The sequence below is a fragment of the Pedobacter steynii genome (genome assembly GCF_900103665.1).
In the GTDB taxonomy this organism is placed as follows: Bacteria; Bacteroidota; Bacteroidia; order Sphingobacteriales; family Sphingobacteriaceae; genus Pedobacter; species Pedobacter steynii.
The window spans coordinates 57,672-115,342 of sequence record NZ_FNGY01000007.1; the positions used below are offsets into that span (position 1 = coordinate 57,672).

Consider the following 57,671-nt stretch of genomic DNA (forward strand, 5'->3'; position numbering starts at 1 on the left):
TTATCTTGATGTTCAGACCAAACAACGTGGTTATAAATTTGCCATCGTTGGAAATACTTTTGTTTATCCGCTTGCAGGATATTCTAAAAAGATCAAATCACTGACAGAACTTAAAGACGAAAGCACGATCATCATTCCTAATGATGCCACCAATGGTGGAAGATCATTGCTACTATTGCAGAAATTCGGACTTTTAAAACTTAAAGACGGTGTTGGCCTCTTGCCTACTGTTGCCGACATTACCGATAACCCTAAAAAGCTTAAAATACTGGAATTGGAAGCGCCACAATTGCCAAGAGCATTGGATGATCAGAATGTGACCATCGCTGTGATCAACAACACCTTTGCGGCTCCAGTCGGACTAAGTCCGGAGAAAGACGGCTTGTTCGTAGAAGACAAAGACTCTCCATATGTAAATTCAATTGTTTCAAGAGAAGACAACAAGACCGCAGAAAAAGTATTGAAATTTGTGAAAGCTTATCAATCGGCAGAAGTGGAAGCTGCAGCATTGAAAGCCTTTAAAGGCGGCGCAATCAAAGGCTGGTAGCCTTCACTGAGACGCCAATTCTGCGCTCATTTTCCTTTATTTTGTACCGTAAAGGACGGTCTGACAAATCGTCCTTTACGGTACTCCATAAAAAATTGAAAAAAAACTAATCGCTATATAAAGCTTTTTGAAGGCAGTTCATTGTTATTGCGCTGCCGTAGTTACCTCCATTACATTGGTATAATTAAATAAATTGCCATCATTAATTGTACGTGAGACAGCCCTTACATAATACAACGTATTCGGTTTTAATTTCTCAATGATGAACTCATAGCTTTTTGCTTCAATTGCCGCATCACCATCTGTTTCGGTATTGATTAATACACGACCATTATTCGAAGCATCCAGGTTGTAATAATTATTAACATCCACCGATGTGGTAAGGCCGGCAACGGCACCAACTCTTGCGATTTTTTGAACATTACCTGTACTCCGCTTTGCATTTACCCTAATTGTAATGGATGTAGCTGTTTTAGAAATTACCTCACAGCTGAGGGTAAGATAGGGCTGCACTTTTAAATCCTGTTTCGTATTGCCGTTAATATTTAAATCAAAAATTGTATCCTTTACAAAGAAAGGCCCTTCTGCAAATAACTTGTACTTGCCATTAAATATAAAACTATTGGCATAGCTTCCATCAGCATTAACAGAGGAGCTGATGGGTTGCGGAATAAGCCCAGTGTATCCTAGCTGATAAAGTCTGATTTTAGCTCCATTTAAGGTTTGCTGAGGTACATTTTTGCCCGTAGCTGCATCTACAATATTTCCGGATACACTGGCATTGGGTGCTTCATAATTATCTTTTTTGCATCCAGACCATATGGTGGCTACAAATAAGAACATTATATATATGATTTGCTTTTTCATCTTCTAATAAAAATTTAATTAATATAACGGGTTTTGGATATAAGTTGGATTTCCCTGTGGGACAGGCTCATAATACAACTTCTCCGGGAAGGTTCTCGTGTTTTTAGGAGCAGCAGCTATTTCAAATGTGTATTTCAAATCATTGGTATTTGCAGCTGTTCCCCACATGGCCCAGGGATATAAAGCATGAAATTGTGTGTTGTTTAGAACCATAGCTGCGATTCGCCATCTGCGAAGGTCCCATATTCTATGGTTTTCGAAAGCCAGTTCTACCTTTCTTTCATGTCTTATTTTATCTAAACTAATGACGTCCACCTGTGCGATACCAGCTCTGTCTCTGATTAAGTTAATGGCAGCTTTTGCTTCATTTTGGAGATTCAATTCAAAAGCTGATTCTGCATAATTCAACAATACTTCAGCATACCTGAAAACCATCCATGGCGTTGTGGAAAGCCCATAATCGACCCGGTTAGCCGGATTCATAAATTTTTTAATGTAAAAACCTGTTTTTGTCGGATCGCTGGTGGTCAGCGGCCCGTCTTTACCCACCTTTTTAAAGCTAGCCTCCTTAGTTGGGTAGCCCTCCGTTAATTGCTCAGAAGTATATTTCACACCTCCATCAATCACCCCCCGTCTGATTTCCACGATACCACCTTGCCAGGCGTCGAATGGTGTAATTATAGTTGCAAACATCCTTGGATCCTTATTTTTAAATAAATCACCAGGTCTATTGTAAACAATCGCATTGCCTGAAGCATCTTTTATTTTTAATGTGCCCGGGCTGCCATCAATATATTCAAACTCCTCTATCATCTCCAGAGTTGGGTTGGTTACACAACCATAATCAACTTTAAAGCTTTGCGGCGCATTGTAAAAATCGAAACTATGCCCCTTATCAGGTGCAAGGTATGTTTTTGTAAAAATGGCTTCCGAATTCCCCGCCGTTAAAAACATCTTTTGAAAATTTGCAGCTTTATCGGAGTCCGCATTATACAAAGAAAATTCATGTGAATCTATGATGCTCTTTGCCGCGCTCATTGCTTTCTGCCAATAACTATTCGCCAAATTTGCAGGAATACCGACTAAGCCGTTAATTTGCAGCGTAGCATATTTAGCACTCGAAGCCGCATAAAGCATTGCCCTGCATTTTAAGGCCAGTGCTGCATATTTGGTAATGCGATAGGCATTTGCAGCACTATTCTTTTCAGGAAGATCCGTGATGGCTTCGTCCAGTTCCCTGGCAATAAAATCATAAATTTCTTGTTCTTTTGCCCGCGCCAGACCCAATTTTGTAGCATCATCGCCAGGTGTAAATTGTTGTACCTTTGTTACCAATGGTACGCCACCATATCTCTTCACTAAACTGAAATAGTCAAAGGCACGAATAAATCTACCCTCAGCGATAAGACGTTTCCTTACCCCATCCGACAATGCTGCCGGTGCTGTTGGAACTTTTTCAATAAAATCATTTACACGTCTGATTTTCACATAAGCTCCGGTGTTCGGATCAGTCCAGTTAAGACCATACCAATTTCCGATAACCAAATCATTTTGTGCACCCCAGGAATATGACCGCACCGCTTCATCGGTCGTTGTAGAAGTAAATCCGGCTTCTGAATCTACAATATAGTCCAGATCTTCTACCTGCATATCGTTATACAAAGTAGCGGTTAAAGCCTCTATTCCGGTTAAAGATCCATAGGCAACATTTTCAGAAACAAGGTTTCGGGGTTCCCTGTTCAAATCCTTTTTACAAGATGGGATGCCTGTTAACAATGCAAAAAACAGGCTATATAATAATACTTTTTTCATTTTGTCTTGTTTAATAAATTACAACCCAATATTAATACCCATTGTCCATACCTTCTGTTGTGGGTAATACTTTCCAGCTCCCCCACCGGCAATTTCAGGATCCAGGTACTTTACCTTACTGATGGTGAGGGTATTTTGCCCGGCTATAAATACTCTTGTGTTTTTTATCCCGATCTTATGTGTCAGGGTTTTACTTAAAGTATAGCCAACTTCAAAATTCTTAAGCCTGACATAAGTTGCGTCTCTAAGCCAAAATGTCGAATTAAGTTTATTGTTAGCAGTTCCGTCCACAATCGTAGATGGGAATTCACCTGGAATCCATTTGCTGTTAGGATCATAGATATCTTCTCTGTGCCAGCGGTTTGTCAAAAATGAAAACGCACTGGCATTATTAGAAAAAGGATAAGTTAAATCACCAACTATATTAAAATTAAAGTTAGTAGCACCCTGAAACAATAATGATAAATCAAAACCTTTATAGCTCAATCCTAAATTCAGACCGTAAAAGATTTCAGGGACACTTCCACGTCCGATAATGGTTTGGTCTTCTCCGTCAATAATACCATCACCATTGATATCCTGATAACGAATATCACCTGGCAAAAGGGTTTTGTTACCACTGCCATCTTGTTGCGGAGCCTTATTAATTTCTTCCTGTGATTGGAATTGCCCCGTTGCCACATAACCTCTATATAAATTATTCCATCGGTTGCTATTGTTATTAAGCCAATTTGCCAATGCACTGGTATTGGGTGCTCTTTCTAAATAACCGTTTTTTGTGCGCGTAAAGGAGAAATTAGGCGAAATGGTATAGCTCCAGTCGCCAACCTTGTTTTTGTGGGTTAATACAAGCTCAAATCCCCTTGTATTATCAGAATTCAGATTTTCTTGTGGTAAGCTCGCACCAAAAGTATTTGGAAGACTTAGCATCCGTGTAGCCAATAAACCCGTTCTTTTGCGATAAAACACGTCAATTTCGGCACTTAAAAGCCCCTTCCATAAGGATAAATCAAAGCCAATATTGGTCGTTGTAGATTTAAACCAGGTAAGTAAAGGATTTGTCAGCCCATTACTGCTTAAACCTAAAATCGGATCAGTACCAAAGATATAAGTTCCATCAGGGTTAGGGTATCTGTAGCCATTTAAATACTGAAAAGGTTTAATGTAATTAGCAGCCCCCGAATCATTACCTCCGTCATCGCCCACTTTACCCCAGGATACACGTAACTTTAAGTTATCAATAGCGGATATACTTTTCATAAAACCTTCTTCACTAATGCGCCATCCGGCAGATAGATTAGGAAAAAAACCAAAGCGTTTATCGGGTTGAAACTTATAGGTACCGTCGTATCTAAAACCAAATTCGAACAGATATTTCCCTGAATAATTGTAGTTTAACTTTCCAACGTACCCTAATCTGGCTATTTCTGCTGAAGAACCATCACTTTTTTGATTTTTCCCTGTGCCGGCAAATAACTCATCAATACCATCTATCAGAAATTCCCGGTAGGCGTTAAAATTAGATGAATTGTTTTGCTGGCTTTCGAATAAGCCCAGAGCGGTAATGGCATGTTTTCCAAATTTTTTATCGTAGTTTAAAGAAACCTGAAAAAGCGGGGCATTAATTTCCAATGTAGACTGTGTTAATCTGCTTGGATCATTCCCGGTATAGTCTGCATTATACATCTGATTTTCAGCATCATAAGAATAGAGGAAGTATTTTTTCAAATAGTTTTTATTATTTTCATTTGTATTTTGGTACGAGAATAATGCTTTAGCCTTTAAACCGTCGACATTAGGTATTTCATAGGTTAAATTAGCGATGGCCGAAAAGTACTTTTTCCTATAGGTATCATAACCAGAAAAATCTTTATTCATCAGCAATATCGTCTGCCCGGTTTCGTAGTTTGACTTAGAAAAATAGTCAGGATTATTATTGGCATAGATCGCATTTGTAGGAAACTGTTTTGAAATTCCGCTCATCAAAATGGCGGCAGATACCCCCGGGTAATCACGATCTTCTAAAAAGCCGCTAAGGTTTAAGCCGGCAGTTAAGCCTTTTCCAATTTTCGCCTCTACATTACTTCTAAAGTTATATCGCTTTACTTTGGTGTCATCACTTTTCCACATCCCACTCTGGTTTAAATAACCCAGGCTAAAGAAATACTTAACATCCTCATTTCCGCCATCTATATTCAGATTATGCTGCAATTGCGGTGTATTGCGTCGAATAGCGGCATCAAACCAATCAGTACCCGGTAACGTTCCGTTTTTATACTGCGCTACCTGCTCTTTTGTAAATGGTAATGATAAGGTTGTGGAAGGGTTATTCTTTTTAATCCAGGCATTTACGGCAGCTTCGTTTCGTAATTCTGCAAATTCTGCTGCATTAACAAATTTCGGATACCTGGTATTAGATTGAATGCCATAGTAAGTACTGTAATTGATTCGGGTTTTACCAATTGCACCTTTTTTGGTGGTGATTAATACGACACCATTGGCTGCACGAACACCATAAACTGCTGCCGATGCATCTTTTAAAATCGTAAAGCTTTCAATTTCGTTCGCATCGATTTTAGAGAAATTGTCTGAAGGAACTCCGTCTACAATAATCAGGGCATTACCAAACCCCCGAATATCTATACCACTGCCATCGTATCCTGGTTCGCCGGTACGTTGAGTTGCCCTAAGTCCGGCTAAACGGCCAACCAGCGCGTTGCTCAAATTAGCCACCGGAGATTTCACCAAATCCTTACCTTCCACAGTCGATACAGAACCGGTTACAGAAACTTTCTTTTGCACTCCATAGCCCACAACAACCATTTGTTCTAAAGTGGAGATCGCTTCATTCATGACTACGGTCATAAACCTTCCATCTGCTTTTCTCTCCTGATTGGAAAAACCTACAATTGAAAAGAGCAATATGGAAGAATTGTCTCTCACTTCAATAGTAAACTCCCCCATATTATTTGTGGATGTCCCCTTCGCAGTACCCTTTTCTTTTATTGAAACATTGGGAATTGGCTCACCTTTTCCATCTTTTACGACACCCTTTATGGTGATATCCTGATGATGATTTACCTCCTCCGGAACCTCCTTCCGATGATGCCTATCAATTTGGTTAATGACAATCGTATGGTCTTCTATGGTATAAGAACCATGCTCAGTTCGAAGGATGGCTTGCATGACCTCGTCCAAAGTTGCGTTCTTAAATGCAACATCGATCCTTTTTTCATCGTTAATTTTACGATCCGCATAGAAGACATTATATCCTGTCTGGCGGGTAACTTCTTCAAAGACCTGTTCGACTCTGACATTTTTCATTACAAAATTCACCTTTTGGGCCAGACTTGAGCCACTGACCTGCATCAGGGTGAGTATAAGTATTAGTGTTGTTAACTTCATCACTAATAGGATTTTTCGCAGCCGCATTCGTAAGCCAGCTACGTTGTTTAAAACATATAAATTCATAGATTTGCATGGTTTGGGTTATACAAGGAATTGTCACAGATTTTTACGCCGATCTTAAGTCGGCGAGGGTAGCTCAAACTATGGGCATGGAAGTGTCAGAAGCTTTCATGCCTTTTTATTTGGCCCCTTTTACGTTCAGATCAACATCATAGTTTTTTTTTCATGTTTCTAAGGTTTGGTTAATATTAAATTTTTAAGGTTTAGTTTATATTCAGGATTATTTAGTCAAATAATTAAGTTTACCTGGTCACGATCACGCTTCTTCCTTCCACTTTAAAGTTTGCTTCGCCCGTTAGTGCGATACGCTTTAACACTTTTTCAAAGTTGTCAGCTTTGCTCAGCGTACCACTGAACGTTTGCTGTTTTGCCGCTTCATTCTCGTACACGATATCGACGTCATACCATCTGCCTACTTTTCGTAACAGACTTTCCAGCTTCTCCCTTCTGCATCTAAATTTACCGTCCTTCCAGGCGACGGCCAGGGAAGGGTCAACCTCCTTAACCTCCAATCGGTTGGTATGGCCGGTCATTACAGATTGCTGGCTGGGCTTTAAGAATACGCCGTTCACTTTGATACTTCCTTCGACCAATGTAGTTTTAGTATCCTGCTCGTCCTGATAAGAATTGATGTTAAAGTGTGTCCCTAAAACAGTGACCTGCTGGCCCGCGCTCTCTACCACAAAGGGGTGCGCTTTATCTTTTGTAACCTCAAAATAAGCTTCGCCCAGCAGCTTAACCCTCCGCTCTCCATTTACCATAAGCGCAGGAAGATAGGTTAAACTTGAAGCGGCATTGAGCCAAACACGTGTTCCATCAGATAAACGAACCTGATATGTTCCGCCACGTGGCGTGGTAATGGTTAGTAATTTTGTACCATTAAGTGCGCTGACCGGACTACCATCATTATATTTAACCTGAGAAGCGTCCATTACAAGCCCGCTTTGTACGTCACTAAGCCTTATTTTTTTACCATCGGCAAAGCTGAGTATAGCCACATTTTTACCGGGTTTAATTTCCCTCGCTGATAAAGTGGTAATAACCTGGTCTTTTTTAAGATTAGCCGGTGTTTTAAAGAAATAAACAGCAAAGCCAATTAATGCAATTATCGCTGCTACTCCGGCTACCCATTTTTGCAGCTTTCTTACCGGAGATATTGTGTTAGTCCTTCTGAGCTCATTTTTCACCTTCTGTAATGCCAAATCTGAATTATAGACTTTAAATGAAAGATTTGCCGCATTTAAGTTCTTCTCGTCGCATATTCTTTCGAAAACATTCCGGTTTTCCTGGTCTTCTTCAATCCAGGCCAAAAGTAACTGAAGTCTCTGCTCCGTCAGCTGCGCCACGAGGTAGTCTGAAATCAGATCTGATACTTGTAATGAATTATTAATTTCTTCCTTCCTCATCTGTTGCATCAACTGGTTTTAGGGCTGATTAAACCATAACAGGAAGGTTTCGATTTTATCTAAAAGAATTAAAAATATTTTTTCAGAACTGAGCTAAGGTAAGACCAAGACACAATATCGCTATATTCAGGTCTTCATTGGAGAGTTGTCTGCGCAGAAGGAGGAGTCCTCTCATTTTTTGATTATTAACAGTGCTGATACTGACGTTTAATTTTTCTGCGATTTCCTTTGGCGTTTTGTTCTCACGAAAGGTCATTGAAATCACTTTCCTGCACTGCTCCGGCAAGGCATCCACCGCAAAAAACAACTTCCTGACTACTTCGGCCTGAATTATTGATTCTAGTACGGTAGCGTCCGATTGCACTCCCCCATGAATTAAAGAATCCTGATATTTAGTACGCACTTTCATTTTCTCCAGCTCATTGAAACAGGAATTGCGTACGCAGACATACAGAAAAGACCGCAGATTTTGCAGCGTTTTGAAGCTCTGATGATGATGCCATAGTGCAATTAATGCATCCTGGGCCACATCTTCTGCCTTATTGATATCCCCCAATATATTTTGGGCGAAATAACAAAGTGAATTGTAAAAACGCTTAAAAATCTGGTCGTAACAAGACCTCTCACCGGATTCAAAGAGCCGGAAGAGTTCGTCATCAGAAAGCGGATGGTGAGCAGTCATTTATACTGGGTGATACCTGATTTAAATTAATGCAATGATCAGCTAAAGTAGAAAAATAATTAGATTTAGCAATCGATTGCCTGATAATTGTTATCTCCGTGTTCCATAATCATTAAAAATCAGGAAACGGTGAATTTAATCTTAGCGATCTCAGAGATAAGTCTCTAAATAACAGATACACAAGTTTTAGCAGCACCTGGTCAGATGACCAGCATAAAATATGATTTGGAACTCATTCCAGTCATCGGTATTCCCCAAAAATTGCAACTATCCCCAGATCCTCTTTAAAAGCGTTTTGCACTACGCAAAAAAACCGCTTACTTTTTCCCTGCAGTAGCGCTGAAAATAAATCACAATGTTTAATTAAACTAAACATTAAAACATATATATTTAACATTTCAAGAAAGCAGCAGGACAACATCTAGATTTGAGGTCGACATGAAAAGTTGTTTTGTTTGCTGTAAATGAAGAAAAATCAAGTATAAACCACAAAGAACAACACAAATGAAAAAATCAATTATTTCTTTTTGCCTGCTTTGCATCAGCATAAGTTTACAGGCGCAGGTAAAGAATGTTAAACACGTCGTACTGATTGGCTGTGATGGTTTCGGGGCCTATGCTGTTCCTGACGCTAAAATGCCAAATCTGAAAAAGCTGATGGAGACCGGTGCATCCAGCCTGAAAGCAAGATCTGTCCTCCCCTCTTCAAGTGCCGTAAACTGGGCTTCCATGCTGATGGGTGCCGGACCAACCGAGCATGGTTATACCGAATGGGGAAGTAAAACTCCCGAAATCCCTTCTGCCACCACCACAAAATACGGCTTGTTTCCTTCTATTTTCAGCGTGATCAGAGACCAGAAGCCAAATGCTAAAACCGCAGTGATTTACAGCTGGCCGGGAATTGGCCCCTTAGTAGAGAAGGATGCCATCAGTATTGTAGTTCCCGGAAATGATAAAGACGATTTCTGTGCAGATACCGCTGCAACGATCATTAAAAGAGACAAACCATACTTTACTTTCCTGCACCTGGATGAGCCAGATCATACCGGTCATGAGATTGGTCACCGGACGCCTGCCTATTATGAGCAATTGCAAAAGGTAGATGCAAGGATTGGAAAAATTGTACAGGCCGTAAAAGATGCGGGCATAGAAAAAGAAACGATCATCATTGTATCGGCCGATCATGGCGGTACAGGAAAAGGCCATGGAGGCAAATCGCTGGATGAGGTGCAGATCCCATGGGTGATCAATGGGCCCGGCATCAAGAAAAATCATCAGATCAAAGATGTGATCATCACTTATGATACCGCAGCGACCATTGCCTGGATTCTCGGACTAAAAACACCACAAAGCTGGCGCGGAAAGGCTGTTGCAGACAGCTTCAGCAAATAAAATTATAGTAAAAGGAGCAAAATTGCTCCTTTTTTTATTTCCGGATATACCGATCCAAAGACCAGCTGTCATAAGGAATGAACTGAATCAGTAACGCAAAAAAGGCGAGGTGAATCAATTGGGATGGAATCGCCTCCCAGTTTTCTACCATTGCAGTTCCCAAAATCAGGATCAGCATGATCCAGCCTCCGGCAAGTAAGGCCTGCTTTGTAAATAAGCCGAGCAATAACAACAACCCAACTGTAAATTCGGCAATGGGCAAGGCATAACTAAAGGGAAGCACCAATACCTTAGGCAGCATTGATTTCTCGAAGCTCCCCAACATCCAGTTGCTAAAGGCAGCAAGCTTAGGGAGCCTGACCAGGCCATGTCCAAACATGCTGGCAGCAACGCCTAGTCTCAATAATAAAAAAGTGGTAGTATTCATTTGTTTATCTTTTTGAATAAATTTGACATCACAAAATTGAAGAGAATAAACAAGTAACTATTGTACAATCATTGGATTGATTTGTAAGTTTACAGGAATGGAAATAAAGAATTTACATCAGCCATTTGAGCTGCAATACCTGGAATTGACCAGTTATTCGGCCAGGGAACATAAGAACACCTTTTTTGAAATGGTATTTATCCTCGATGGAAAGGGAATACAAAGCATCAACAGTCATCAATTACCCTATAGTGCCAATAAGTTATTCTTAATCTTTCCTCAGGATACACATGGCTTTGAAATTCATTCCCCCACCCGTTTCTTTTTTATCCGTTTTAATGAAAGCTATTTAAAAAGCCTGAACAAAGAATGGATTCAAAAACTTGAATTCCTGTTTCATAGCCACAACCACTTGCCAGGCTGTATTTTAAACAACATTTCCGATAAGCCCTTAATCAGGGCAATCGTAGAGTCATTAATCAGAGAACAGCAAGATCCCCGGTCACATGATGCAGAAGTCATCAAACAACTCATCAATACCGTCATCACCCTTGCAGCAAGGAACCTGAGTATGGATACCCATGCTTCCCTAAAGGAAGTACCGATAAATTATCCGATTCCGTTATTGAATTACATCCATCAGCACATCTACCTTCCGGAACAGTTGAGGGCAGCAAATATGGCGGCTCATTTTAACATCTCTCCCAGCTATATCAGCGAATACTTTAAAAGCAAAACCGGAGAAAGCCTGCAACAATACATTTCGGGATACCGGTTAAAGCTCATTGAAACCCGTCTCCGTTTTACTGATATGCAGATCAATGACATTGTCTTCGAATTCGGCTTTACAGATGCCAGCCACCTAAACAGGGTATTCAAAAAGCATACGGGACTGAATCCTTCGGAATATAAAAAAATGAACCATTATAAATCAGAAACAGCCCCTTAGACACTACCAATCCTGCTGGAATACCAATATCTGCTTGTTTTTCCATGCCACTACTTGTTTCTTATTTTTTCAATCCGCTCCCTCAGGATCTTGTTATAATCAAGATCGGTTTCCCTCAATACATAAATGACCGTCCCATATTCCCTGGCGAATTTATTGCGGACCTCCCCTGCCTTCACAAAACCTGGGGGAATATCTTTATCATTTTCCTTTTCTTTAACCGCAATGATATGTTTGATCTTTTTATCCAGTTGAAACCAGTTTACATAATCTGTACTAAAAGAAACCGCATTGATCTGCTTAAAATCTGAATAATAATTAATTGCCCCCGCCTCTCCATAGTTATTACAGATGACCAGCGTATGTTCCGGATCCGGAAAGCTCCGATAGATTGAATCTACCTGATGTGCAAGCTCTTTCCAGCCCAGCATATCGGCAAAATCCTGGGGAAGGTCATGCTGCAAACCATCTTCCCACCTCAATAGCCCGACTTTTTTAAAGATCTCAGATTTTGCCACGATCTGCTGAGGCTTCAGCACCGGGTAAGCAAACCTAAAGGTCAGGAGATACACCAAAACCGGTAAAAGCAGGACTACAATTTTCAGATAGCGCTTCCAGCCATTGTCTAAGATTAGCCCGAGATAAACTGACCCAAAAGCCACCAATACCGGATACAAACCGGCCGCATAATAACCTTTAGACCTGAACCAGGTAAACAATGCAAGCGTAAACATAAAGCTCAGCGCCACCCAACTGTGGTTCCGGAAAGGTCTATGCCTGATGATCCCTACAAATGCTGCAACCAGGATGAAAAGAATTCCGATGTAATACAGCAACTGTTCTTTTAGAAAGTCAAACCTGTTGATCTTATCGAGTTGGGTTGCACTTAATTCTTTCATATGCCTGACTACCGGGAAATCATTTTGGTATTGCCAGATCAGATTGGGTGTAACGATCAGAAGCGCCATTAATGCCCCATAATAGAGATGCTTACTTCTAAAAATCACACGCTGACTGGAGATCGCTAAAGCGGGAGTTAATCCGGCCAGTAAAAACACAATGCTGTATTTGTTCAGGAATCCAATGGCAAATGCGAGCGCCACAACATAAATAAACCAGGATTTCCCGGTATGGAGATATTTCAACAGAAAGAAATAAACAGCAGTCCAGCTCAGGATATCGAAAGCATTAGGCTGAAAAAGCAAGTCGAGCCTGGCAATGGCACAAGCCAGTAAAGCAACTGCCGACAGCACCCTGGCATACAGTCCTCCATTCAGCTCTTCCACGATCTTCCAGGTAAAAATCAGCGTTGCCGCCCCTATTGATGCAGAAATCAGGCGAACCCAAAAGACACCACCTCCCAACAGCATGATCAGATAAGCGAAAACAGAACTCAATGGTGGAACAGACTGAAAGCCCCAGGCCATATGCCTGGCCTGATCTAAATGCAGGTATTCATCCCGATGCAATTCATAAACAGGATTGATCAGTATAAATGGCAGTGCCAGTTTCAATAGCACAAAAAAAGAAAGACACCATAAAGGCAAGTTTTTAACTTTCGTCATCTGGCATTTGACCTATCTTTATTAAAGATATTACAGTTTTACCAGAAAAAACTATGCGCGGATAGATTTTAAACCTGTGGCCTCTGCTCTAAAAAGTCGGCATAGAAATCAGGTACCGCACTATTCCTGATCCCTTCAATAGTTTCAGCAATTGGGTACGATACTTTACGAATAACAGGAATGATCCCTTCCAGGCCTTCCTCTTCTATCCGATCCGATATATTTAGCTGCAGATAACAGGCCTTACGGTCAGTTTCTTTGGACCGGCCTACAGAACCGGCATTCATCATTAACTTATTCTTAAAGGCTGCATCTCCCGGTAAGTACCGGATAAAGGAAAGGTGGGTATGTCCGGAGACCATCACATCTGCAGCCTGATCGTCCAGCATTTTCGTCAATGCCTTTTCCTCATGCTGTTCATAGATATATTCTTCATTGCTTTCCGCACTTCCATGAACGAGCAAAATCGAAACCGGTCCAAATGCCAGCCTGATCGTTGCCGGCAAACCTGCCAGAAATTCTTTGTTGGCTGCAGTAAGGGTTGATTTGGTATGGTTAATGGTATTTAATCTGGCCTCTTGCTCCTCCTTACTATGTTTACTCAATGAAAACACAGGATGGTCAAAGGCAATCCGCTCATCGTGATTTCCCATAAGGGTTGGAATTGCCCGGCTCCGGATCAATGCCGTGACCTCATTATTCCAGGGTGCTCCGTCGGTTAAATCTCCCAGGCAATAAATTGCATCTGCCTGAAACAAATCGATATCATCCAGGACCGCTTTCAGCGCTGGCAGATTCCCATGAATATCACTAATAACCGCTATTTTCATTGTTTATTCCTAATCTTATGTACAAACCGGCCTAATTCCACTTATGCTCGCAAAGCTACATTTTATGGCCATTTTAGGCGACAAAATATAGCTTTGCTACAAGATTACTACAGAATTCAGGCTTATCTTTCGGGAAAAGAATTCAATTTTTGATTTCTTAACCGTTTACAGGAAAACCGGAGTTTCGGAAGGAAATACAAGCAAGGGGAGCTTTAGGTGTCCGGCCATTTTTTTGGTCCGGCTACCTTCAAATATACGCTGCATGAAATGATGCCTGCGGTGAACCATCGCCAGCAAATCAATAGCCACATGCTCGGTAAGCCAGTTTAAACCCTCATCCACGCTCATATCTTTAACATGACGATAGTAAATCTTCGGATAGTTGACCTTACAGGTCACTTCGTTTAAAAAGGCATCGATCTTATCCTGATGAACATCGGAGTTAAAACCAACCGGAGTAACGTGAACAATCAGGATTTCTGCATTAAAGGGCCGCGCAAAAGCACTAAGGGAATGGATCAGTGCAATATCTGCTTCGCTGAGGTCAGTGGCAAATGCAATCTTTTTTATTCCCTTGAATTCTGCTCCAGGTGGCACCAGCAGGATTGGAAAGTCCGCATGATCCATCAGCTCTCTGCTGCTGCTCCCCAGAAAAAACCGGCTTAATGCCCCTGCTCCGGAAGTCCCCATCACTACCAAACCAGCCTTTTCCTTCTTCAATTGCTGCTTCACCACTTCTCTTAAAGTTCCAATTTCCGCAGCATAATGAACAGGGTGCTGCTCATTGGCAGCAGGAACAAGGGGGCCATTCTTGGTTTGCAGCTCGACTGATAACTTCCCTAAGTTCTCGTTTCCCTCCTTTTGAAGCGTTGAATAATCCATTAAAGGCCAGGCCACCTGTTGCCCCATCGCTGCTTCCACAGGCAGCATAATGGCATAACATAACTTCAGATCTGCTTTTATACCTTTTCCAAGTTGAAAAGCATAATGTGCAGCATTGTTTGCTGCAGGAGAAAAATCGGTTGGGATCAGCATCGTTTTCATCGGAATATGTTTTAATTATGAAACATAAAGATCCGCATTAAAGTAATATAAAAGAATGATTATCATCACTTTAAATCCTAACCGCCTGCATATTTGACATAAAAAAATCCCGTTTCTACTCCACAAAAAGAGAAGTAAAAACGGGATCATGATGCGTAACTAATCCGCGTTAAAACACGGGTTCTGCTTCCACCTGAAAATCTTCGTCCCTCAGGTAAACGACTTCCATACTTTTTTCGTAGTTCGTCGACTTTTTGGAGAAGAAATCATGTTGCGTAGTATCTACGTTTAAGCCATTCAGGACGATAGAATTCACTGCTTTTACTTCAAATAATTCTTCAAAACCTAAATTCATCATGGCCTTATTTGCATTGTAACGCACATATTCTTTTACATCCGCAGTAAGGCCCACTTCTGTATATAACTCATCTGTATACTTTAATTCATTTTCATAAAGTTCCATCAGTAGTTTCACGAGCTCTTCCTTGCTTTTCTCCGGGTTAGGAAGTTTTTTGTACACATCCTGGGCCAGTAAACCTACAAAAACACCATGAATAGATTCGTCAGCCACGATTTTTTTGATGATGTCTGCGCTCGCTACCATCTGCCCTTGTCCGGCCAGCCATAAAGGCATGAAGAAACCGCTATAAAAAAGGAAGGATTCTAATAATACCGAAGCCGCCAGTCCCATAAACAGCGTTTCATCGCTCACTTTATTGGCATCGAGATTTCTGTAGAATTTATCTATCGTTGCTGCTTTAAACTGCAACAGCTTATTGCTTTCCACCCATTCAAACAATTCGTTGATCTCGGCAGTACTGTTTACCGTGGTAAAGATCGTAGAATACGACTTGGCATGAATGGCTTCCATCATACACATAAAGGAAAGCACTGCTTTATTTTGCAGGCCATCGATATGGTCCAGCAACTTCGGCATCCCGGTATGACTTTGCAGGGTATCCAGTAAGGTTAAACCGCCCAGGGCTCTTTTATAGGCCTGCTGAATTTCCGGACTTAAAGACTTCCAGCTGTCGATATCTTTAGAAGGAATGTATTCGGTATCTACCCAAAACTGACGCAGGTTCTGTTCCCAAAACATGCCGGCATAATCATTCTCAGGGGTATTCCAGTTTACTGCTTTATATTGATTCATAGCTAAATTTAATAAGGTAATTGATCTTCCTGCGGACTACACCGAGCAGGATACACATTCATCAATGGAAGCTTTCCGCGTCCGGGTATAGTACAAGGATTTAAGTCCCATTTTATGCGCATAGATATAATACTTCGCAATATCGCGGGTACTGTCTTTTGTATTGGTATGTAAAATGGTAGAAATCCCCTGATCTACGTGTTTCTGAATCACAGAAATCAACCTCAACACATTCTTCTGATCCATATCATAGGCGGATTTATAGAAGAAATAATTGTCGTTATCCAGGTAAGGCATCGGATAATAAGTGGTACTATCGCCATACTCTCTCACCTCGATCACATCGACCACCGGCATCACCGAAGCAGTGGCATTCATGATATAAGAAGTAGACTGGTTAGGTGCAATGGCAAGCCTGTAGGCATGATACAGACCATGTGCTTTCACCTCATTCATCAACGTGGTCCAGTCGGCCACCGTAGGAATTTCCATCCCCTCAAATAAAGCGGCGATTTTATCATTTACCGGCGCAATGTCCTTAGTCAGGTATTGCGCAAAGTAGTTTCCATTGGCATATTCTGATTCTCCAAAACCTACAAAGGTTTCTTTTCGCTCCCTGGCAATCTCCATAGAACTCTGAATAGAGTAGAAATTGACCATCATAAAGAAAACATTACAGAAATCAAGCGCTTCCTTGCTTTCATACATGATGAAATTCTTGGTCAGGAAACCATGTAAGTTCATGGCCCCAAGCCCCACACTGTGCAATTCTTTATTTGCTTTCTGCACAGAAGGTACCATTGCAATATTGGTGATGTCAGAAACAATGGTCAGGGAACGCATGGCCGTAGAAACGGCTTCTTTAACCCTCTTATTCTCCATTACGGTAGCAATATTGAGTGAGCCCAGGTTACAGGAAATCCCATAACGGATCTGGTCCTCTTTTCCATAGATCTCAATATCAGAAACCTCAGACACCTGCATGATCTCTGTACAAAGGTTGGAGAACTTAATGTTTCCAATTCCTTTTAGCGCATGACCTTTATTCGCATTGCCTTTAAAGAACAGGTAAGGATAACCACTCTCTTTTTGGGTTTGCGCAATTTTCACCATCAGGTGACGTGCATTGATTTTCTTTTTCTTTACTAAAGGATTGGTAACGAGCTCCTCATACATCTCGTTCATATCCAACTCATCCAGATATTTGCCATACTGCTTATATACGGTATGTGGATAGAACAAATAACAAGCTTCATCCTTTTCTGCAAGCTCCATAAATTTATCCGGAACGATCACGCCGATCGACAGGGATTTAATCCTTACTTTCTCATCTACGTTGATCTTTTTGCAATCCAGGAACTCTTCAATATCCGTATGGAAGATGTTCAGGTAAACTGCTCCCGCTCCCGGACGTTGCCCCAGCTGGTTGGCATAAGAGAAGGTATCTTCCAGAATTTTCATAATCGGCAATACCCCTCCTGCGCGTCCTTCCACATCTTTAATAGACTCTCCTCTTGCGCGGACTTTAGAGATGTTAAAGGAAACACCGCCACCGATCGAGGAAAGCTTCATTGCCGAATCTATCGCATAACCGATACCGTTCAGGTTATCCCCGATCTCATCAAGGAAACAGGAAACGAGTTCTCCGGAACGCTTTTTACCGGAGTTCAGGAAAGTAGGTGTGGCAGGCTGATATTCCTGATTGATCAGCATTTCTGCATATTGTTTGGCCTGAGCAACATCCCCACGTCCAAGGAACAGGGAAACTGCCACCACACGGTCTTCATAACGCTCCAGGAATTTCTCCCCGCTATCGTCTCTCAAAGCATAACTCTGGAAGAACTTAAAGGCGCTCATGAAAGATTGGAACCTGAATTTCTTCGCATAAACCAGGTCATATACTTCTTCCATCTGCTCAAAGCTATACCACTGATAAAAATCGATGTAGTATTCCTGCTCAATCAGGTAATCAATCTTCTCTTTTAACGTATAAAAGAAAACCGTGTTTTTGTTTACGTAGTCCAGGAAATAAGAACGAACGGCTTCTTTATCTTTGTGGAGGCTGAATTCGTCGTCCTTTTTAACCATGATCTCATTGTTCAACAAGATCCATTTTTTAGTTACCATATCTTTAGCCTTCTATATTTTCTATAAATTTTTGAATGTCCTCTCCGGTACCGGAAAGCTCAAACTGCAGGAGAACCGGCAGTTTAAAAAGTGCAGAGATTTTTTTTGCTGCCAGCGCATAATTAGGGCCCCAGTTTTTATTTCCACTGGAAGAAATTGATTTGATCGAACTGCTGTTTTCTTCTAAAAAACGCATGGTCGAAACCGGTACTTCCCCAAAACCGGTCGTATAGGTAATCAGGTGTCCTTCCTCCATCGGTAAAGAGACCTGGTCAATCTTTTGAATCTTCCAGTCCCGGTGCAGCTTTAGCCGGTTCACAAAACGCTCCACATTGCCGGTCTTGCTATCGTAATAAATCCAGGTCATGAGGCAGGCAATAAAATCAATTTTAAACTGCTGCCAATGCAGACAACTCCTCCGGCTTAAAACCAATCACTCTGGAAAGCTCCTGCTCCTGTTCCAACAGGATCACCGTAGGTACAGAACGTACCCTGAATTGCATCGCCAGTTCCGGCTGATTAAAAGGATTGATGGTTTCATAAACCACCCCTTTTCTGTCCAGATATTCAGAGACCATATTACATGGGCTGCAATCGTCTTTTTCGAATTTGATTATTCTTTTAGTATTCATTTCGTAGGAATTAATGTTATTTCAAGCCCCCTGATGAGGTTTTATCGGAGTTCAAAAATGCAAAATATTGTTTAGATCAATTCTAAACGTTATCAACACCGGTGGAAAACTGTGGATAATTTATGACAGATACTTTACCGAAAAAACAGCTAAAATGAGTACACTCAATACAGGATGTTTTGTAAGCGGTTAGTATAAAGATTATTGAAAAAAAAAGCAGTAACATCGGGCGAATCCGAAGCTTTGCTCCTCATGATTTTTCTTAGTCTGTTTCTTCCAGATAGATCTCGTGGACTAAAAATTTTATCTTTTCCATTTTCTCCAAAAGATCTTCCACATCTTCAGAAAGAATGTGGTGGATGAGATCCCCTGTTTCCGGCATCTCAGAATTGGGAATCAATTCAAAAGCCTCGATGGAGCCTCTCAGATTCAGGTTGACAAGCTTGATATAATTCACGCCATTAGCGATCCAGTCTTTAAGAATAATGGCATCAAACTCTACATATCCTGCGATGGTTTCCTTTTTCATGGGGTAAATCTACGCATAATATCAGTTTTTTTGAGCAGACTGCCATAGGGTTGTCAGTTTCCCCAAATAGCTTAGCCTAACAAAACAACTAAAAATGGAAAAATTAGATTTAACAAAAGCGTATAAAGCCTATTATACCGCTACCCATCAGCCAGAGCTGATTGACATTCCCGCGGCCTCCTTTTTATCCATCACGGGAACCGGAGATCCTTCCGGCCAGCAGTATGCGGAGAAGTTACAAGCACTGTATTCGGTAGCTTATGCGGTTAAGTTTGCGTTTAAAGCCTTAGACAAAGATTTTACCGTAGCAAAACTGGAAGGTCTGTGGAGCTTTGACGAAAACAAATATGCGCATTTGAGCATGACAGAAGCCTCAGTTAAAGTCCCCAGATCAGAATGGAATTACAGAACGATGATCCGGATGCCGGAATTTGTGACCGCCGAACAGGTAGACATTGCCATTCAACTGGTGCTAAATAAAAAGCAAATATTGCTCGTTAGGGAAATCACGCTCTTCCAAATGACGGAAGGAAAATCGGTACAAATGCTCCATACCGGCCCTTTTGCCAATGAACCGGAAACATTGCAAATAATGATGGAATTCATACAATTGCATGGATTGAAGAAAAACGGACTCCATCATGAGATCTACCTTTCTGATTTTCGAAAAACAGCACCTGAAAAGTTGAGGACCATTTTAAGGGAGCCGGTTAAGTAAGCCATTTATTGACGCATCAGGGCGCTACAATTGTAAACAGATAAACTGCAAAAATGACCAGTAACACCACTCCCTGCAGGATATTTGTCCGCCCTGTGGCGAGTGAAAGCATGATGGTAAACTGAGAAAGCAACAACAACACTGTTGACTTCATGTCAATTCCCAGCGTGATCGTCATTCCGGTAACCATGGAAACGATCGCGACTGCGGGAATCGTCAGCCCGATACTGGCTAATGCCGAACCCAATGCAAGGTTAAGGCTCGTCTGTAAACGGTTTTTTCTGGCCGCCCTGTAAGCTGCCAGTCCTTCCGGAAGTAATACCACCGCGGCGATGATTACGCCTACCAAAGATTTTGGAGCTCCTGCTTTCAATACTGCATTTTCAATATCCGGCGCCAATGCTTTTGCGAGTAGAACGACCACACCCAGACAAACCAATAGCAATAAAGTACTCAGCAGAGCCACCTTTTTACCCGGAGGATCGGCATGTACATCTTCATTTCCATCTGCTTCAGGAGGAAGAAAGAAATCGCGGTGCCTCACTGCCTGTACCAACACAAAAGTTCCATATAAAACCAAAGAAATAACGGCCACAAACCCCAACTGAACGGGGCTATATTCCGGCCCTTGTATGCTGGTCGTATAGTTAGGCAGGATTAAGGTCAATACCATAATCGCAGTTAGCGTAACTAAAGCCGCACTTACCCCCTGTAAACTAAAAACCTGCTCTTTAAATCTTGCACCTCCCACCAACAAACACATGCCGATAATCCCCGTCAGGATGATCATTACTGCTGCCAGCACCGTATCACGGGCAAGGGCCGCAGTTTCCGGACCGCCGGTGAGCATCAGCGAGACAATTAAGGCAACTTCAATCACCGTAATTGCCAGCGCCAGCAATAAGGTACCATAAGGCTCACCTACCTGATGTGCCACCACTTCCGCATGGTGAACAGCAGCCAATACGCCCCCAATCAAAGCCACTGCAAGAACGATAGCATAAAGGTTACCCAGATCAAGGGACATACCAAAATAGGCTACCCAGGCTAAAATGGGTGCAGCAATGGTCCAGAGTGGAAGAGGTAGCTTTTGTTTCATAGAAGAATATATTAATTTACAACGGTTAAACCTAGTTATAGTTTTAAATAATCTAAAAAAGGGGGTATTTATACCCATTTATTCATTCGGGTATTTACGCGCACAAGCAATCAGATCAGGACCTGTAATTTAGTATTATAAAAAAACGCCCATTTAAAAATGTTATCACCAACAGTTCATACTACAACAGGCAGCCTAAATTTTCGAATCCTCAGTGAGGGTTTATTTCAACCGGTACTTCAGCTTAGTCTGACAAAAAGCGGCAACGGTTGTCTTTCAGGAACAGCAACGCTGATTTTAAAAGAATTAGGCAGGGAGTCGAACCTTAGCTTCAAGATCCATGGAAATTATAAAACCCTGCATTCCTCAGGAATATTGATCAATCTTAAAGCAGATACCTTTGCAGATAAAGACAATGATGAGCTGTTCAGTCTTGAAATGGAAATGAATAAAGAATGGAGTACAGGTATTGCAAATTATCAGTATCAGGCGAAATCTGTAAAAATAATCAGGAATGCGACCGTATCCAGTGTCCTCTTTATCAGGACAGAATTCAAAGCTCAGGATTATTCGTTCTCTTTCCACTAATCCTCCCGAATACACTAGTACTTTATATTTTTAAACTACCTGGCTTCCCCCTTGACAGGTAGTTTTTTTGTGGTTGTAAGTCTCTGGCAGGGTAAAAAAACCAGATCAAATTCAGCTTCGGAACATGGAAATACCCTGTTTTACCTATACACGCTCTAACCAGGCTCTATACACGCTCTATACTCGGTGGAGACCCGCTTGAAAGCCTGTTAAAGGCGGGTAAGCAACGCGTAAAAACCGGGGTTAAAACAAGAGATTCTGCAAGCAGATATCACCATGCCCTGACGAGTCAGGAATGACATCAAAACATTAGATACATTCCTCTCCTAAAGACAAAAATATGCTATATGATTTTTAAATTTCTTTTCTGATCTTAGCATATGCAGCTATCACCAGAGACCACACCTCAAACACTTCAACAATCCTATTTTGATGGCGACGGTGAAATGGCGGCGCTTACCCGTTCCTACGATTGGTCTAACACCGTGTTGGGTCCTCCGGAACATTGGTCTCAAAGCCTGCTAACAACAGTCAGCATTATGCTAAAATCCCGCTTTCCTATGTTTTTATGGTGGGGAACCGAATTGATCCAGTTTTATAATGATGCTTATCGCCCAAGTCTGGGCAATGAGGGCAAACATCCAAAAGCACTGGGCCAGTATGGCGAAGAATGCTGGCCGGAGATCTGGCCGGTCATTAAACCTTTAATCGATCAGGTCCTTTCCGGTGGAGCATCTACCTGGAGCGAGGACCAGCTCATTCCTATTTATCGCAACAACCGTCTGGAGGATGTTTACTGGACTTTTAGCTACAGTAAAGTTAATGATGGCCCCGGTAAACCCGGCGGCGTTCTGGTGATCTGTTCGGAAACTACCGAAAAGGTGAATACTTTGCATAAAATGGAGAAGACCGTCACTGAGCTTGCAGAAAGTGAATCCAGGTTGAGATACATGTTAGCCGATGCGCCGGTAGCGATCGCGCTATTTTCCGGAAAAGAACTTTTGATTGAAGCGGCCAACAAAAAGATCCTGGAAGTTTGGGGCAAGACCGAAGAGGTGATCGGAAAACCGCTCCATCTTGCGATCCCCGAATTAAAAGAGCAGCCATTCCTTCAGATCCTGAACGAAGTATTCACCACAGGAAAACCATTTTACGGAAATGAAGTCAAAGCCTTCCTGGAGCAAAACCATAAACTGGAAGAGGTCTATTCTAATTTTGTATATCAACCCTTAAAAAATGCAGATGGGGAAACGACCGGAATTGTGCTCGTGGCCAATATCATCACGGAACAGGTCGTTACCAGAAAAAAAGTAGAACAGGCAGAAGAAATGCTGCGCTTATCTATCGAGGCAGCTAATGTGGGCACCTGGTATATGGATGTAAACACAAGAGATTTTATTGCCTCTTCCAGGATGAAGGAGTTGTATGGATATTATCCTCATGAAGAAGTTTCTTACGATGCGGTGATCAATCAGATTCCTGAAGAATACAGAAACAAGGTCAGGCTTGCAGTAGAACAGGCAATTGCAAGTGGGGAAAGTTATAGCATTGAGCATCCCGTTACCGGATATCATGACCAGACACAGAGATGGGTCAGGGCGCTGGGAAAACTATATCCCAAAACTGCTGGTCATACGGCTCATTTTTCAGGTTTGACACTGGACATCACCGAGCAAAAGCGCGATGAAATGCGCAAAAACGACTTTATAGGCATGGTTAGTCATGAGCTGAAAACACCGCTGACTTCCCTGAACGGTTACTTGCAGCTCCTGATCGCGAGAACGAAGAAAACGGAAGATACTTTCATTTCTACTTCTTTGGAAAAGGCTCATGTACAGGTAAAAAAGATGAGTACGATGATCAACGGCTTCCTGAATATCTCCCGCCTGGAATCAGGAAAGATCCACCTGGACATGGAGGTTTTCGATCTGGACCAGCTGATCATGGAAATTATTGAAGAGACAAAACCCACCTTACAACACCAGACCCTGACTTTGTCCCCATGTATTCCGGTCAGTATTTATGCAGACCGGGAAAAGATCGGGTCTGTCATTTCCAATTTATTAAGCAATGCCATCAAGTATTCGCCTAAAGGCAAAAAAATCGAGGTCAGCGCTCAGGTTTCCGAAGGTATCGTGGAAGTAAGTGTAAAAGATGAAGGAATGGGGATTAAACCACAGGCCATTGAGAAGCTGTTTGAACGTTTCTACAGGGTAGAAACCAAGCACACACAAAATATTTCAGGTTTTGGAATCGGCCTGTACCTTTGTGCCGAGATTTTGCTGCATCATGGCGGCAAAATATGGGTGGAGAGTGAAATCGGTGTAGGCTCAACTTTTTACTTTAGTCTTCCGCTGGCCCCTTAATCCACTCTCCTGCCCTTATTAAATTATGGATTTACTTTAAATTCCACACGACGGTTTAAAGTTTTACCCTCTTCCGTGGTATTCGGTGTAACCGGTTTTGTAGCACCAAAGCCTTTGATCAACAGGTTTCCACCATTAATACCAGCGTTTACCAGGTAAGATTTCACAGAGTTTGCCCTATCCACAGATAAAGACATGTTGTGCTCCGGTGTACCTTCAGCAGAAGAATGACCATTTAGGGTCAGCTTTACTCCTGGTTCTTTTTTCATTTCTCTTACCACCTGATCCAGAATTTCAAATGAAGCGGTTTTCAGAACGTCGGAGTTAAACTCAAACTGGACATTGCTGAAATTAAAGCTTGCTTTTTCTTCAGGAACCGGAGCAGCTTTCTCTTCTACAGGCGGTTTTTCAGGTTGTTTTTCTACTACGGGAGGAGCTTTTGTCTCTACCGGAGGTGTAGGCTTTGCGACTAATTTCTTCGTTTTACAAGCCTGCATCGAAAGGGTCAATAGCCCTATCGCGACGATCAGTGTACGGGTTCTTAGGATTTTCATTTATGTTTTTGTGTTTGTTAAAAATAGAAATTTTTATCAGATGATTAAACATTAAAACGGATTAGTTACGAGAATAGTGTCAGCCGCAATAAAAGGCATTCAATGCTGAGTGGCCAAATTCTTTGAACGCCCTCTAAGAATTCCTGTCGAAATGCCGAAACGGAGATAGGCATATTTATTCTTGTAATAGATGTTATAGGGATCTTCTCCATAGTAACCTGCAGCAGCCATGAGAAAGACATTGTCCATAAAAGGAAAGCTGTAATGAAAGGAGGCTTCCACATTTAATCTTTTTTTAATTGCCCCAAAGGGATATGCTGTCATCTTGTTCAGGGCATAACTTACGCCTGTATTCAAGCGCCAAACCTCTTTTAAGGGATGGTAACCGCGCAAAGAAAAATTGTAGATCAACCTGGTAAACCCGTAATCATCGTTAAGGATATGTTCATAATGAAACCATTTGTGCCATTCAAATGCGATTTCATGATTTAAAGTCATGTCGAGATGATCGTTTATTGCAGGGATGGTATTGCCGATGTTATAGCTGATCAGGAGGGCATTGGTGCTGAAATTTCCGGTCTTGGTGTTCACACTGCCATCCGGATTTAATGCTCCGTCGTCTTGTCCGTTAGAATGGTGCTGAAACCTCAATGTGGCGTATTGATAATCCGCCACCCGGCGGTTTAGGCGAAAATAAAAAATTCCGCCAAGCCGGAAACTGGGGGTCCTGACACCTGAAGACTGCTCTGCCCTGACACGTACCATAAAATCAGGCTGCACGGCAAAAGCGACAGGCAATTCAGGGCTCGCCAGTAACATATAAGTAGAAGTTAACCTTCCGTTGATGATGTATTTATCAGGCGCCCCAATCTCCCCTTTCGGGGCCATGTAGGAAAGATCAGAGTTTTCTTTATACAGCTGGATAAAATTGACATTGGCTTGCGGTCTGGGTTGTGCAATAGCCATAGCTGTACTTAACCTATAAATCAGCGTCAGCAAACACCCGATTTTCATGACAGATTTTTATAGACATTAACGTATTCAGGTACCTAAAGGTTTTCCTGTTTTAATTAAAAGGCTTCTTTTCAAAGAAATCACCCGATGAAAAGAAGCCTGTTATCTAACCAACTATCGCTTTATTGCTTCCGGATTCAGCTCTGTAAACACAGCCGCTTCCGCTCTGCTTTTTTTCTTCAGGGAGAACGCATCAAACAGTTCGCCTGAAGTCTTATAGGCTTCAAATTTAAGATCTTGTCCGTTTACACGAATGATCTGAAACAATTGCGTGTTTTCCAAAGAAACATTCATCCATTTAGCGCCGTCCACTTTATACATTTTCGGGCCTGCTACAGAAACCAGATATACGGGGCCACCGGCCTCTCTTCCGGAAAGCCCACGTGGCAGATTTTGTCCGCGGCTATAGGTATGGTCATGCCCCTGAAGCACCAGGTCTACATGATAGCGGTCAAACAAGGGTTTGAACCGTTCTCTGAATTCTTTATTGTCCCTGCTCTTGGCGGTAGAAAAAATAGGATGATGGAAAGTGATCACCGTCCATAGGTTCCGGTTTTCCTGCAACACCTTCTCCAGCCATTCGTACTGAACTTTTGCAGAAGACTCATCAAGGATGATCATTTGCGAATCCAGTGAGATCACCCTCATGCCCTGATAATCTATATAATAAACAGATTCTTTCAAGCCTTCCGGCCCATTATCCGGCAGGGTATACTGCGCTCCCCAATGCGGATCAAGCGTCAATACCTTTTTTTCATCCCTAAAATATTCGTGGTTCCCCGGGGAAGGAAGGCTTGGAATCATGCCATTGATAAATCCACCTCCATAATGCCACTCTCCCCATTCCTTATCATTATTGGAACGATTGATCAGGTCTCCGGTATGAATGATAAAACGGGCGTCCGGCTGATGGGAAAAAGCTTTACGGATTACTCTTGACCATTTCGACCTGATGTCATTCTGGGCATCTCCAAGATAGATAAAAGAAAAGGGGGCCGCCTTTTCGGAAGCCGTCGTAAACTGAAACCATTCGCTCCAGGATTCCCCCGCACCTACCCGGTAAGCATATACCGTATTGGGTTTCAAGTTTTGAAAGGTCAGGTGGTGGTAATTGGCAGTAAGATATGCACCACCTCTTAAAGGACGCGTTTCTGCATCATAACTGGCAATTTCGGTCTCCAATGCCGGACTGGAATCTTCTGCTTTGATCTGCGCTTTAGCAGCGGTGACCGTAGTATCTGTCCTCCAGGTTACGGTTTGACTATTTGAGGGGTTTGCCGTCCAGGTCAGGATTACACGGTCAGGATATGGAAGTGGCGCATAATCCTGCGCTGTTGCCTGAAAAACTGCACCCATTAACAATAGGAAGAACAGTTGTATTTTATTTTGTACCATTTGTAGCGAATAGAATTTGAAAGAATTGAGTTTATAAAGCATTGGGTTTATAAAGCATTGTTGGGTTTATTTTAAATACCACATCAGGGTATATTCCTGATCTGCGCCAAATACGCCAATGGCTTTTTGGTAATTTGCGTTGTTCTTTGCACTCTCAGAATCGGGAAAGACATAACGTTTGGGAATGCCCCGGCCTGCCGCCAATGGCCCAGTCACAAATGCAGGAAACCCGGTACGGCGTTGGTCAAACCAGCCCTCAGCCCCTTTAAACAACATGGCCAACCATTTTTGGGTCATCACTTGCTCCAGCGTACCATCATATTTTACGATGTTCTGATCATAATAACCAGAGCTCAATGCGGTAGCTTCCACACCGTAAGTCCCCATAGATTCTTTAATCCCTTTATAATACATCGACGAGGCAGACTCACCCGGAACGGTGATTTTGCCCTGCTGCATGGCTTCCGCCAGGATAAAACACAATTCGGTATAAGTGATGAGGCTTGCTTTCAATGCAGGATTACTTGTCCCGCCGTTTTTCCTGAAAAAAGAAGCAGAGAAAACAGACTGATGATCCTCCCCTCCATTGTAAGCCGAAGGTGCATCAATCGCATGTGGAACGCCCACATATTTATTGAAATCAACAGTAGATCCCACCGTACTTTTTACCGGCTCGATCCAAATGCCCAGACGTGGGTCCTTGCGGACAATCAGGCGATCCACCAGCTCCTTACTTGCTTTGGTTTTCAGGTAGTCAAAATCGATCATTGCCAGCGGACCTCCCGGCCAGCTATAGGCGGCAAGGTTCCCCAGGTAGGCGATTTCGGCATTATCAGCAGAACTTTCAAACACCGGAAAACCAGTTTTATCGTTCAGGATCTGTTGCATTTCAGTAAATGCAGGAGCATAAGCCTTAGCAATGCGCAACAACATCCTCAACCGCAGCGTATTGGCAAATTTCCGCCATTGCAAAGCTTTCCCTTTGTACAATACATCGCCTTTGGCATTGATTTCGGTAGTCACACCCTTCAATAGCTCATTCGCTTCGGCCAGCTCTTTTAACAGGTCAGGATAGATATTTTGCTGACGGTCGTATTCGGGATAAATGATATTTTCTTCCTTTGACTTTAATGCCTGAGTATAAGGAATGTCACCGTAAAGGTCACTGAGATAGGCAAAATTAAAGGCCTTCATGATTTTCCCTATGGCGATGTATTGGTTTTCATTTCTCAATGCTGCAGTTTCCATAAAGGTCTTGTTGACGGCCAGACGCTGATAAACATCATCCCAGCCCACTGGTCCCCAGGCAAAAAGGTCGTAACCCGTATTGCGGACCAGGGAAAGGTATCGCCCTGCAGATGCCGGACGTCTCGAAACCGCATTTTCCTGATAGGCATAGGCGGTAGACAACAAAACATCCGACATTAAAAATTCTGTATTCGTGATTTCCGGTGAATTCGGATTCGTATTGATCTCTTTAAAATCCTTGGTACAGGAGCTGAATATCATCAGTCCTGCCAACAGTACCGGGATCGGGTTATAGTTAAATTTCATCTTTCTTACTATTAAAAATTACCAGTTAATTTAAGGCCATAAGAACGTGTTCCGGGTAAAGTCCAATGGCCTACCCCCTGTTTAAAGCCGTCGCTGATGCTCATCGTTGTCTCAGGATCATAGCCCAAACCATTCTTCGTCCAGGTATACAGGTTTCTGCCAATGAGAGAAACCGAGAGTTTACTCAATGGAAGTTTCTTCAGCAGCTTATGGTTAAACACATAGGTCAGTGAAGCCTCACGAAGTTTGACGAAAGTTGCGGAATACGTTAAGCGCTCATAGTACTTATTATAGGTATTGTCGTAATAATCCGAAGCTGCAATGATCACGTTGTTCTCTTTATAGCTTCCATCCCCATTGGCGATGTATCCCGGAATGATCATCCCGTCGTTTCGTTTAATGCCCTGAGAATCTGTCCATGGCAGACCACCCGTTTGTGCATCCCTGCCGGTAATCGTATTGTCTGTCAACCCTGCAGTGAGCAAACTTTTCACGACATAAGAATAAAAATCACCTCCTTTTCTCCAGTCGACCAGCACATTGAGGCTTAGGTTTTTATAGGTAAACGTATTGTTTAGCCCTACCGTAAAATCAGGATTGTAATTCCCCACCTTCACATATTCGGCGGTATTTCTGATGTAATGTCCGTTTTTATCGAGCAATGCGGCTCCGGCATAGGCACCATCCTTGATTTTGGTATAACTAGGGGTATAAAAATCCCCGATTTTTGTTCCTTCTTTAATCAGGTAACGGATGTTATCGCCATCGGCGCTTCCCATAGAATACTCCGGAAGCCCATCCATCAGCGCAATCACTTTGTTCTCATTTTTGCTGAAGTTGGCATTGATTTCCCATTTCAGTGCTCCGTTGAGCGGAGTTGCATTTAATCCGATTTCCCATCCGCTATTCTGGATGTTACCCGCGTTGATCAACCTGTTCGATGCGCCTGAGGCAATGGTTGTTGGAATATTGATGATCTGATTCCTCTTGTTCGTTTTATACCAGGTCAGCTCAATTCCGAAACGGTTAGAGAAAAAACGCAGGTCTGTCCCAAACTCATAAGAGGTGGCAATTTCTGGTTTAAGGAAGTTGTTCTTCAGGTTGAATTCTATCGTTGCCCTTTTTACATCTCCCCAATCCTGATTAAAAGGAATGGTATTGTACAACTGGTAAGGATCCGTATCGCTACCTACCTGTGCCCAGTTGGCACGCAATTTTGCATAAGAAAGAACGCCAGACTTCAGCTTAAAAATATCCGTAAGGATGGCACTCATTGAAACGGAAGGATAGAAATAGGAATTGTTCTTTTCAGGCAGCGTACTCGACCAGTCGTTTCGTCCGCTGACATCCATAAAGACCATATCCCTGAAAGAAAGCTGTCCCAATCCATAAACACTATTGATCCTTTTGCGGGAATTGTACTGGGAATTACCGATCGTTCCTGCCTGGGCATTGCTAATGTTATACACCCCCGGAATACTCAGGCTTTCCGTTCTTTGTGCCGTACTGCGGCCAGTCTGGTTCATTTGGTTCGCTCCCGCGGAGAGGCCCAGAAACCAGTCGGAATTGATGTTTTTCTTATAGCTCAGGAGTATATCCGTATTCTGTTCTTTAAAATAGCTGTTGTCTACGGTATAAGCGCCGAACTTGAAACGCTTTGAGCTGAAAGGTCTTTTATTTTCATGCATTTCATTGTAAGTGTCCAGACTCGTCCTCAACATCAGGCTTAATTCTTTACTGAGGTCAACCGAAAGTTGCAGGTTTCCGGTCAGCCGGTCCCTGTCGTAAGCATTCAGGTGTTCGTAAGCTACGAAATAAGGATTATCAGAATCGTCGACAGAAAACTGTTCCGTACCTTTCCTTCCGGGTTTCCAATAATTCTCCAGGTCCTTAAGGTTTATATTTGCAGGCATAGAATAAACCAGCTGTGTTACGCTCTCCCGATAGGCCGCAGGGCGATTGTCGCTCTTATTTTTCACATAACCGATATTGGTACTGATCTTTACCTTTGGATGTAAAATATAGGTCGCGGCAAGATTGAGGTTATTCCGGCTGAGGTCTGTATTGGGAACAATCCCCTTATTCTCCAGATTGGTAAAAGACAATCTGTAATTCCCATTGTCGTTCTTTCCGGTGATGGCGATATTATTGGTATAGGTGGAGCCTGTCCTGAAAAAATCTCTCGCATTGTCTTTATGCGATACCCAATCTGTAGGTACAGCTTTTCCGGCTGCATCCAATGGACTATTCCATTGCAGGTGTTTTGTTCCTGCATCTAAACGCGGTCCCCATGAAGCCATAGAAACGCCCGGATCATCGGTATATTCACCTCCGCCAAACTGGCTTTGAAAATGTGGAAATAACCAGGCCTGATCGTACATCGCATTGGAATTCACACTGATTCCTAATCCTTTTTTCTGACTTGAACCACTTTTGGTGGTGATGAGGACTACCCCACTTCCTGCGCGGCTTCCATATAATGCGGCCGCACTTGCCCCTTTCAGAACGGTCACACTTTCAATATCATCAGGGCTTAAATCGGCTACCGGACTTCCATAATCCACAGAAGACCTTCCGGTGGTGGATGGTGTGCGAAGGGAACGCGCAACAGGAACCCCGTCTACTACGAACAACGGTTGGTTATCAGTAGCAATAGAGGATTGGCCTCTGATCGTAATCATTGCACTGGATCCGGGATCGGAGCCTGTACTCACCACATTTACACCGGCAATTTTTCCGGCCAGGGAATTGATCACATTGACTTCCTTCACGGTATTTACGTCAGAGCCTTTTACCACGGCAATGGAATAGCCTAAAGCTTTTTCTGAACGTTTGATTCCCAGTGCGGTAACCACCACCTCTGCAAGTCCGGTTTCATCAGGAATTAAACTTACATCGATCACATTGTTTTCCGCAATCGCTTGTTCCCTGCTCTGATAGCCCATCATTTTGAAGCGCAACCTGTTGCTTTTATCCGTTACATCCAGACGGTAATGCCCGCTCAAATCAGTAACCGTTCCATTATTGGTATTGGTTTCCTGCACACTCACGCCGGGCATAGCCAGTCCTTTTTCATCGGTAACTTTACCACTGATGCGAACTGCTTTTTTGATGATCACCTGTTTGTTCAGGGAAACATAGGTTAGCTGTAAGGGTTTGAATACCCTGTTTAACAAAACACTTAACAACTCGTTTTCCGCTTTCAGCTGATGAACCTCTTTGTTTAAAAAGGGCGCGGCATTGGTATAGACAAAAGTAATTTCGGTCTTCTTTTCTACAGCTTTCAGGAATTCAGCCAAAGTACCGTGTTTAAAATTCAGGCTGATGCGGTCCGTCAGGACCTGAGCCTTTAGTGGTGTTGCCTGGCCTGTAACAAGCATCAGGGAAACAATTGCGTAAACGAGAACAAAAAAACGCATTACTTTAAAAATTAATTGATTAGTCACTGCTGACTTTTTCATAAATTTGTTTGTTTTAATCATTGTGGGTTAAAATAAATTTTAAGATTACCGGCCACAGATGCGTCAACATCTGTGGCCTTCTTTTTTAGTATCGTGTCTAGCTACATTTACCTCCTTTTATAAAAACTGTTTGTCCTTTAATCGTATATTGAATACCAAGGGTGATTTCTAAAGTGGCCATCACTTCTGCCAAGCTGATGTTTCCGAATTTTGCGGTTAGTTTACAGCCTTTGAAAAGGTGGCTGGTACGAATGTTTACCTTATATTTTCGCTCCATGATTTCGAAAACAGACTCCAGTGGCATCTGATTGAAAATCATCCGGCCATCTATCCAGGCATTCGCTTCGCCCGTTTCCGCTACATGCTCCATTGACAACTGGTTTTTCAACTGGGAATAAACCGCTTTCTGATTTGGAAGAAGATAAAGTAACGCTGTGCCCTTCCCCTCTTTGGAAACCGCTACTTTACCAGTCATCACTGTCACCTCTGTCTTTCTTTCCGGCCAGGCATTGACATTAAAACTTGTTCCAAGTACGGTGGTTCTGATCTGCTGACTTTGAACGATGAAAGGATGTGCGGGATCACGTCTGACCTTAAAGAAAGCCTCTCCGTTCAGGCGTACCGTCCTTGTTAAAGATGCCTTCATATTTTTGGGAAAACTCAGGCTACTGCCCGAATTGAGCCAGATTTCAGAACTGTCCGGTAACACGATGGCCAGCACTTTTCCTGCTTCTGCTTTTTTGGTAAGCCAAACGATACTTTCTTTTTGTACCGCAGGACTAATGGTCCGGTACTGATAGAATGCGATGAATATGGCCAGCCCGGTAACAACTGCGGCAATGGCCAGCCAGGGAAATATTTTCTTTTTTACGGCAGTCTGAGGAAGCTCGGATATGGCCTCGCTGATTCCTTTAAAGCTTTCTTTCCATTCTTCGTCCGCCGGCATTTCGGCTGTCGCCAGCCAGATCCAACGGGCCTGATCCAACTGCTGCTGGTGAAGTGGATCTTTGGTAAGCCATTCCCTAACCATCGTTGCGGTAGGCTCTTGCGTTTCATCCGATAAATGTGCTATTACTAGTTTCCAGGTTTCCTGATCCATGCCTATGCTTTATGCTAACAAGACAAGATAAAGTAGCCTCACTACGGGCCGCAGGACGTTAAGTTTCCGTTAACAAATCGTTACCTGAATTCTGCTTCGTTTTTCATGATCCTTTCCTTTAGGAATTGAAATCCTTTACTGAGGTGATCTTCAACCGTTCTGACAGAAATATCCAGCAATGCTCCGATTTCTTTATAACTAAGTCCATCGATCCGGTACATATAAAAGATCAATCTTCTTCTTTCCGGCATCTGGCCGATCAATTGATACAGCATTTTATTCCGGTCTTTTTCCTGATAATATTGCGCAGGGTCTGGATTTTGATCAGCCAGCTCAGGGACCAGCTCATCATCAAGGTCTAAAAAAGGGGATTTAATTCGCTTATGATAATTCAGGCTTGCATTTTTTACCGCACGAAACAGATAAGGCTTTTCATCAATGATCAGCAAACGCTTCTTCCAAATGGCAATAAAAACATCGTTTAACAGCAGTTGCGCGTCTTCTACATCGCCAACAAGATAGATGGCATACCTTTTTAAGGTGGGAAACATCCGCCGGTAAAGCTCCTCAAATGTTTTCAAATCAAGATCATGCGCATGACCTTCAGAAGCGGCTGTGATTTTGGACCCCATAAATATGGCCCAAAACTAGAGATGAAAAATGACGGCCACATTAAGGAAGTGTTAAATCACATTTCCGGCAAACATTCTCTAAACTTATTATTGCCGGCTGCCATGCATTCCATAACGATCTACTTAGGATACATAAAGCGCTCAGCGGCCTTGATCGCTTTATGGTACAAGAAACCCTCAGCTCCCCTAATCACTGCAAAAAAACAGTTAAACCGCTTTTTAAAAAACCAGTTGATTCAATAAAAAAAAGCTGTACTGTTCTTACTGCCTGTTGAAGGAATTTAATGTGGCTGTTTTCCAACGGATATACCCCAGCTTATCGCACTGCGCAGCAACTTCAATGATGGCATGTTCCGGAACGTCGTTCACAATCTTCCATCGAATGGTATACTTGCTATTGTAACTAAGGTAAATCACCACATCTTCAAAGAGTGGCTCCATATGGTCTAAATCTTTTAAGTGTTCGTCCTGAAGTTCCTTTGCCAGACGGCTCAGTCTTTCATTCATCACTTTAGCTAAAGGCGCTGCCGGTTTAACATCCGGTTCTATAATTGGGACTACGGTTATGGTCATATCGCTGGTTCAATCTGGGATCATATCTACAATTACCGACAAATCATAAATCATGCCTATAATTTAAAATACTACAAATATTAGCAAACATAACTAATCTAAACAACTTAAAAAAGCGCTGCTAAAGTTTTTCGGATCGATTTACTTTTCCAGGTATGAAATAACCCTCCGGTAAAAACCAAAGAAACATATTTTTACACATTAAGGCAAATTAAAATAAAAATAAGATAATATATCAGATCGTTTATTTTAAAACAAATTAAGATCTGATATTTGCATTAATAAATAATCGCAAACAAAAACAAAACCTATGATGAAGAAAACAATCCTTACCAGCCTGGTCCTGGCGGCCACGTTAGGTACAGCATCCGCACAATTTAAATTAAACAGCAAAGCAATTGGTGCTGTTGGAAAAGGCGTTAAAGCAGCCACTTTCGGTGATGCAGAGGCAGCGAAACTCGCTAAAGAAGCTGTTGACTGGATGGATGAACACAATACTGTTGCCGGTCCAAATGATCCTTATACCATCAGACTGAACAAAATTTTCGATAAACATAAAAATGAAGACGGGCTAAGTCTGAATTACAAAGTATATAAAGTAGTTGACATCAACGCTTTTGCCTGTGCTGATGGAAGTGTACGCGTTTTTTCTGCTTTAATGGATAAGATGACAGATCAGGAATTGCTGGCCATTATTGGCCACGAAATAGGTCATGTTAAAAATCACGACAGTCGTGATGCCATGCGTGCAGCCTATAAGCGTGCCGCAATTTCTGATGCAGCCTCTTCTCAATCAGGAGCGGTAAACACCTTAACTCAAAGTCAGCTTGGCGATATGGCAAATGCCATACTGGAATCCAGCTACAGCCGTAAACAGGAATCAGAAGCAGATAATTTTGGTTATGACTTTCTTAAAAAACACAATTATGATGTAATGGCGATGGCCAGTGCATTCAAAAAGCTACAGGCTTTAGGCAGTGGTGATAAGAAAAGCACCATGCAAAAGATGATGAGCTCACATCCTGATAGCGGTGCCCGTGCAGAAGAAGTAGAGAAAAAAGCTAAAAAAGACGGCCTGTCAAAAGGAAAATAAATGCGAATGGTATAAAATGAAAGAGCAGCAATCGAAATTGCTGCTCTTTTTTTATGTAATACATGATGATTTATAAGAAGCTATTTATCGAGCCTGTTTCTATTGATCAGGTCTGTTTATTATACCTTATTTATTAGGTCTGATAAATCCCATTGAAAATGCACTTCCTGTTCCCAGCAATGCTCCGGCAGCCACATCCGTAGGATAATGTACGCCCAAATACAAACGCGAGAAGCCTACTGAACCTGCCCATAAATAAGCCGGGGCAATCACATACCATTTAGGATAAGCATGAGATAAGGCCGTAGCTGTAGTAAACGCTGTAGAAGTATGTCCTGATGGAAAAGAATAATGTGAAGGCTGATAAACCGCATTGATCTTAACCAGTCCGTTAAAAGGTCTCGGCCGTTTAATGACCTTTTTCAGAAAAAGCGTTGCGAGTACATTTACTGCAGAAGCACTCGCTACATATAGCGCATTTTGGCGCATTTCCTTATCATTCGTGATCACACCGCCAGCCAATAGCGCTACCGGAACGCCTATATTCACGACATCGTTGTGCTTGGACAAGAACATAAAAAAGCCTGTTTTTTGCTCAGTTCTGTGTTCAGAAAGGTTAATCAGAATCTTATCATCCAGCCGCTGCATTGCGTTCTGTCCGAAAACATGGGCAGGCAAGGCAAACGATAAACTCAACTGAAATAGTAATATATACTTAATAAATACGATTCTTCTGGTTCTCATGCCGTAAATTTACGTTTTATTTTATTTAAACCTACCTTGCTTCAAAACTAGAAAATGATTCCGAGAGGTAAATTAGACATTCCATTTTCCGATATTTTTGCAGGCATCAGGTACTGTTTTTCGGGTTACTTTTTTCCAAAAGATGATCAACACAGCGCTGTAAAAGCGGGTAATCAACTGATCACCCTTTCTGTCAGAACAGGTCTGGACCTGACGCTTAGCGCTTTAAATTTCCCTCCGGGAACTGAAATTCTGGTCAGCGATATCAATATTCCGGATATGTTTAACATCATTGCGGCTCATCAGCTCCGGGCCATCCCCATCTCCCTAAACAAATACACCCTCGGGATTGATGCGGAACAAATCGCTGCAGCAATTACCCCTGCCACCAAAGCGATCCTGATCGCACACCTGTTCGGTGGCATTACGGAATTGAACCAGATCGTGGAAATTGCAAAAGAAAACCAGCTGATCCTCATCGAAGATTGTGCACAGGCTTTCCAGGGCACTTCCCGGGATGTGAGTTACTATGGACATCCGGAATCAGGTGTTTTGATGTTTAGCTTTGGAATGATCAAAACCAATACCGCCATCACCGGAGCAATCCTGCAGCTCAACGATCCCGACCTCTATGCCAGGGTAGCTGCCCTGAACGAGAGTTTGCCAAAACAGCAAATCAAACCCTATTTCAAAAAGCTTTTCAAGGCCATGTTGATCAGCTTGCTTAGCAGCAGAACAGGGTATACTCTTTTTTACAAAATCGTAATGGCCAGAGGAAAAGATTTTGACCAGGTACTCTCCTCTTTTACCAGGGGATTTCCGGGAAATGATCCTTTAAAAAAAATCAGGTACAGGCCATGCGGGCCAAATCAACGTTTGCTGGAACGCAGGTTAAAGACCTTTAAAATAGCAGATGTCCTTTTAAGGAAAAAACTTTTTACGGACATCATGAGCGCCCTTCCTGCCGACATCCAAATCGGGCATCTGAACCAAAAAAGCACCAATTGGGTGATTCCGATCCAATGTCAGCATCCGGAAGAAATGATCAGACACCTGCGTGCAAATGGTTACGATGCCACCTCAAAAGCGTCCAGCCTCATCAGGCTTCCGAGCTTAGCAGCAACGGTAGAGAAAACAGATGAGCTTTCTTTAGCACGACTGGTTTACCTCCCGATGGATATTTCTATGAGCCTTCCCGAACGCATTCAATTAGGCGCGTTAATTAAAGAAAAACTTCCTTAGCTCCCGCAATGAAATTTGAGCGCTGCGTGATGAAAACGCAGCGCTGTTCTATGAAAATCTGATTTTATTAAAATCTGGTGTATAGCGCGAGCTGAACCGCATGGTTCATCGAATTTTGACGTAATCCTTTTACCGCCTGATTTAAATAACCGACTTCAAGGTCCATCTTCTTGCTGAAACGGTAACCCGCTGCCAGATAGGCCCTGTTCTGGTCAAAAACAGAACCGTTCAGCTTTCCTTTATTTTGTACATTGAAGAAAAGTTCGTTCTGTAATGCTGCAAACGGTCCCTTATCAAAATCCTGCTTTCCTTTTTCCAGTGGAAGGATCATTCTGAAGAAATACCTGAAACGTTGTGCAAATAAATCCGAACCGGCATTTTGTTCCATAAAGCGCTGTTCCAGACGTAGCCTGTGGCTCACATTGACCGTACTGATTTTATGTTTATAAATGTATTGTTGCCAGATTCTGTGCTCTGTAAGCGTATTATTTCTAGTACCAATCATATCCTGACCTGAAAAAGTCTCATTGAGCAAATAACCAAGGGTCACATCACTTTTATCATTGATAAAATAGGTAAGCCCGGGTCTGAACATGAAATTTCTCAATAGAGAAAACTGATCCGAAGACCTCAATTGAACATCGAGGTGAGTCCCCCATTTTTTACTGATTTTAGTATTGTTCATTAGAAACAGCCAGCCGGTACTTTGATGTTGAGTCTGGGCAATGGCCAGCTGACTTAAACTGCATAGCATAGTCAGCAAAAAAAGGGAAATGCGCATGATCTGATAATTTATTCCTGTGTTTGCCCAAAATAACAACATTATTTTGAAGATTTAAATTCCTGACAAAAATTCAACGCTGTTATTCAGCAGAAATAAAAGGACATTGCCAGTTATTATACCTATTTTGGTAAAAAAACATGGGTGTAAAAAAGCATTTATTAGATGCTCAGGCGAAGCTGCCAGGGGGTACAATTGTGAAAGGGCCGGTAACAACTTCTGATGATAAAACGTATCATTTTAAAAGTCAGGCGGGTGGTTCAGACTTTTACCTTTATCTCATGAGAGATGACAATGGCTGGTATGAATCCGGAGGAAATGAGGCCGAACATCCGCAGGAGGTTGTGGATCAGGTCGGCACACAGATTGATGAATTTTTAAGTAAAAATGGATAAAATACAAAAGGGCCGGCATTCACATACCGGCCCTTTTGCTTTAATAAATATTGCTTAATCTAAAACCAACTGACTAAGTGCTGCTTTAGTAAAGCCTTTTAATTCGCTGGTGCGGTCTTCTCTGATTTTCTTTACCCAGTTTGGATCTGCAAGTAACGGCCTTCCTACGGCCACGAGGTCAAAATCTCCCCTGTCCATACGGCGCATCAATTCTTCCAATGAGCTTGGCTCAGAACTTTCACCTGCAAAAGCGCCCAAAAATTCACCGTTCAGTCCGACAGAACCTACTGTAATCGTTGCTTTTCCAGTCACCTTTTTTGCCCATCCGGCAAAGTTCAGGTCAGAACCTTGAAACTCAGGTTCCCAGAAACGGCGTTGTGAAGCATGGAAAATATCTACCCCTGCGTCAGCCAATGGGTTTAACCAGGCTTCCAGTTCTTCAGGAGTTTTCGCCATCTGATTGGTATAATCTGCAGGTTTCCATTGTGATAAACGAAGGATTACCGCAAAATCTTCCCCTACCTGTCTGCGCACTTCTTTGACCACTTCGATCGCAAAACGACTACGCTCCGGCAAAGTTTTACCTCCGTAACCGTCTGTACGTAAATTGGTACCTTCCCAAAAGAACTGGTCGATCAGGTAACCATGGGCACCATGAATCTCAACGGTATCAAATCCCAGACGTTTGGCATCTGCTGCTGCGCGGCCATAGGCAAGAATCGCTTCAGTAATGTCCTTTTCGGTCATGGTATTTCCATTGTTAAAACCAGGTCTGTTCAGTCCAGACGGTCCTTCAAAAGGTGCAGATGGCACCCATCCTGAATGATGGTTGTCCATGATTCCCATATGCCAGATCTGAGGACCCATTTCTCCTCCTGCTGCATGAACCCCTTTAATCACGTTCTGCCAGCCATCTAATGCAGCTGTTCCATGAAAATGAGGAATATTCGCATCATTGGAAGAGGCAATTCTATCAATCACCGTTCCTTCAGAAAGAATCAGACCCACTTCACCTTCCGCCCTTTTCTGATAGTAAGTCGCTACATCAGCAGTCGGGATTCCGTTTGGAGAGAATGACCGCGTCATCGGAGCCATTACAATTCTGTTTTTTATATTTAATGATTTCAGACTAAAAGGTCTGAATAAACTGTCAGTATTCATATATTATTTATTTAAATATCAGATTGGATAATTTTACTTAATTCATCAAAAGCGATGTCATTACGCTTATAATAGGTCCACTGCCCTACCCTGGTAGAAGTGACCAGACCTGCGCGCTGGAGAATAGATAAGTACTCAGAAACGGTAGATTGGGTCAATCCTGCTTTTCTTTGAATCTCCCCTACACAGACGCCAAGTTCAAAGCCCGATACATGCGCCTGCTCCGGAAAGCTGGCTTCAGGGTCCTTTAACCATTGGAGAATCTCCAGTCTGGTCTTGTTGGAAAGTGCTTTAAATATTTCTAATTGTTTCATGACACAAAGATATATCGACTTTTTCCGATATTCCAATTTATCAGGAAGAGATGACGCTCCGATGATAATATCGGAGATTCCCGATATACCAATAAACATCTGAACGGATTGTCTTATATTAGCCCGCAGAACCCATTTTAGAAATTTAATCAAGATATAAAATGACCCATCCTTTCGCACATCCCCGGTATTTTCTTTCTGCGCTTGCCCTGATGTCCATCAGCCTCTGGACAAATGCACAGCATAAAACGCCAAAATCATTCGCTCCCGATTCCGGAGCCATAAAAAGTATCAATGAACACAGTTTCGCACAGCACATCCGCGTTTTAGCTTCCGATGAGTTTAAAGGCCGTAAGCCTTTTACGATCGGGGAAACAAAAACCATCAATTACCTGAAAACGGAGTTTGAAAAATTAGGTTTAAAGCCAGGGAATGGTCAAAGCTTTTTCCAGGAAGTACCGATGGTGGATATTAAATCCAATCCTGAAGAGCAGCTCATCATCAAAGGAAAAAACGGATCCGTTACCGCCAGTTATCTGACCGGCTTTGTAGCAGGGACAAAACATGTCGCGCCGGAAGTCAGCATCACAAATTCTCCGCTGGTATTTGCAGGTTATGGAATCGTAGCACCGGAATACCACTGGAATGATTATGCCGGACTGGATGTCAAAGGAAAAACAGTGGTCGTGATGATCAATGATCCGGGGCTTTCCGATCCCGGCTTATTCAAAGGAAAAAACATGACTTATTACGGTCGCTGGACCTATAAATTTGAAGAGGCTGCCAGACAGGGCGCCACAGGAATATTGATCATTCACGATGATATTCCTGCAGGATATCCCTGGTCTGTGGTAAGAAGCGGCTGGAACAAATCAAAATTACAACTGGAAGCGCCAGACCAGAATAAATCAAGGGCAACGGTAGAAGGATGGATCAGCCTTGACATTGCCAAACAGCTTTTTGCCCTGGCAGGTAAGGATGAAAGTCTGTTTAAAGAAGCCTTGAAACCCGGTTTTAAACCGGTGGACCTCGGCCTGACCACTTCCCTGAAAATCAAAACCACGATCAAAAGATCGGTATCCAATAACGTACTGGCCCTGATTCCCGGAACAAAAAGAGCAGACGAGGCATTGATCTATTCTGCACACTGGGATCATTTTGGCGTTGGCGAGGTCATCAAAGGGGATTCTGTATACCATGGCGCAGTAGACAATGCCACAGGAGTAGCGGCATTACTGGAACTGGCCAGCGCATTTAAAAACACAAAAGTAAAACCGGAAAGATCCGTATTGTTTATTTCCTTTACAGGAGAGGAACAAGGCTTACTCGGCTCCGAATACTATGCAAAATATCCGGTATTCCCTGCGCAGAAATCTGTTGCCGACATCAACATGGACATGATGGGCCTTGCCGGAAAAACCAAAGACATAGTGGTTTATGGATACGGACAGTCTGAACTGGAAGATTATGCCGCTTCATCCGCCAAAAAACAAGGACGGATTATCGTTGCCGATCCCGTTCCTTCTTCCGGATTGTATTACCGTTCTGACCATTTCAATTTTGCAAAAGTAGGCATCCCTTCCCTCTTCACAGGTTCCGGGGTAGACAACGTAACGCATGGTAAAGCATGGGGTATGAAACAAGCTGAAGACTATATCAAAACAAGATATCACTCTCCGCAAGACAACTTTGATGAAAAAACATGGGACATGAGCGGCATGGTAGAAGATGTCCGGTTATTGTTCGACATGGGCTTCCGTTTAAGCACAGAAAAAGGCTTCCCGAAATGGAAAACCGGATCAGAGTTTAAAGCGATCAGAGAGAAAAAATAAAAAACGCTGATTATCAATTCGATTAAATCAGCCTGTACCATCCCAAAATATAAAAAGATATTCCTATGAAAACTTCGCCATCGCTCAGGATAGCAGTTTTCATAGGCAGCTAACTGACAGAGGAGTAAATGATGTCAATCTGTTCATCGATGACAATACTTTTCTTTGCGAATTCATCTCCAAAAGATACAGCACCACAGAACCTACATTACGTAACTTGATCAAAAAGAATCGGATCAGGAAAAAATCCGATGGTAGCTAATGCTGCAAAGCGCAGTTTCAGGAACGCTATCATCGCTCATAAATGCTACTGAAAAGGAATCTTTCAGCTCCTGATCTGGAATTATGGGTAGAAATGTATGCTCAGCTATGCTCATTATTTAACAAAGTTACTGATTATCCCGACTGAAAATGCAGTAACATAAACACCTGTACCATAATCCCTAACAATCATTTAATACAGCATTAAAGCTAAGGTATTCTTCAAAATCTAACTTGCTGTTAATTCATAAAAACCATTGCGACCTCAATCATTAAAAATGAAAATAGCAGAAAACAAACTGTATTTAATCCTGATTATACTCGTTGTTATCGCCAGCGCGACTGCCCTTTTTGGTGATTTAATGGAGCCGGATGGCGCCCTGTATGCCGCGATTGCCAAAACCATGGTCTTAAAAAACGACTGGATCAACCTGTATCTGCATGATGCAGATTGGCTGGATAAGCCACACCTGACTTTCTGGCTCGCAGCGGCATCTTACAAAGTTTTCGGGATTTCTGCGTTCGCCTACAAACTTCCTTCATTTCTTGCCGGTTTATTGGGTTGCTGGTACTTATACCTGTTTACAAAAGCGATCTATGAGGAGAAAACCGCATTAATCAGCGTACTGATCTTTAGCACCGCGCTCCACCTGATTATTTCCAGCTTTGATGTACGGGCAGAAACTTACATCACGGCCTTTGTGATCGCCAGCATTTACCACTATTATAAGGCGCATCAGCAGGGCTTCCGGCATATTGTTGCCGGTTCTTTTTTTGCCGCCTGTGCGATCATGATCAAAGGTATTTTTGTGTTGATCCCGGTTTTCGCCGGATTCCTCATCTACTGGGCGGTGAGCAAACAATATAAGGAAATCCTAAAACCAAAATGGTGGATCGCACTGGTCTTGATTTTAATATTTATCAGTCCGGAGCTCTATGCTTTATATGTACAATTTGACCTGCATCCTGAAAAAATAGTATTCGGACAGCAGGGCGTTTCCGGACTCCGGTTTTTCTTTTGGGACAGTCAGTTCGGACGCTTTTTCAACAGCGGCCCGATCAAAGGAAAGGGCGATGTTTCTTTCTTTTTCCATACCACCTTATGGGCATTCCTCCCCTGGTCGGTCCTGTTTTACACTGCCATTGCGCAATTGGTGAAAAAGAAAAACAGGGATAAGATCCCTATGGAAGGCATCATTATTTGGGCAAGTGCATTGGTTTCCTTTCTCATTTTCTCTCTTTCCAAATTCCAGCTGCCACACTATATTCTGCTCATTTTCCCACAATTTTCGATCCTTACCGCAGCTTACCTCTGCCGCCTTGAGGCAAAAGGAATAAAAGTGTTTTTTAAGATTCAGAATGTTCTTTTCCTGCTCATTACAGTGCTCCTTTCTTCATTAGCACTGCTATTTCATGTTCCTTCTCCATTTCTCTGCATCGGGAGCTTACTGTTCCTTCTGATCCTCGCCTTTGTATTGTTTAAAGGCACCTCCGTACAGACCATCATGGCAAGAAGCACTTTGCTTTCCATTTCTTTGATGGGATTTCTTTATCTATTCTTTTATCCTGCCCTTCTGGAATACCAGGCAGGGATGAAGGCAGGGAAATGGTTGCAGGAACAACATCCCGGAACACAGGCAAAGGTCCTGATGTCTTCCTCTGATGCTTTTGATTTTTATGCGCCCGGAGAAGTCGGATACCTCTATAGTTATGAAGCGCTGGAAAAAGAAAAAAGTAACAAAGGCATGGTTGTGTATGTTCCGGAAGCAGAATTTTCTGTCCTGAAAACCATGTACCATGCCCAAATTCTAAAAAGCTTTGACTATTTCCACATCACGAGGCTAAAGGGAAAATTTCTGAATTACCAGACCCGAAGCCAGGTTTTGGAGCGGTTTTACCTCGTTAAAATCCAATAAAGAAATCAGCACATTCGATTGGCGCATTTGCGTTCTGATTCCGCAATCGTCTATCATGGTAATCTGCGTAAATTTCATTCGTCAAAGATAGCCGGTTAATGTTCCGGCATTCCCGGAAAAGGGCAATTTGACAATCCAAAAACAACTTGGTTTAATTTTTGATAAAACTTAAGTGCCGAACAAATACCTCCAAAAACCACCAGACCGGAATGAGAAAAACAACTGCCTGCAAATCAGCAAAACAACACCTTTAGAGATGAACAGCATCCTTTCGTTCATCCAGAAACACAAATATGAGTTTCTGCTCTTCGCATTGGTTCAACACCTGTTTATTGGGATTTTTATCACAGATCTTCCCAGCTATACACAGGTCATCTGGCCCATTAACATGATCATCCTCGGCCTTGCCAGTATAGGCCTTTTCTTTGAAAAGGGAAAGCTAAAAAACAGAGTCAGGAACGTCTTATTGGTGATGGTCGTTTTATTGCCCGTTTTCCTTCCCCTCTTTGGAAAAAATGAAGGTTATATGTTTGCCTTAAACCTTATCTTTTCAGGGTTCTTCATTTTCATTTTTTGGGAAATCCTGAAATTCCTGCTCCGGCCAAGTTATATCAATGCCGACGTGATCTCGGCATCAGCATGTGGTTATATGTTACTGATAGAAATCAATACTTTCCTTTTTCAGCTCTGCTCCTACGGACATCCGGATTCTTTTAAAGGATTGAATACCGCAGATCCTGCCAGCACCTATATGGATTTCGTCTATTTCTGCAGCATTACCATCACGAGTATCGGCTTTGGAGACATTACGCCCAATACCCACCATACCAAACTCATCACTTCCCTATTCGGCATCATCGGACAGTTTTATACCGTTGTGCTGGTAGGGATCATCATTAGTAAATTCAGTTCAAAACCAGCTCAATCCTAAATTATGCACATCGGCAGATCCTATCAATTGAAAGAATTCCTTGTATGGACAAGAAGAATCATTTACTGGGTCCTTGTGATCGGCGCGGCCCCGACACTTTTATATCAGGGCCTGGGGCTAAAATGGCTGGCCATCCCATGGACGGTAGTCGCACTTCTGGGTACCGCCACCGCCTTTATTGTAGGTTTTAAAAATACGCAGACCTATAACCGAACCTGGGAAGCGCGGCAAATCTGGGGTTCCATCCTCAACAGCAGCAGAACCTGGGGAACCATGAGCCGCGACTTTCTAAGGAAAAACCCGCAAAAGACGCAAGAACTGGTTTACCGGCATTTTGCCTGGCTTACCGCCTTACGTTACCAAATGAGGGAACCCAGAGCCTGGGAAAACAGCAGCAACAGGTCTAATGAAGAGTATAAGAAATTCTATACCATTCCGGAAAGAGAAAGTAGCCTGGAAACAGAACTGGCCAAATATATTCCTGCCGAAGAACTGACCTATATCCTCAGTACAAAAAACAGGGCAGTTCATCTGATGAGCCTGCAATCAAAAACGCTGGGCGATTTATTTGAACAGAAAGAACTGGACAGTTACCAGTTTGTAGAGATGGAACGGATTGTGAAAGACTTTTATGACCATCAGGGCAAAAGCGAAAGAATTAAGAACTTCCCCTATCCGCGTCAGTTTGCTACCATAAACGGTTTTTTCATCAAACTGTTTTGCTTCCTGTTGCCCTTTGGTTTACTGAAAGAATTTGATAAGCTGAATGAAAGCGTGGAAGGCATCATGAAAGGAAATATGGTCTGGATGGTGATTCCTTTCAGTGTCCTGATTTCCTGGGTGTATACCTCACTGGAAGTTGTAGGAGAAAGTACAGAGAACCCTTTTGAAGGAAGTGCCAATGATGTCCCTATTTCCCAGATGAGCAGAACGATAGAAATAGACCTGAGAGAAATGCTTGGAGAAACAGACTTACCTCCTGCCCTTCAGCCTAAAAACAACATCATCTTATAAACCGACATCTGCCTTAAAAACAAGATATTCTTATGAAAAAAAGAGAAAAACTAGCCCTGATCCGTGCGCATTATCCCAATGCAATCACCACCATCGACAGCGTTAACCGCCTGATTGACTTCGTGGAAGAACACCTCGACCTGGAACCTTCCCAGATTATGCTGGCAGACAGCATTTGCAGCGATGATGTCAACAGCATTCAATACCCGGTTAGGGCAAGCGAATTCCTGGGTCCTTTTAAAATGGGTGGCCTGGATGGTTTCCCCTTTACCGGGCTTACCGGAATGGGCGCTTTTGCCAGTCATGTTCCGGATGAAGGTGCCGTTTTTGTATATTATGGCCCACATATCGGCATTTCAAAAGAGGGCGTTATCGGAGAAATCCACCGCTACGGACAGCACAACAGCACCGGTTGTTGTGGCGCAGCAAAAGGCGCACTAAATAAGCTGATGAATGATGCCATCATTCCGGGAAACCTGAACGATCTGGATTACCAGATGAACACCATAGAGCAAATCCTGTTCAAAGAAAAGGCAAGAATCATCGCAGCAACACATCCTTTAAAGGAAGCAACAGAGGTCATTTATGAAGCCATCGATGAAAGAATCAACCTCCTGGTCAGTCAGACGAAATACACTTGTAAATACGTCATTTTACTGGGCACAATCCACATCAACAGCGATACCGACATCGGCTCTTTTACCTCTGCTAAACGCTTTGAGCTCATTGATCTTGCAACAAATGAGCGACAAAACCTGATGAAAGAATTTTTGAAATAAAACAGTGCTCAATAATTGTATATTAGCCTTAAATATTAAGCTAAATTATCAACTATGAACCTAAATAGTGCAATACTAACTACATCTTTACTCCTGGCAACAGCGGGCTTCGCAAATGCGCAGGAAAATGCAAAACATGAGGACACGGAATTTTATACTCCTGTACCGGTAGTCGTTGCTCCGGCAAAAACAACAGGCAATGCGCCATCAGATGCCATCATCCTTTTTGATGGTAAAAATCTGGACCAATGGGTGATGACCGACGACAGGTCGCAACCTGCAAAATGGAAAGTGGGCAAAGGAGAATTTACCGTTGATAAAAAAACAGGAAATATTGAGACTAAACAGTCTTTTAACAATTACCAACTGCACCTGGAATGGAAAGTTCCGGCGAATATTACCGGCGAAGGACAGGCACGTGGCAATAGTGGGCTCTTCCTCGCTTCCATCGGAAAAGGAGACTTAGGCTATGAATTGCAAATCCTGGATGCCTACAACAATAAAACCTATACCAACGGGATGGCCGGAAGTATTTATAAACAAACCACACCTCTGTTTAATCCTGCCAGAAAACCTGGAGAATGGCAAACATATGATGTGATCTGGACTGCGCCCCTATTTAATACCGATGGTTCTTTAAAAAGTCCGGCTAAAGTGACCGTAATTTTCAATGGTGTAGTCGTACAGAATAATTTTGAATTGAAAGGCCCTACGCAATATGTGGGCTTACCTTCGTACAAACAAGCGCATGGTCCTTCGCCTATTAAACTGCAAAGTCATGGCGACAAAAGTGAGCCGCTAAGTTTCCGGAACATATGGATCAGGGAACTTTAAAATAAATAATAATCTTTAAAAAATAAAAACGGCAGGCTCAGCATGAACCTGCCGTTTTTATTTTGAATAAATCTAAATAACACTACCTTTGGGACGAATTATAGAAACAGGGGATTGTTAAACATTACAGATATAAATACAGAGAAAGCGTCCTTTGAGATTACTGAGGAGACTTTTGCGCTGGTTTACAAAACACATTGGAAAAAACTGTATTACCTCTGCTACCACAAGCTCCAGGATCAGGACCTGTCAAAAGACATGGTTCACGACCTTTTCAGGTCGATTTGGGAACGAAGGGAAACACTGATCATTTCTGATTCTATTGAAAAATACCTGGTCAGGTCTGTTAAATTTAAAATATCTACCTATTTTCGGGAGAAAATTCAGCAGGAAAGAAATCTTGAAGAGTCGATGCGCTATTGTAAGGATACCGACTTAGTGACTGAAAAACATGTGGCATTCAATTTCCTCACCAAAGAAATCGCTTCATTGGTGGATAAATTACCGGAACGCTGCAAACTTGTTTACAGGCTAAGCAGAGAAAATGGGATGAACAATCGTCAGATTGCCTCCTCCCTGCTCCTCTCAGAAAAAACGGTGGAAAATCAGCTGACAAAAGCACTTTCGTTCATCCGACAGCACCTCGCTGACTATAAAAACGAATGAAAATAAAACGCCTTGTCCTCCTTTTTCTCAGCACTTGCTTTATGGCCTGTCAGCCTAAGAATTCCGGAAATACCAATTCCGCGGAACGCCACAAATATGTTTTACTGATTAACGGCGAAAAAGGTTCCAGAGCGCAAGACAGGATGATCTGGTTAAACTCCCTTGATTCCGGCGAAGTCACCAATACCAATCAGGGAATCGATATTTCCAATACTTTAGGCACCTATGTCATCATCAGAGATCGTTTTCTGATTAGTCTGGACAAAGAAACACAGACGCTGAGCAAATACACTTACAAAACTGATCAGCTGGCAGCGGCTGGCAAACTTCAGCTAAAGGATTTTGATTTTATCTCCAATTCGGTAGATCTGGATTCAAATCAATTGTACATCAGCGGTCAGGGTGACAAAGACATGCACCTCATCATTGATCCTCAAACCATGAAACTGGTTAAAAAGGAGCCCTGGAATTTTCCGGTAGCCAGAGGGCAATCCCGTTTTGAAACCTTCGCCAGTCTTCATGAGGGTAAATTATACCTTGGTTATAGTTCATTTGGAGCAGAATTTAACCATTGCAGTGATACCTCCTACCTCGCAGTTTTGGACTATCCGGCATTGAATAAACCCAAAATCACTAAAGATACCCGCTCTGCTTTTCCCGGAACGGGGGTCAATGGCTTATTCGATTCTTTTATCGATAGTCAGGATGACCAATACGTCCTTACCTCCCCTGTTTTCTATCATGGAAACCATCCCAAAGCAGCAACTGCTTTTTATAGAATAAAAAAAGGAGCAACGGCATTTGATGAACAATACTTTTTTAATCTTTCTGTATTCACCAGGGGGATACATTTGCTGGGCATTACTGCTGCAGGAAATGGTCAGGTGATCTTGGTTACTGCTCCGATTCCGGCAACAGGTAAAACCGATTATTATATAGCCGATGTTTATAAAAAAACGCTTAAACTCTTGCTGAAAGATCAGCATCAGCCCAATTTCGTATGGGGGACGGCTGGATTTTTTGATGGCCGGAAAGCTTATTTTGTCGTCAATGAAAAAGACAATCAGGCGCAGGTCTATAGCTACGATGCTGGGAAAGAATTGTTAAAAAAAGGAATTCTGATCAAAGGATCGGTTTCTCCAAAGTCCTCCTACCTCCTCTTCTCCCCTGAAAAATAAGCACTTAGCAACATCATTTATCTTATTTAAAAAAAATCTAAATAAGACGTAGGGGTAAATCCGTTTTCGATCTACTTTATATTTGATGGGCGCTAAGAATATCACAACAGAGCTTTTAAAAAAGTATCATTCCGGTTTATGCAATGCTGAAGAAAGGCTTGCTGTCGCATCATGGCTGGAAAGTGATGAGGATGAGATCGCCTACCTGCATCATCCGGCCGAAGAACAGGAAATCGAAGACTCCTTATGGGCTGAGATCCTCAGTTCAACAATAGCAAAGGATCAGGAAAAACGCCATAAAAGATTCCGCATTTATCAATATGGCATTGCCGCCAGTATCTTCATTGCCTGCTCTGCAACATTGCTGTTTTTTCATTTCTCTGCAACGACAAATGAAAAAACTTTCGTCAACCTGCACAATATCGGAACAAATGCGATAGAACAAAACATCGATGGCTTGATTCTAACTGCATTGCCAAAAAGCAATGTCCATGCGGTATTGAATACCGGCCTGCAGTCGGGAGACATCAGTTTCTGTGAGGTCATGCTGCTGAAAAATGAATCCAGGAAAGATATGGAAATCCGTTTTGATGCCCCATGTGCTTCCCAATCGGTAAAACCGAAAAGTTATACCCTTAAAAAAGGAATCACCTATGTCGCCCTGCGGGCAGACTGGAAATCACCGGAAATTATTGTTGTCGACCAGCGTTACCTGGAAGACCTTTTACCTTTAAATGTTGCCATGAGAATAAACAAGAAAATACAATCCATATAATACAGGTTTAACAAAAATGAACCGCACTGCTGGTAACAGTACGGTTCGGCCCGGAAACCGGGTGATTTAACGTTTGATAATTAAAATCAATGCAAATTAACAAAATTCTGCTTACGGGGCTCCTATGCGCCTTCCATTTCTTCACACTCGCCCAAAATGCAACACAATTCCGCATCACAGGCAAAATACAATCGACAGAAAATCAACCCATAGAAGGTGCTTCAATCCGGATCAGGACATTGAAAGCCGGGACAGTCAGCGCAACAGATGGCAGCTATCAGCTCTCCTTAATCAAAGCAGGTCAATATACGATTGAAGCGTCCGCAGTTGGTTACCTGACCCGAAAACAAGTGATCGAAATCAAGAATACACCTGAACTGCAAACCTTCGATCTGACTTTACAGCATGACGACCAACAGATGCAGACCGTAAACGTAGTTGGAAAGACAGAAAAAAGAAAATTAACGGAATCAGGATTCAATGTCAATGCCATAGAAACCAAAGCCCTTGCCAATACCACTGCCGATCTCAATCAGGTGCTCAGCAGAAGCACCGGTATCCGCGTAAGAGAAAGCGGAGGTTTGGGCTCAGACTTCAATTTCTCGATAAACGGGCTTTCCGGAAAACAGGTGAAGTTTTTCATCGATGGCATCCCTATGGAAAGCTTTGGCAATTCCATGTCGCTCAATAACATTCCGGTAAACCTGGCCCAGAGAATAGAAATTTATAAAGGAGTGGTTCCTGTAGAATTAGGTGCAGATGCCTTAGGTGGAGCCGTAAATATCGTCACGAACCAACAGGTGAAACAGTACCTGGACATGAGTTACAGTTACGGCTCGTTCAATAGTCACAGAGCCTCGCTTAGCGGCCGTTATACCGATCCAAAAACAGGATTAACGTTCAATGCCAGCGGATTTTACAATTACGCAGACAACAATTACACGATGAAAGAGATTGAAGTTTACGACTATGCGCAATCAAAATATGTGAATAGAAACTTTAAACGCTTCAACGATGGTTTCCGCTCCGGAATGGGGCAGCTGGAATTGGGATACAGGGATAAGAGTTGGGCAGATGTCTTCCTGGTTGGCATGCTCTACTCCTCTGCTTACAAGGAAATTCAAACCGGTGCCACTCAGGAAAAAGTATTTGGAAAGGTCCATACTTATGGAGATTTCGCTATGCCAAGTCTGAAATACAAAAAGAACGATTTGTTCATTAAAGGTTTAAATGCAAGTCTCTTTGCCACCTATGCAAAAGAAAAAAGCAGCACCGTAGATACTTCGACATCGAGGTTTGACTGGACTGGAAATGTAATTGGTTACGACAAGAATTTCGGGGAACGGGACCAGCTCTCGATCTGGAAATACACCAATAACTTCGCCATTCTTCGCGCAAATCTATCCTATTTGCTAAATGACAACAACTCCTTCAGCCTCAACTATGCACTTAGTGCAGGACGCAGAAAAGCAATAGAAACCTTAAAATCAGACCAGACTGCAAATGCACTGGATGTTCCGAATAAGCTGGACAAAGGTGTTTTGGGTCTTTCCTGGCAAAACCAAAGCATTAACGAACGGCTCAGCACTTCCGTTTTTGCCAAGCAATACCGGCTGCATACCTATATCCGCGAAGCAAAATATTATAATGGAACAGGCTATGTAAAAGAAGAAGCCGAAAAAACAAAAATCTATTATGGATATGGAGTCGCTACCCGATACAAAATCACTGAAGGAACGGGATTAAAAGCTTCTTACGAGCATGCCTTTCGACTGCCAGAGGTAGAAGAACTCTTTGGCGATGGAAATACAGTTCTGGCTACTCCCGGATTAAGTCCGGAAGAGAGTGATAACATTAACCTCGGCCTATATGCCACGAAACAGGTCAACGACCACCACTTTACGGCAGAGGCTTCTGTGTTTTACCGCAAAGCGAAAAACTTTATTCAACTGGAAGTCAGCAATATTTATGCAAAGTACCGGAACGTCGGAAACACCCAGATTACCGGTGTTGACGGAGAAATCAGGTACAGTTACAAAGACCTGCTTTCCTTTACCGTTAATGCCAGCTATATGAATGCAGTGAAAAAAGATCCGGGTTCTGCCACAAAAGACGAAAGGATTCCTAACCAGCCCTGGCTTTTTGGAAATGCAGACCTGGGCATCGGAAAAAATGACCTGCTTGGCAAAGGCAGCAGGCTTCAGCTGAACTGGTTTACACAGTATACACATTGGTTCTACCTGTACTGGCCAGACCGTGCAGTGGCAGAAAGCAAGTCCAAAATTCCCGGACAAACGGTTCACAATGCCAGCCTCACTTATTCTGTAAAAGAAGGAAAGTACAACTTCTCCCTGGAGTCCAGAAACATCTTTGATACCATGGCCTACGACAATTTCCGCCTGCAAAAACCAGGCAGGGCCTTCTTCCTGAAATTCAGGTATTTCATCAAATAACCAACATTTTAAAGCACAAACATAAAACAATATCAAAAATGAAAACGTCCAATAAAACAATGCGCATATTAGCCCTGCTTGCGGTTACTGCAACATTGTCCTTCAGCGCCTGTAAAAAAAGTTCAAACCCGGAACAACCTGTTGATCCCGCTCCTGAGGCAAGCCAGTTTGCCATCGTAGCTGGGATCAATAACCCGACTGCCTTGTTCCTGATGACCTCAGGAAACCTGAGCACAGGATCGGTAACCACTGTCGGACAAGGCACCGAAATCTCGGGATGGAGCCGCCTTTTTAAAAATGGTTTTTACTATAATCTTGCCAATAATAAATTTACCAAAAGCAAACTGGAGAACCAGTTACTGAAAGAAGTGGGCGCAATGCCGGTTACCGGAAATATCATGAACAGTTTCTGGTTAACAGACAATACCTTACTGATCAGTGGAACAAGCTCCACCACCCCTGATGCCATCATGACCTATACCATCATCAATGTAGACAACATGACCATCATCAAAACAGGTACCTTCGGAAAACAGGAGCTTCAGCCTACCGACAAAGCCATTTATATCAGCTCCTGCTTTTTAAAAGGGGATAGATTATATGTGACCTATGCGGTGTACAATTCAAACTGGACCGCTACAGACGTTGCTTACCTGGCTTCTGCACCTTACCCGGCATTAGACAACGTGACGATCTCTACGGATACCCGTTCCACTTATCCCGGCTCTTTCGCTCCAATCACTCCGAACGCGGTAAATTATAACAATGATGTGTATATGATCACCAATACCGGCGACAGATGGGGTGTAAATCCGAATAAGCCAAGCGCAATCTTCAGGTTAAAGAATGGCGCAACGGCATTCGACAAAGACTATTTCTTTGACTTGTCGGCAATCAGCGATGGAAACCGGGAATACTATGGCCTTTGGGACTTAGGAAACGGAAAAGCCATCACCCGTATGGGTAGAAAAGACCTGTTATTGGAATTTGAAGATTATACAAACAAAGATGTATTTGAATACTACGTGATTGATGTAGTGAACAAAACCAGAAAAAAACTAGAGCTTCCTTTGGACCGTGGTGTATTGGTATCTCCGGTATTGGTGGAAGCTGGAAAAGCTTATATCGCTGTTTCCTCTTCTACCGCAGGTAAATTCATCTGGACTTATGACATTGCTTCGGGGAACCTGACTAAAGGACTTGAAGTGAAAGGTGTCGACTATGTGAGTACCTTATCCAGGTTAAAATAAAATTCTTTTTACAAGGCCGAAGCAGAAATTTCTGTTTCGGCCTTTTTTATTGCTGTTACCCTTCATGTTTAGAAAAATCAACAACTGGTTACATCTCTGGATGGGCCTCGTTTCCGGAGTGATCATGTTTATCGTATGCCTTACCGCATGCCTTTTTGCGTTTAATGAAGAAATCCGGGACCTGATCTATCCTCCCGTAAAAGTAAGCCATCAGGCAAAGCCTGTCATCCCTCCTTCAAGAATCAAAACGATAGTAGCGGAGCATTTTCCCGGGGAACCAGTCACCATGGTGACCTATAAAAAAGGAAGGGCGATAGAAGTCATTGCAAAAAAATGGGACGACAATCCCATGCTGCTGTTCTTAAGTCCTTATACCGGAAAGGTGTTGGAGAAAAGAATCATGCTCAATAAAACAACCAAATTTTTCTATTTTATTGAAGAAGGCCACCGTACCTTATGGCTGCCCTGGGAAACCGGAAGGCTGGTTGTCAATTATGGAACCCTGATTTTTGTCTTTCTGCTCATCAGCGGACTAATCTGGTGGTATCCTAAGAAATGGAACAAATCTACCAGAGATAAAAGCTTTAAGATCAAATGGACTGCAAAATGGAAAAGGGTCAATATAGACCTTCACAATGTATTGGGCTTTTATTCCCTGATCCTATTGCTCATCCTTTCCCTGACAGGGATGATCTATGGATTAAAATGGTTCAGCAAGGGGCTTTACTGGAGCACTTCCGCCGGCGCCTCGCTCCCGGCATGGAAAGCAACGCTATCTGACACCACCAAAATGAACGCAGTTCGTAGTCTGGAACAGGTGCTCGATCAAAGTCTGGACATCACAATGAGGCGTTTTCAGGATGCAGAAGGTTATACCTACCGCACACCTGACACGGCAAATCATAGTTCCAGTATAGAGATCAATGCCATTGCAAGCCTCGGAAAAACTTATGCAGACCAGAGTTTATATTTCGACAGACATACGGGGAAAGAGATCACAAAAGAAGCCTATTATGCGGCGAGTTTTAAGGAAGCGCCTTTTGGAACCAAACTAAGACGACTCAACTACGATATCCATCTGGGCCAGGTCCTCGGACTTCCCGGAAAGATCATCGCCTTTTTGGTTAGCCTGATCGGAGCAAGTTTACCGGTTACAGGATTCATCATCTGGTACAATAGAAAGTTTGGGAAAAAGGGCAAAAAGAAAAAGGTTTGAAAAACTTATTTATCGGTAAGTGTTGCATAACTTTAAGTTCTAACGTTTACATAGCATATGAAAACACTATTAATCCTTCTAGCTGTCGGCTTCACATTTGCCAGCTGCAGCACCACAAAACCCTCAGGAGATAAAAGCATGATTGAACTCAGCGGAAAAATCCAAAAACAAGGGATGACCACCTACCAATATGGCAGCCACACGATTCAGTCGGGCGATAAAACCTATGCGCTGAAAAGCACGGCCGTTAACCTCGATACCTTTGAAGATAAAGAAGTAATCCTTAAAGGAACAAAAGTACCAGGCTATCCGGTAGAAAACGGCCCTGAACTGATCGACGTAAAAGAAGTAAAAATCAAATAATACAATTCTTCGTGTATTGAATTTTAACAGCATTCAATACACGAAAATTTCCTATCCCCTAAGTACAGGGCGCAAATCAGCCCCCTCCCTTTCAACGCTTTAAAAATGGTTGGCAGAGCGCCCAATGCAACTATTAAATTACACAAAACCCACTGGATACTACTCTTATCCTTCTCCAATAATTTGTACATTGCCTCATAGAACTACATCCTTAGTTATCTATTAATTCTGTCTTCTATGAGCGCTAAATACCCTTTGTTAGTTGTACTCTTTATCACCATTCAGACTAGCCTTGCCGCTGCGCAGGGAAAGTTAACCGATTATCAAAATGCAGAAGCATTAAATGGCCTGATGCAAAAGAAAATATACAACACTGCTACCAATATCCAATGGTTGGCTGCTGCGAAAAAATATTTTTATGCAAAGAGAACTGCCCAGGGATTAGAATATATAGTCGTCAACCCAAAGGGCTACGGTAAATCCCCGGCATTCGACCGGGAGAAATTTGCAACGGCCCTGTCCGGCTGGTCTGCAGAAAAAATCAATGCCAATGAATTGCCCATTTTGTTACCGGTAATGAGCGGCGATGGCAAAGTGCTTAAGTTCAACTATAAAAAGGAATCCTTAAATTGTGACCTGAACACTTATGCCCTTAGCAAGGTTCCTGCTCCTGCTGCAAATAACCGGGCCGAAGGAAAGACACCCTCTCCTGATGGAAAATGGATTGGCTATATTCAAAACTCCAACGTTTATATATCTGCTTCATCAGATTCGGCAAAGACTTATCAATTGAGCAGCGATGGTTCAACTGCCAATCATTATTCTCCATACCTTTTCTGGTCGCCTGATTCCAAAAAGCTCGCCACTTATAAGGTAAAATCTCCAAAACACCGCCTGACATACCTCATAGAATCTTCACCAACGGATCAGCTTCAGCCTAAGCTCCGCAGCAGGGAATATCCAAAACCCGGAGATACCGTGAATCAGTATACACCATCATTGTTTCTCGTTGATACGAAACAACAAATCCCGGTCGACAATTCCCTCATTCCTGATCAATATCACCTCAGCGAACCTGTTTGGCGTAAGGATAGCCGTGCTTTCAGTTATGAATACAATAAAAGAGGGCATCAGCTGTATTCCGTAATGGAAGTTGACCTGACCGGAAATACCAGGGAAGTGATTCGGGAAGTGAGCAACACTTTTGTCAATTACAGTCGTAAGAAATACCGCTTTGACCTTGGTGACGGAAAGGAAATCATCTGGGCATCTGAAGTAGATGGATGGAATCACCTTTACCTCTTCCATGCCAATGGTAAACTGAAAAATCAGATTACAAAAGGCGAATGGGTAGTCAGAAGGGTCATCAACGTGAATGAAAAAGAACGAACCATCATCTTTGAAGGAAGTGGAATGGAAACCGGTCAGGACCCTTATTTTATACAATATTATAAGGTCAACCTGGATGGAACAGGATTACAAAAGCTGACCTGGGAGAATGGGAATCATGCTGCTACGTTCAACGAAAATTATTCTAATTTTATAGATGTTTACTCGAGAGCGGACCAGCCTTCCGTTACGGTATTGAGAGATGGAAAAACAGGAACAGTGCTTCAGGAACTGGAAAAATCAGACATTACCCCTTTACTGAATACCGGCTGGAAACTGCCTGAAGTTTTCAGTGCCAAAGGCCGGGATGGCAAGACCGACATCTGGGGCATGATCATCCGTCCACGTAACTTCGATCCGACAAAAAAATACCCGGTCATAGAATACATTTACGCAGGCCCTCATGATTCTTTTGTGCCGAAAAACTTCATTGCCGACAGTCCCCTTGGTTTACATGAACTGGCGGAACTTGGCTTTATCGTAGTGCAATGCGATGGCATGGGTACCTCGAACCGTTCTAAAGCTTTTCATGATGTCTGCTGGAAAAATCTAAAAGATTCCGGCTTTCCGGACCGCATTGCCTTTATTAAAGCTGCAGGGG

50 protein-coding genes (2 of these 50 cut by a window edge) are annotated in these 57,671 nt (G+C 42.6%); 23 read left to right on the plus strand and 27 right to left on the minus strand.

Going from position 1 to position 57,671, the window contains the following annotated elements; genetic code table 11:
* Window positions 1-547, plus strand: the 3' portion of a protein-coding gene (gene metQ / locus BLQ87_RS19500) for a methionine ABC transporter substrate-binding lipoprotein MetQ (protein WP_074610132.1). 275 nt of this gene lie to the left of the window's left edge; the window shows 547 of its 822 coding nt (coding positions 276-822); the start codon falls outside the window, past its left edge; the stop codon is at window positions 545-547.
* 144 nt (window positions 548-691) lie between these two features.
* Here metQ and BLQ87_RS19505 read toward each other — a convergent pair whose 3' ends face one another.
* The 5 genes from BLQ87_RS19505 to BLQ87_RS19525 form a co-directional block, all read right to left on the minus strand.
* Window positions 692-1,390 (minus strand): DUF3823 domain-containing protein, encoded by a 699-nt coding sequence (locus tag BLQ87_RS19505; protein ID WP_074610135.1) that lies wholly within the window; start codon window positions 1,388-1,390, stop codon window positions 692-694.
* Between the two features lie 42 nt (window positions 1,391-1,432).
* Window positions 1,433-3,226: a RagB/SusD family nutrient uptake outer membrane protein gene (locus BLQ87_RS19510; protein WP_074610137.1), complete on the minus strand. Its 1,794-nt coding sequence runs from the start codon at window positions 3,224-3,226 to the stop codon at window positions 1,433-1,435.
* A gap of 18 nt (window positions 3,227-3,244) precedes the next feature.
* Complete coding sequence (locus tag BLQ87_RS19515) at window positions 3,245-6,631, minus strand: TonB-dependent receptor (protein ID WP_172664935.1); 3,387 nt, start codon at window positions 6,629-6,631, stop codon at window positions 3,245-3,247.
* A 305-nt stretch (window positions 6,632-6,936) separates the two neighbouring features.
* On the minus strand, window positions 6,937-8,100 hold the full coding sequence (locus tag BLQ87_RS19520) for a FecR family protein (RefSeq protein ID WP_172664934.1): 1,164 nt from the start codon (window positions 8,098-8,100) through the stop codon (window positions 6,937-6,939).
* A gap of 82 nt (window positions 8,101-8,182) precedes the next feature.
* Window positions 8,183-8,782, minus strand: coding sequence for an RNA polymerase sigma-70 factor (locus tag BLQ87_RS19525; protein ID WP_074610141.1), 600 nt, complete (start codon window positions 8,780-8,782; stop codon window positions 8,183-8,185).
* Window positions 8,783-9,286: 504 nt separating this feature from the next.
* On the opposite strand from BLQ87_RS19525, the gene BLQ87_RS19530 reads away from it, so the two are divergent.
* Window positions 9,287-10,174 (plus strand): alkaline phosphatase family protein, encoded by an 888-nt coding sequence (locus tag BLQ87_RS19530; protein ID WP_074610143.1) that lies wholly within the window; start codon window positions 9,287-9,289, stop codon window positions 10,172-10,174.
* A gap of 34 nt (window positions 10,175-10,208) precedes the next feature.
* Here BLQ87_RS19530 and BLQ87_RS19535 read toward each other — a convergent pair whose 3' ends face one another.
* Window positions 10,209-10,601 carry a DoxX family membrane protein gene (locus tag BLQ87_RS19535; RefSeq protein WP_074610145.1) on the minus strand — a complete coding sequence of 131 codons (393 nt, stop codon included), beginning with the start codon at window positions 10,599-10,601 and terminating at the stop codon, window positions 10,209-10,211.
* 97 nt (window positions 10,602-10,698) lie between these two features.
* Here BLQ87_RS19535 and BLQ87_RS19540 point away from each other — a divergent pair, with 97 nt between their 5' ends.
* Window positions 10,699-11,550, plus strand: a complete 852-nt coding sequence (locus tag BLQ87_RS19540) for a helix-turn-helix domain-containing protein (protein ID WP_074610147.1) — start codon at window positions 10,699-10,701, stop codon at window positions 11,548-11,550.
* Window positions 11,551-11,600: 50 nt separating this feature from the next.
* On the opposite strand, the gene BLQ87_RS19545 is transcribed toward BLQ87_RS19540, so the two are convergent.
* The 8 genes from BLQ87_RS19545 to BLQ87_RS19580 form a co-directional block, all read right to left on the minus strand.
* Entirely contained in the window at window positions 11,601-13,115 is a 1,515-nt protein-coding gene (locus tag BLQ87_RS19545) for a glycosyltransferase family 39 protein (protein ID WP_074610149.1), read from the minus strand.
* Between the two features lie 68 nt (window positions 13,116-13,183).
* The gene (locus BLQ87_RS19550) at window positions 13,184-13,945 is read right to left on the minus strand and encodes a metallophosphoesterase family protein (protein WP_074610151.1); all 762 of its coding nucleotides are present in this window, start codon (window positions 13,943-13,945) and stop codon (window positions 13,184-13,186) included.
* A 165-nt stretch (window positions 13,946-14,110) separates the two neighbouring features.
* Complete coding sequence (locus BLQ87_RS19555; protein ID WP_074610153.1) at window positions 14,111-14,989, minus strand: universal stress protein; 879 nt, start codon at window positions 14,987-14,989, stop codon at window positions 14,111-14,113.
* 169 nt (window positions 14,990-15,158) lie between these two features.
* Window positions 15,159-16,142, minus strand: coding sequence for a class 1b ribonucleoside-diphosphate reductase subunit beta (gene nrdF, locus BLQ87_RS19560; RefSeq protein ID WP_074610155.1), 984 nt, complete (start codon window positions 16,140-16,142; stop codon window positions 15,159-15,161).
* Window positions 16,143-16,178: 36 nt separating this feature from the next.
* A complete protein-coding gene (nrdE, locus tag BLQ87_RS19565) occupies window positions 16,179-18,269 on the minus strand; it encodes a class 1b ribonucleoside-diphosphate reductase subunit alpha (protein ID WP_074610159.1) in 2,091 nt (696 codons plus the stop codon).
* A 4-nt stretch (window positions 18,270-18,273) separates the two neighbouring features.
* Window positions 18,274-18,636, minus strand: coding sequence for a class Ib ribonucleoside-diphosphate reductase assembly flavoprotein NrdI (nrdI, locus tag BLQ87_RS19570; protein ID WP_074610160.1), 363 nt, complete (start codon window positions 18,634-18,636; stop codon window positions 18,274-18,276).
* 22 nt (window positions 18,637-18,658) lie between these two features.
* Entirely contained in the window at window positions 18,659-18,901 is a 243-nt protein-coding gene (locus tag BLQ87_RS19575) for a thioredoxin family protein (RefSeq protein ID WP_074610162.1), read from the minus strand.
* A 262-nt stretch (window positions 18,902-19,163) separates the two neighbouring features.
* Entirely contained in the window at window positions 19,164-19,430 is a 267-nt protein-coding gene (locus BLQ87_RS19580; protein ID WP_074610164.1) for a hypothetical protein, read from the minus strand.
* Between the two features lie 94 nt (window positions 19,431-19,524).
* Between BLQ87_RS19580 and BLQ87_RS19585 the strand changes: the two genes are divergently transcribed.
* A complete protein-coding gene (locus BLQ87_RS19585) occupies window positions 19,525-20,148 on the plus strand; it encodes a GyrI-like domain-containing protein (protein WP_074610166.1) in 624 nt (207 codons plus the stop codon).
* 16 nt (window positions 20,149-20,164) lie between these two features.
* Here BLQ87_RS19585 and BLQ87_RS19590 read toward each other — a convergent pair whose 3' ends face one another.
* Window positions 20,165-21,247 carry a calcium:cation antiporter gene (locus BLQ87_RS19590; RefSeq protein ID WP_074610167.1) on the minus strand — a complete coding sequence of 361 codons (1,083 nt, stop codon included), beginning with the start codon at window positions 21,245-21,247 and terminating at the stop codon, window positions 20,165-20,167.
* A 159-nt stretch (window positions 21,248-21,406) separates the two neighbouring features.
* Between BLQ87_RS19590 and BLQ87_RS19595 the strand changes: the two genes are divergently transcribed.
* Together BLQ87_RS19595 and BLQ87_RS19600 are read left to right on the plus strand one after the other, a co-directional pair.
* Window positions 21,407-21,835: a DUF1842 domain-containing protein gene (locus BLQ87_RS19595; RefSeq protein ID WP_074610169.1), complete on the plus strand. Its 429-nt coding sequence runs from the start codon at window positions 21,407-21,409 to the stop codon at window positions 21,833-21,835.
* 380 nt (window positions 21,836-22,215) lie between these two features.
* The gene (locus BLQ87_RS19600; protein ID WP_074610171.1) at window positions 22,216-24,201 is read left to right on the plus strand and encodes an ATP-binding protein; all 1,986 of its coding nucleotides are present in this window, start codon (window positions 22,216-22,218) and stop codon (window positions 24,199-24,201) included.
* A gap of 23 nt (window positions 24,202-24,224) precedes the next feature.
* Here the strand turns inward: BLQ87_RS19600 and BLQ87_RS19605 are convergent, their stop codons facing one another.
* The 8 genes from BLQ87_RS19605 to BLQ87_RS19645 all read right to left on the minus strand — a co-directional run bounded on the left by BLQ87_RS19605 (window position 24,225) and on the right by BLQ87_RS19645 (window position 34,483).
* Window positions 24,225-24,755 (minus strand): OmpA family protein, encoded by a 531-nt coding sequence (locus tag BLQ87_RS19605; protein WP_074610172.1) that lies wholly within the window; start codon window positions 24,753-24,755, stop codon window positions 24,225-24,227.
* 99 nt (window positions 24,756-24,854) lie between these two features.
* Window positions 24,855-25,769 (minus strand): hypothetical protein, encoded by a 915-nt coding sequence (locus BLQ87_RS19610; RefSeq protein WP_074610174.1) that lies wholly within the window; start codon window positions 25,767-25,769, stop codon window positions 24,855-24,857.
* Window positions 25,770-25,883: 114 nt separating this feature from the next.
* Window positions 25,884-27,164 (minus strand): purple acid phosphatase family protein, encoded by a 1,281-nt coding sequence (locus BLQ87_RS19615; RefSeq protein ID WP_143010489.1) that lies wholly within the window; start codon window positions 27,162-27,164, stop codon window positions 25,884-25,886.
* 66 nt (window positions 27,165-27,230) lie between these two features.
* A complete protein-coding gene (locus tag BLQ87_RS19620; protein WP_245723888.1) occupies window positions 27,231-28,718 on the minus strand; it encodes a SusD/RagB family nutrient-binding outer membrane lipoprotein in 1,488 nt (495 codons plus the stop codon).
* A gap of 11 nt (window positions 28,719-28,729) precedes the next feature.
* Window positions 28,730-32,179 (minus strand): SusC/RagA family TonB-linked outer membrane protein, encoded by a 3,450-nt coding sequence (locus tag BLQ87_RS19625; RefSeq protein WP_176832999.1) that lies wholly within the window; start codon window positions 32,177-32,179, stop codon window positions 28,730-28,732.
* Window positions 32,180-32,276: 97 nt separating this feature from the next.
* Window positions 32,277-33,278 (minus strand): FecR family protein, encoded by a 1,002-nt coding sequence (locus BLQ87_RS19630; RefSeq protein ID WP_074610179.1) that lies wholly within the window; start codon window positions 33,276-33,278, stop codon window positions 32,277-32,279.
* Window positions 33,279-33,358: 80 nt separating this feature from the next.
* Window positions 33,359-33,910 (minus strand): sigma-70 family RNA polymerase sigma factor, encoded by a 552-nt coding sequence (locus BLQ87_RS19635; RefSeq protein WP_074610181.1) that lies wholly within the window; start codon window positions 33,908-33,910, stop codon window positions 33,359-33,361.
* A 261-nt stretch (window positions 33,911-34,171) separates the two neighbouring features.
* Window positions 34,172-34,483 (minus strand): hypothetical protein, encoded by a 312-nt coding sequence (locus BLQ87_RS19645; protein WP_074610184.1) that lies wholly within the window; start codon window positions 34,481-34,483, stop codon window positions 34,172-34,174.
* A gap of 310 nt (window positions 34,484-34,793) precedes the next feature.
* On the opposite strand from BLQ87_RS19645, the gene BLQ87_RS19650 reads away from it, so the two are divergent.
* Entirely contained in the window at window positions 34,794-35,576 is a 783-nt protein-coding gene (locus BLQ87_RS19650; RefSeq protein ID WP_216857835.1) for a M48 family metalloprotease, read from the plus strand.
* Between the two features lie 126 nt (window positions 35,577-35,702).
* On the opposite strand, the gene BLQ87_RS19655 is transcribed toward BLQ87_RS19650, so the two are convergent.
* Window positions 35,703-36,320 (minus strand): phosphatase PAP2 family protein, encoded by a 618-nt coding sequence (locus BLQ87_RS19655; RefSeq protein ID WP_074610186.1) that lies wholly within the window; start codon window positions 36,318-36,320, stop codon window positions 35,703-35,705.
* A gap of 54 nt (window positions 36,321-36,374) precedes the next feature.
* Between BLQ87_RS19655 and BLQ87_RS19660 the strand changes: the two genes are divergently transcribed.
* A complete protein-coding gene (locus BLQ87_RS19660; RefSeq protein ID WP_074610188.1) occupies window positions 36,375-37,562 on the plus strand; it encodes an aminotransferase class V-fold PLP-dependent enzyme in 1,188 nt (395 codons plus the stop codon).
* 67 nt (window positions 37,563-37,629) lie between these two features.
* Here BLQ87_RS19660 and BLQ87_RS19665 read toward each other — a convergent pair whose 3' ends face one another.
* Window positions 37,630-38,343, minus strand: a complete 714-nt coding sequence (locus BLQ87_RS19665; protein WP_074610798.1) for a DUF2490 domain-containing protein — start codon at window positions 38,341-38,343, stop codon at window positions 37,630-37,632.
* Window positions 38,344-38,483: 140 nt separating this feature from the next.
* Between BLQ87_RS19665 and BLQ87_RS19670 the strand changes: the two genes are divergently transcribed.
* Window positions 38,484-38,738 (plus strand): hypothetical protein, encoded by a 255-nt coding sequence (locus tag BLQ87_RS19670; protein WP_074610190.1) that lies wholly within the window; start codon window positions 38,484-38,486, stop codon window positions 38,736-38,738.
* 54 nt (window positions 38,739-38,792) lie between these two features.
* On the opposite strand, the gene BLQ87_RS19675 is transcribed toward BLQ87_RS19670, so the two are convergent.
* A complete protein-coding gene (locus tag BLQ87_RS19675) occupies window positions 38,793-39,899 on the minus strand; it encodes an NADH:flavin oxidoreductase (RefSeq protein ID WP_074610191.1) in 1,107 nt (368 codons plus the stop codon).
* An 11-nt stretch (window positions 39,900-39,910) separates the two neighbouring features.
* Window positions 39,911-40,213, minus strand: coding sequence for an ArsR/SmtB family transcription factor (locus BLQ87_RS19680; RefSeq protein WP_074610800.1), 303 nt, complete (start codon window positions 40,211-40,213; stop codon window positions 39,911-39,913).
* A gap of 161 nt (window positions 40,214-40,374) precedes the next feature.
* Between BLQ87_RS19680 and BLQ87_RS19685 the strand changes: the two genes are divergently transcribed.
* From BLQ87_RS19685 to BLQ87_RS19750, 14 genes are all read left to right on the plus strand, one after another.
* Window positions 40,375-42,045 (plus strand): M28 family metallopeptidase, encoded by a 1,671-nt coding sequence (locus BLQ87_RS19685; RefSeq protein WP_074610193.1) that lies wholly within the window; start codon window positions 40,375-40,377, stop codon window positions 42,043-42,045.
* Between the two features lie 539 nt (window positions 42,046-42,584).
* On the plus strand, window positions 42,585-44,222 hold the full coding sequence (locus BLQ87_RS19690) for an ArnT family glycosyltransferase (protein WP_074610196.1): 1,638 nt from the start codon (window positions 42,585-42,587) through the stop codon (window positions 44,220-44,222).
* A 172-nt stretch (window positions 44,223-44,394) separates the two neighbouring features.
* Entirely contained in the window at window positions 44,395-45,153 is a 759-nt protein-coding gene (locus tag BLQ87_RS19695) for a potassium channel family protein (RefSeq protein ID WP_216857834.1), read from the plus strand.
* Between the two features lie 3 nt (window positions 45,154-45,156).
* Window positions 45,157-46,167, plus strand: a complete 1,011-nt coding sequence (locus BLQ87_RS19700; protein ID WP_074610197.1) for a bestrophin family protein — start codon at window positions 45,157-45,159, stop codon at window positions 46,165-46,167.
* Between the two features lie 32 nt (window positions 46,168-46,199).
* Window positions 46,200-46,946 carry a hypothetical protein gene (locus BLQ87_RS19705; RefSeq protein WP_074610199.1) on the plus strand — a complete coding sequence of 249 codons (747 nt, stop codon included), beginning with the start codon at window positions 46,200-46,202 and terminating at the stop codon, window positions 46,944-46,946.
* 54 nt (window positions 46,947-47,000) lie between these two features.
* Window positions 47,001-47,780, plus strand: a complete 780-nt coding sequence (locus tag BLQ87_RS19710; RefSeq protein ID WP_074610201.1) for a 3-keto-disaccharide hydrolase — start codon at window positions 47,001-47,003, stop codon at window positions 47,778-47,780.
* Window positions 47,781-47,894: 114 nt separating this feature from the next.
* Window positions 47,895-48,446, plus strand: coding sequence for a sigma-70 family RNA polymerase sigma factor (locus BLQ87_RS19715; RefSeq protein ID WP_172664933.1), 552 nt, complete (start codon window positions 47,895-47,897; stop codon window positions 48,444-48,446).
* Entirely contained in the window at window positions 48,443-49,624 is a 1,182-nt protein-coding gene (locus BLQ87_RS19720) for a hypothetical protein (protein ID WP_143010490.1), read from the plus strand. Before BLQ87_RS19715 ends, BLQ87_RS19720 begins: the two co-directional genes overlap by 4 nt.
* Window positions 49,625-49,709: 85 nt before the next feature.
* A complete protein-coding gene (locus BLQ87_RS19725) occupies window positions 49,710-50,399 on the plus strand; it encodes a hypothetical protein (protein ID WP_074610204.1) in 690 nt (229 codons plus the stop codon).
* 89 nt (window positions 50,400-50,488) lie between these two features.
* Complete coding sequence (locus tag BLQ87_RS19730) at window positions 50,489-52,852, plus strand: TonB-dependent receptor (protein WP_074610206.1); 2,364 nt, start codon at window positions 50,489-50,491, stop codon at window positions 52,850-52,852.
* Window positions 52,853-52,890: 38 nt separating this feature from the next.
* Entirely contained in the window at window positions 52,891-54,102 is a 1,212-nt protein-coding gene (locus tag BLQ87_RS19735) for a DUF4374 domain-containing protein (protein ID WP_074610208.1), read from the plus strand.
* A 64-nt stretch (window positions 54,103-54,166) separates the two neighbouring features.
* Window positions 54,167-55,318, plus strand: coding sequence for a PepSY-associated TM helix domain-containing protein (locus tag BLQ87_RS19740; RefSeq protein ID WP_074610209.1), 1,152 nt, complete (start codon window positions 54,167-54,169; stop codon window positions 55,316-55,318).
* A gap of 57 nt (window positions 55,319-55,375) precedes the next feature.
* Entirely contained in the window at window positions 55,376-55,681 is a 306-nt protein-coding gene (locus BLQ87_RS19745; RefSeq protein ID WP_074610211.1) for a hypothetical protein, read from the plus strand.
* 237 nt (window positions 55,682-55,918) lie between these two features.
* Window positions 55,919-57,671, plus strand: the 5' portion of a protein-coding gene (locus tag BLQ87_RS19750; protein ID WP_074610213.1) for a S9 family peptidase. 482 nt of this gene lie beyond the right edge of the window; 1,753 of the gene's 2,235 nt are visible here — the first part of the coding sequence; the start codon lies at window positions 55,919-55,921; the stop codon falls past the right edge of the window.

Coding starts and splice junctions, on each gene's coding strand:
- BLQ87_RS19505 (WP_074610135.1), bottom strand. CDS start 1,390: ATGTTCTTATTTGTAGCCACCATATGGTCTGGATGCAAAAAAGATAAT.
- BLQ87_RS19510 (WP_074610137.1), bottom strand. CDS start 3,226: ATGAAAAAAGTATTATTATATAGCCTGTTTTTTGCATTGTTAACAGGC.
- BLQ87_RS19515 (WP_172664935.1), bottom strand. CDS start 6,631: ATGAAGTTAACAACACTAATACTTATACTCACCCTGATGCAGGTCAGT.
- BLQ87_RS19520 (WP_172664934.1), bottom strand. CDS start 8,100: ATGAGGAAGGAAGAAATTAATAATTCATTACAAGTATCAGATCTGATT.
- BLQ87_RS19525 (WP_074610141.1), bottom strand. CDS start 8,782: ATGACTGCTCACCATCCGCTTTCTGATGACGAACTCTTCCGGCTCTTT.
- BLQ87_RS19530 (WP_074610143.1), top strand. CDS start 9,287: ATGAAAAAATCAATTATTTCTTTTTGCCTGCTTTGCATCAGCATAAGT.
- BLQ87_RS19535 (WP_074610145.1), bottom strand. CDS start 10,601: ATGAATACTACCACTTTTTTATTATTGAGACTAGGCGTTGCTGCCAGC.
- BLQ87_RS19540 (WP_074610147.1), top strand. CDS start 10,699: ATGGAAATAAAGAATTTACATCAGCCATTTGAGCTGCAATACCTGGAA.
- BLQ87_RS19545 (WP_074610149.1), bottom strand. CDS start 13,115: ATGACGAAAGTTAAAAACTTGCCTTTATGGTGTCTTTCTTTTTTTGTG.
- BLQ87_RS19550 (WP_074610151.1), bottom strand. CDS start 13,945: ATGAAAATAGCGGTTATTAGTGATATTCATGGGAATCTGCCAGCGCTG.
- BLQ87_RS19555 (WP_074610153.1), bottom strand. CDS start 14,989: ATGAAAACGATGCTGATCCCAACCGATTTTTCTCCTGCAGCAAACAAT.
- nrdF (WP_074610155.1), bottom strand. CDS start 16,142: ATGAATCAATATAAAGCAGTAAACTGGAATACCCCTGAGAATGATTAT.
- nrdE (WP_074610159.1), bottom strand. CDS start 18,269: ATGGTAACTAAAAAATGGATCTTGTTGAACAATGAGATCATGGTTAAA.
- nrdI (WP_074610160.1), bottom strand. CDS start 18,636: ATGACCTGGATTTATTACGATAGCAAGACCGGCAATGTGGAGCGTTTT.
- BLQ87_RS19575 (WP_074610162.1), bottom strand. CDS start 18,901: ATGAATACTAAAAGAATAATCAAATTCGAAAAAGACGATTGCAGCCCA.
- BLQ87_RS19580 (WP_074610164.1), bottom strand. CDS start 19,430: ATGAAAAAGGAAACCATCGCAGGATATGTAGAGTTTGATGCCATTATT.
- BLQ87_RS19585 (WP_074610166.1), top strand. CDS start 19,525: ATGGAAAAATTAGATTTAACAAAAGCGTATAAAGCCTATTATACCGCT.
- BLQ87_RS19590 (WP_074610167.1), bottom strand. CDS start 21,247: ATGAAACAAAAGCTACCTCTTCCACTCTGGACCATTGCTGCACCCATT.
- BLQ87_RS19595 (WP_074610169.1), top strand. CDS start 21,407: ATGTTATCACCAACAGTTCATACTACAACAGGCAGCCTAAATTTTCGA.
- BLQ87_RS19600 (WP_074610171.1), top strand. CDS start 22,216: ATGCAGCTATCACCAGAGACCACACCTCAAACACTTCAACAATCCTAT.
- BLQ87_RS19605 (WP_074610172.1), bottom strand. CDS start 24,755: ATGAAAATCCTAAGAACCCGTACACTGATCGTCGCGATAGGGCTATTG.
- BLQ87_RS19610 (WP_074610174.1), bottom strand. CDS start 25,769: ATGAAAATCGGGTGTTTGCTGACGCTGATTTATAGGTTAAGTACAGCT.
- BLQ87_RS19615 (WP_143010489.1), bottom strand. CDS start 27,164: ATGGTACAAAATAAAATACAACTGTTCTTCCTATTGTTAATGGGTGCA.
- BLQ87_RS19620 (WP_245723888.1), bottom strand. CDS start 28,718: ATGAAATTTAACTATAACCCGATCCCGGTACTGTTGGCAGGACTGATG.
- BLQ87_RS19625 (WP_176832999.1), bottom strand. CDS start 32,179: ATGAAAAAGTCAGCAGTGACTAATCAATTAATTTTTAAAGTAATGCGT.
- BLQ87_RS19630 (WP_074610179.1), bottom strand. CDS start 33,278: ATGGATCAGGAAACCTGGAAACTAGTAATAGCACATTTATCGGATGAA.
- BLQ87_RS19635 (WP_074610181.1), bottom strand. CDS start 33,910: ATGGGGTCCAAAATCACAGCCGCTTCTGAAGGTCATGCGCATGATCTT.
- BLQ87_RS19645 (WP_074610184.1), bottom strand. CDS start 34,483: ATGACCATAACCGTAGTCCCAATTATAGAACCGGATGTTAAACCGGCA.
- BLQ87_RS19650 (WP_216857835.1), top strand. CDS start 34,794: ATGATGAAGAAAACAATCCTTACCAGCCTGGTCCTGGCGGCCACGTTA.
- BLQ87_RS19655 (WP_074610186.1), bottom strand. CDS start 36,320: ATGAGAACCAGAAGAATCGTATTTATTAAGTATATATTACTATTTCAG.
- BLQ87_RS19660 (WP_074610188.1), top strand. CDS start 36,375: ATGATTCCGAGAGGTAAATTAGACATTCCATTTTCCGATATTTTTGCA.
- BLQ87_RS19665 (WP_074610798.1), bottom strand. CDS start 38,343: ATGCGCATTTCCCTTTTTTTGCTGACTATGCTATGCAGTTTAAGTCAG.
- BLQ87_RS19670 (WP_074610190.1), top strand. CDS start 38,484: ATGGGTGTAAAAAAGCATTTATTAGATGCTCAGGCGAAGCTGCCAGGG.
- BLQ87_RS19675 (WP_074610191.1), bottom strand. CDS start 39,899: ATGAATACTGACAGTTTATTCAGACCTTTTAGTCTGAAATCATTAAAT.
- BLQ87_RS19680 (WP_074610800.1), bottom strand. CDS start 40,213: ATGAAACAATTAGAAATATTTAAAGCACTTTCCAACAAGACCAGACTG.
- BLQ87_RS19685 (WP_074610193.1), top strand. CDS start 40,375: ATGACCCATCCTTTCGCACATCCCCGGTATTTTCTTTCTGCGCTTGCC.
- BLQ87_RS19690 (WP_074610196.1), top strand. CDS start 42,585: ATGAAAATAGCAGAAAACAAACTGTATTTAATCCTGATTATACTCGTT.
- BLQ87_RS19700 (WP_074610197.1), top strand. CDS start 45,157: ATGCACATCGGCAGATCCTATCAATTGAAAGAATTCCTTGTATGGACA.
- BLQ87_RS19705 (WP_074610199.1), top strand. CDS start 46,200: ATGAAAAAAAGAGAAAAACTAGCCCTGATCCGTGCGCATTATCCCAAT.
- BLQ87_RS19710 (WP_074610201.1), top strand. CDS start 47,001: ATGAACCTAAATAGTGCAATACTAACTACATCTTTACTCCTGGCAACA.
- BLQ87_RS19720 (WP_143010490.1), top strand. CDS start 48,443: ATGAAAATAAAACGCCTTGTCCTCCTTTTTCTCAGCACTTGCTTTATG.
- BLQ87_RS19725 (WP_074610204.1), top strand. CDS start 49,710: ATGGGCGCTAAGAATATCACAACAGAGCTTTTAAAAAAGTATCATTCC.
- BLQ87_RS19730 (WP_074610206.1), top strand. CDS start 50,489: ATGCAAATTAACAAAATTCTGCTTACGGGGCTCCTATGCGCCTTCCAT.
- BLQ87_RS19735 (WP_074610208.1), top strand. CDS start 52,891: ATGAAAACGTCCAATAAAACAATGCGCATATTAGCCCTGCTTGCGGTT.
- BLQ87_RS19740 (WP_074610209.1), top strand. CDS start 54,167: ATGTTTAGAAAAATCAACAACTGGTTACATCTCTGGATGGGCCTCGTT.
- BLQ87_RS19745 (WP_074610211.1), top strand. CDS start 55,376: ATGAAAACACTATTAATCCTTCTAGCTGTCGGCTTCACATTTGCCAGC.